This is a genomic window from Pseudarthrobacter sp. lyk4-40-TYG-27 (assembly GCF_030209295.1).
GTDB lineage: Bacteria > Actinomycetota > Actinomycetes > Actinomycetales > Micrococcaceae > Arthrobacter.
This window is the reverse complement of record NZ_JARVSH010000012.1, coordinates 56,866-114,536: the sequence shown is the minus strand read 5'-3', so window position 1 is coordinate 114,536 and position 57,671 is coordinate 56,866. Positions and strand designations below refer to the sequence as shown.

The 57,671-nt window shown below is 66.7% G+C and carries 49 protein-coding genes, 3 tRNA genes and 1 pseudogene (2 of these 53 only partly in view); 30 read left to right on the top strand and 23 right to left on the bottom strand.

Going from position 1 to position 57,671, the window contains the following annotated elements; translation table 11 throughout:
- From cysS to QRM96_RS19075, 4 genes are all read right to left on the bottom strand, one after another.
- Positions 1-464, bottom strand: partial view of a cysteine--tRNA ligase gene (cysS, locus tag QRM96_RS19090; RefSeq protein ID WP_285320587.1) — the start only. Its footprint begins 1,003 nt before the window's first position; only the first 464 of its 1,467 coding nucleotides appear in the window; it begins with the start codon at positions 462-464; its stop codon lies off the left edge, out of view.
- Between the two features lie 9 nt (positions 465-473).
- Positions 474-974 carry a 2-C-methyl-D-erythritol 2,4-cyclodiphosphate synthase gene (gene ispF, locus QRM96_RS19085; protein WP_026264734.1) on the bottom strand — a complete coding sequence of 167 codons (501 nt, stop codon included), beginning with the start codon at positions 972-974 and terminating at the stop codon, positions 474-476.
- 8 nt (positions 975-982) lie between these two features.
- Entirely contained in the window at positions 983-1,762 is a 780-nt protein-coding gene (ispD, locus tag QRM96_RS19080) for a 2-C-methyl-D-erythritol 4-phosphate cytidylyltransferase (RefSeq protein WP_018762310.1), read from the bottom strand.
- Positions 1,763-1,869: 107 nt separating this feature from the next.
- Positions 1,870-2,352: a CarD family transcriptional regulator gene (locus QRM96_RS19075; protein ID WP_011690592.1), complete on the bottom strand. Its 483-nt coding sequence runs from the start codon at positions 2,350-2,352 to the stop codon at positions 1,870-1,872.
- Between the two features lie 271 nt (positions 2,353-2,623).
- On the opposite strand from QRM96_RS19075, the gene QRM96_RS19070 reads away from it, so the two are divergent.
- The gene (locus QRM96_RS19070; RefSeq protein WP_285320596.1) at positions 2,624-3,187 is read left to right on the top strand and encodes a hypothetical protein; all 564 of its coding nucleotides are present in this window, start codon (positions 2,624-2,626) and stop codon (positions 3,185-3,187) included.
- Positions 3,188-3,292: 105 nt separating this feature from the next.
- Here QRM96_RS19070 and QRM96_RS19065 read toward each other — a convergent pair whose 3' ends face one another.
- Both QRM96_RS19065 and QRM96_RS19060 read right to left on the bottom strand, forming a co-directional pair.
- The gene (locus tag QRM96_RS19065) at positions 3,293-3,973 is read right to left on the bottom strand and encodes a response regulator (RefSeq protein WP_026264738.1); all 681 of its coding nucleotides are present in this window, start codon (positions 3,971-3,973) and stop codon (positions 3,293-3,295) included.
- Positions 3,970-5,211, bottom strand: a complete 1,242-nt coding sequence (locus tag QRM96_RS19060; protein WP_109044717.1) for a sensor histidine kinase — start codon at positions 5,209-5,211, stop codon at positions 3,970-3,972. The genes QRM96_RS19065 and QRM96_RS19060 overlap by 4 nt, the downstream gene beginning before the upstream one ends.
- A 205-nt stretch (positions 5,212-5,416) precedes the next feature.
- On the opposite strand from QRM96_RS19060, the gene phoU reads away from it, so the two are divergent.
- Positions 5,417-6,079 carry a phosphate signaling complex protein PhoU gene (phoU, locus tag QRM96_RS19055; protein WP_026264739.1) on the top strand — a complete coding sequence of 221 codons (663 nt, stop codon included), beginning with the start codon at positions 5,417-5,419 and terminating at the stop codon, positions 6,077-6,079.
- Between the two features lie 140 nt (positions 6,080-6,219).
- Here phoU and QRM96_RS19050 read toward each other — a convergent pair whose 3' ends face one another.
- A complete protein-coding gene (locus tag QRM96_RS19050) occupies positions 6,220-6,966 on the bottom strand; it encodes a phosphoglyceromutase (RefSeq protein ID WP_018762316.1) in 747 nt (248 codons plus the stop codon).
- A gap of 101 nt (positions 6,967-7,067) precedes the next feature.
- On the opposite strand from QRM96_RS19050, the gene QRM96_RS19045 reads away from it, so the two are divergent.
- A complete protein-coding gene (locus tag QRM96_RS19045) occupies positions 7,068-7,922 on the top strand; it encodes a class I SAM-dependent methyltransferase (protein WP_109044718.1) in 855 nt (284 codons plus the stop codon).
- Here QRM96_RS19045 and QRM96_RS19040 read toward each other — a convergent pair.
- Both QRM96_RS19040 and QRM96_RS19035 read right to left on the bottom strand, forming a co-directional pair.
- Positions 7,907-8,260 carry a DUF2516 family protein gene (locus QRM96_RS19040; RefSeq protein ID WP_018762318.1) on the bottom strand — a complete coding sequence of 118 codons (354 nt, stop codon included), beginning with the start codon at positions 8,258-8,260 and terminating at the stop codon, positions 7,907-7,909. The genes QRM96_RS19045 and QRM96_RS19040 overlap by 16 nt on opposite strands.
- Before the next feature lie 9 nt (positions 8,261-8,269).
- Positions 8,270-9,460 carry a trans-sulfuration enzyme family protein gene (locus tag QRM96_RS19035; protein ID WP_018762319.1) on the bottom strand — a complete coding sequence of 397 codons (1,191 nt, stop codon included), beginning with the start codon at positions 9,458-9,460 and terminating at the stop codon, positions 8,270-8,272.
- A 135-nt stretch (positions 9,461-9,595) separates the two neighbouring features.
- Here QRM96_RS19035 and tmk point away from each other — a divergent pair, with 135 nt between their 5' ends.
- The 10 genes and pseudogenes from tmk (at position 9,596) to QRM96_RS18985 (ending at position 19,889) form a co-directional block, all read left to right on the top strand.
- Positions 9,596-10,288, top strand: coding sequence for a dTMP kinase (gene tmk, locus QRM96_RS19030; RefSeq protein ID WP_109044719.1), 693 nt, complete (start codon positions 9,596-9,598; stop codon positions 10,286-10,288).
- On the top strand, positions 10,285-11,448 hold the full coding sequence (locus tag QRM96_RS19025; protein WP_109044720.1) for a DNA polymerase III subunit delta': 1,164 nt from the start codon (positions 10,285-10,287) through the stop codon (positions 11,446-11,448). Before tmk ends, QRM96_RS19025 begins: the two co-directional genes overlap by 4 nt.
- Positions 11,445-13,013, top strand: a complete 1,569-nt coding sequence (locus QRM96_RS19020; protein ID WP_285320586.1) for an alpha/beta hydrolase — start codon at positions 11,445-11,447, stop codon at positions 13,011-13,013. The genes QRM96_RS19025 and QRM96_RS19020 overlap by 4 nt, the downstream gene beginning before the upstream one ends.
- Positions 13,014-13,118: 105 nt before the next feature.
- A tRNA-Thr gene (locus QRM96_RS19015) sits at positions 13,119-13,191 on the top strand.
- 317 nt (positions 13,192-13,508) lie between these two features.
- A pseudogene (locus QRM96_RS19010) lies at positions 13,509-13,667 on the top strand (ATP-binding protein); the annotation flags it as partial.
- 375 nt (positions 13,668-14,042) lie between these two features.
- Positions 14,043-15,707: a phosphodiester glycosidase family protein gene (locus QRM96_RS19005; RefSeq protein ID WP_285320585.1), complete on the top strand. Its 1,665-nt coding sequence runs from the start codon at positions 14,043-14,045 to the stop codon at positions 15,705-15,707.
- A gap of 55 nt (positions 15,708-15,762) precedes the next feature.
- On the top strand, positions 15,763-16,845 hold the full coding sequence (locus QRM96_RS19000; RefSeq protein WP_285320584.1) for a glycerophosphodiester phosphodiesterase: 1,083 nt from the start codon (positions 15,763-15,765) through the stop codon (positions 16,843-16,845).
- 122 nt (positions 16,846-16,967) lie between these two features.
- Positions 16,968-17,141 (top strand): CsbD family protein, encoded by a 174-nt coding sequence (locus tag QRM96_RS18995; RefSeq protein WP_285320594.1) that lies wholly within the window; start codon positions 16,968-16,970, stop codon positions 17,139-17,141.
- A gap of 572 nt (positions 17,142-17,713) precedes the next feature.
- Positions 17,714-18,337 (top strand): DUF416 family protein, encoded by a 624-nt coding sequence (locus QRM96_RS18990; RefSeq protein ID WP_109044724.1) that lies wholly within the window; start codon positions 17,714-17,716, stop codon positions 18,335-18,337.
- A gap of 463 nt (positions 18,338-18,800) precedes the next feature.
- Positions 18,801-19,889, top strand: coding sequence for an IS110 family RNA-guided transposase (locus QRM96_RS18985; protein ID WP_285320583.1), 1,089 nt, complete (start codon positions 18,801-18,803; stop codon positions 19,887-19,889).
- Positions 19,890-20,923: 1,034 nt separating this feature from the next.
- Here the strand turns inward: QRM96_RS18985 and QRM96_RS18980 are convergent.
- Positions 20,924-21,190, bottom strand: coding sequence for a hypothetical protein (locus QRM96_RS18980; RefSeq protein WP_285320582.1), 267 nt, complete (start codon positions 21,188-21,190; stop codon positions 20,924-20,926).
- A 391-nt stretch (positions 21,191-21,581) separates the two neighbouring features.
- Here QRM96_RS18980 and comJ point away from each other — a divergent pair, with 391 nt between their 5' ends.
- The gene (gene comJ, locus QRM96_RS18975) at positions 21,582-22,097 is read left to right on the top strand and encodes a competence protein ComJ (RefSeq protein WP_285320581.1); all 516 of its coding nucleotides are present in this window, start codon (positions 21,582-21,584) and stop codon (positions 22,095-22,097) included.
- A 99-nt stretch (positions 22,098-22,196) separates the two neighbouring features.
- Here the strand turns inward: comJ and QRM96_RS18970 are convergent, their stop codons facing one another.
- Entirely contained in the window at positions 22,197-22,925 is a 729-nt protein-coding gene (locus QRM96_RS18970) for a PspA/IM30 family protein (protein ID WP_285320580.1), read from the bottom strand.
- A 383-nt stretch (positions 22,926-23,308) separates the two neighbouring features.
- On the opposite strand from QRM96_RS18970, the gene QRM96_RS18965 reads away from it, so the two are divergent.
- On the top strand, positions 23,309-24,223 hold the full coding sequence (locus tag QRM96_RS18965) for a polysaccharide deacetylase family protein (protein WP_285320579.1): 915 nt from the start codon (positions 23,309-23,311) through the stop codon (positions 24,221-24,223).
- Positions 24,224-24,347: 124 nt separating this feature from the next.
- Positions 24,348-24,986, top strand: a complete 639-nt coding sequence (locus tag QRM96_RS18960; RefSeq protein WP_285320578.1) for a hypothetical protein — start codon at positions 24,348-24,350, stop codon at positions 24,984-24,986.
- A 16-nt stretch (positions 24,987-25,002) separates the two neighbouring features.
- Here the strand turns inward: QRM96_RS18960 and QRM96_RS18955 are convergent, their stop codons facing one another.
- Positions 25,003-26,244 carry an NAD(P)/FAD-dependent oxidoreductase gene (locus QRM96_RS18955; protein WP_285320577.1) on the bottom strand — a complete coding sequence of 414 codons (1,242 nt, stop codon included), beginning with the start codon at positions 26,242-26,244 and terminating at the stop codon, positions 25,003-25,005.
- Positions 26,245-26,372: 128 nt separating this feature from the next.
- On the opposite strand from QRM96_RS18955, the gene QRM96_RS18950 reads away from it, so the two are divergent.
- The 4 genes from QRM96_RS18950 (at position 26,373) to QRM96_RS18935 (ending at position 30,108) form a co-directional block, all read left to right on the top strand.
- Positions 26,373-27,347 carry a hypothetical protein gene (locus tag QRM96_RS18950; RefSeq protein ID WP_285320576.1) on the top strand — a complete coding sequence of 325 codons (975 nt, stop codon included), beginning with the start codon at positions 26,373-26,375 and terminating at the stop codon, positions 27,345-27,347.
- A 181-nt stretch (positions 27,348-27,528) separates the two neighbouring features.
- Positions 27,529-28,929, top strand: coding sequence for a glutamate decarboxylase (gene gad / locus QRM96_RS18945; protein ID WP_285320575.1), 1,401 nt, complete (start codon positions 27,529-27,531; stop codon positions 28,927-28,929).
- 18 nt (positions 28,930-28,947) lie between these two features.
- Positions 28,948-29,817, top strand: a complete 870-nt coding sequence (locus QRM96_RS18940) for a class II glutamine amidotransferase (RefSeq protein WP_133832704.1) — start codon at positions 28,948-28,950, stop codon at positions 29,815-29,817.
- Positions 29,818-29,922: 105 nt separating this feature from the next.
- Positions 29,923-30,108, top strand: coding sequence for a hypothetical protein (locus QRM96_RS18935; RefSeq protein ID WP_133832703.1), 186 nt, complete (start codon positions 29,923-29,925; stop codon positions 30,106-30,108).
- A gap of 180 nt (positions 30,109-30,288) precedes the next feature.
- On the opposite strand, the gene QRM96_RS18930 is transcribed toward QRM96_RS18935, so the two are convergent.
- The 9 genes from QRM96_RS18930 to QRM96_RS18890 all read right to left on the bottom strand — a co-directional run bounded on the left by QRM96_RS18930 (position 30,289) and on the right by QRM96_RS18890 (position 40,382).
- The gene (locus tag QRM96_RS18930) at positions 30,289-31,134 is read right to left on the bottom strand and encodes an aldo/keto reductase (RefSeq protein WP_109044733.1); all 846 of its coding nucleotides are present in this window, start codon (positions 31,132-31,134) and stop codon (positions 30,289-30,291) included.
- 117 nt (positions 31,135-31,251) lie between these two features.
- Complete coding sequence (locus tag QRM96_RS18925) at positions 31,252-31,695, bottom strand: hypothetical protein (RefSeq protein ID WP_018762369.1); 444 nt, start codon at positions 31,693-31,695, stop codon at positions 31,252-31,254.
- Between the two features lie 7 nt (positions 31,696-31,702).
- The gene (locus tag QRM96_RS18920; protein WP_285320574.1) at positions 31,703-32,329 is read right to left on the bottom strand and encodes a bacterial proteasome activator family protein; all 627 of its coding nucleotides are present in this window, start codon (positions 32,327-32,329) and stop codon (positions 31,703-31,705) included.
- A 78-nt stretch (positions 32,330-32,407) separates the two neighbouring features.
- Positions 32,408-32,611 carry a YbdD/YjiX family protein gene (locus QRM96_RS18915; protein WP_285320573.1) on the bottom strand — a complete coding sequence of 68 codons (204 nt, stop codon included), beginning with the start codon at positions 32,609-32,611 and terminating at the stop codon, positions 32,408-32,410.
- Entirely contained in the window at positions 32,611-34,908 is a 2,298-nt protein-coding gene (locus tag QRM96_RS18910; protein WP_285320572.1) for a carbon starvation CstA family protein, read from the bottom strand. Before QRM96_RS18910 ends, QRM96_RS18915 begins: the two co-directional genes overlap by 1 nt.
- Positions 34,909-35,085: 177 nt before the next feature.
- Positions 35,086-37,941: an FtsX-like permease family protein gene (locus QRM96_RS18905; protein WP_285320571.1), complete on the bottom strand. Its 2,856-nt coding sequence runs from the start codon at positions 37,939-37,941 to the stop codon at positions 35,086-35,088.
- Positions 37,941-38,678 carry an ABC transporter ATP-binding protein gene (locus QRM96_RS18900; protein ID WP_285320570.1) on the bottom strand — a complete coding sequence of 246 codons (738 nt, stop codon included), beginning with the start codon at positions 38,676-38,678 and terminating at the stop codon, positions 37,941-37,943. Before QRM96_RS18900 ends, QRM96_RS18905 begins: the two co-directional genes overlap by 1 nt.
- On the bottom strand, positions 38,675-39,280 hold the full coding sequence (locus QRM96_RS18895) for a PadR family transcriptional regulator (protein WP_285320569.1): 606 nt from the start codon (positions 39,278-39,280) through the stop codon (positions 38,675-38,677). Before QRM96_RS18895 ends, QRM96_RS18900 begins: the two co-directional genes overlap by 4 nt.
- A 118-nt stretch (positions 39,281-39,398) precedes the next feature.
- A complete protein-coding gene (locus QRM96_RS18890) occupies positions 39,399-40,382 on the bottom strand; it encodes an NAD(P)H-quinone oxidoreductase (protein WP_109044737.1) in 984 nt (327 codons plus the stop codon).
- A gap of 109 nt (positions 40,383-40,491) precedes the next feature.
- Between QRM96_RS18890 and QRM96_RS18885 the strand changes: the two genes are divergently transcribed.
- Positions 40,492-40,579: transfer RNA gene (locus QRM96_RS18885), tRNA-Ser, on the top strand.
- A 420-nt stretch (positions 40,580-40,999) separates the two neighbouring features.
- Positions 41,000-45,517 carry an ExeM/NucH family extracellular endonuclease gene (locus tag QRM96_RS18880; RefSeq protein ID WP_285320568.1) on the top strand — a complete coding sequence of 1,506 codons (4,518 nt, stop codon included), beginning with the start codon at positions 41,000-41,002 and terminating at the stop codon, positions 45,515-45,517.
- A gap of 87 nt (positions 45,518-45,604) precedes the next feature.
- On the opposite strand, the gene QRM96_RS18875 is transcribed toward QRM96_RS18880, so the two are convergent.
- The gene (locus QRM96_RS18875; protein WP_285320567.1) at positions 45,605-47,536 is read right to left on the bottom strand and encodes an FAD/NAD(P)-binding protein; all 1,932 of its coding nucleotides are present in this window, start codon (positions 47,534-47,536) and stop codon (positions 45,605-45,607) included.
- Positions 47,537-47,620: 84 nt separating this feature from the next.
- On the opposite strand from QRM96_RS18875, the gene QRM96_RS18870 reads away from it, so the two are divergent.
- The 4 genes from QRM96_RS18870 (at position 47,621) to QRM96_RS18855 (ending at position 52,331) form a co-directional block, all read left to right on the top strand.
- A complete protein-coding gene (locus tag QRM96_RS18870) occupies positions 47,621-49,870 on the top strand; it encodes a prolyl oligopeptidase family serine peptidase (RefSeq protein WP_285320566.1) in 2,250 nt (749 codons plus the stop codon).
- The gene (locus tag QRM96_RS18865) at positions 49,871-50,401 is read left to right on the top strand and encodes a GNAT family N-acetyltransferase (protein WP_109044741.1); all 531 of its coding nucleotides are present in this window, start codon (positions 49,871-49,873) and stop codon (positions 50,399-50,401) included.
- Between the two features lie 135 nt (positions 50,402-50,536).
- Positions 50,537-50,625: transfer RNA gene (locus tag QRM96_RS18860), tRNA-Ser, on the top strand.
- A 224-nt stretch (positions 50,626-50,849) separates the two neighbouring features.
- Entirely contained in the window at positions 50,850-52,331 is a 1,482-nt protein-coding gene (locus QRM96_RS18855) for an MFS transporter (protein ID WP_285320565.1), read from the top strand.
- On the opposite strand, the gene QRM96_RS18850 is transcribed toward QRM96_RS18855, so the two are convergent.
- Entirely contained in the window at positions 52,255-54,459 is a 2,205-nt protein-coding gene (locus QRM96_RS18850; RefSeq protein WP_502934908.1) for a RecQ family ATP-dependent DNA helicase, read from the bottom strand. The genes QRM96_RS18855 and QRM96_RS18850 overlap by 77 nt on opposite strands.
- Positions 54,460-54,611: 152 nt before the next feature.
- On the opposite strand from QRM96_RS18850, the gene QRM96_RS18845 reads away from it, so the two are divergent.
- From QRM96_RS18845 to QRM96_RS18830, 4 genes are all read left to right on the top strand, one after another.
- Positions 54,612-56,030 (top strand): phosphomannomutase/phosphoglucomutase, encoded by a 1,419-nt coding sequence (locus QRM96_RS18845; protein ID WP_109044744.1) that lies wholly within the window; start codon positions 54,612-54,614, stop codon positions 56,028-56,030.
- 6 nt (positions 56,031-56,036) lie between these two features.
- A complete protein-coding gene (locus QRM96_RS18840; protein ID WP_109044745.1) occupies positions 56,037-56,534 on the top strand; it encodes a hypothetical protein in 498 nt (165 codons plus the stop codon).
- Between the two features lie 13 nt (positions 56,535-56,547).
- A complete protein-coding gene (locus QRM96_RS18835; protein ID WP_109044746.1) occupies positions 56,548-56,997 on the top strand; it encodes an RrF2 family transcriptional regulator in 450 nt (149 codons plus the stop codon).
- 138 nt (positions 56,998-57,135) lie between these two features.
- On the top strand, positions 57,136-57,671 hold the beginning of the coding sequence (locus tag QRM96_RS18830; protein ID WP_285320564.1) for a globin domain-containing protein. It continues 625 nt past the right edge of the window; the window shows 536 of its 1,161 coding nt (coding positions 1-536); the start codon lies at positions 57,136-57,138; its stop codon lies beyond the right edge, outside the window.

Below are 57,671 nucleotides of genomic sequence, written 5' to 3'. Positions count from 1 at the left end.
GATTCGTCCAGCGCGGGGTAGGCGTGGCCGCGGTCGATGAGCTGTTGGATCAGGGCGTGCATCTCGGGGATGTGCCCGGTGGCCCGGGGCTCGTACGTGGGGCGGGAGACGCCGAGGGTGTCGTAGGCCGCCAGGAATTCCCGCTCGTAACGGTATGCCAGCGCCCACCACTCCTCCCGCGGCACTTCTCCCCGCTCGGGGATGAAGTCCGGCGCGAATGATGCCTCGGATTTGGCGAGGATCTTGTCGTCAATGTCCGTGACGTTGCGGACCACAGTGACGCGAAGGCCCCGGTATTGCAGCCAGCGGGTCAGCTGGTCGAAGGCGATGGCGGAACGGATGTGCCCCACGTGGGGCATTCCCTGCACCGTGGCCCCGCAGTAATAGAGGCTGACCTTGCCCTCAACGATCGGGGTGAAGTTCCGGACTTCGGCGGAGGCGGTGTCATAGAAGCGCAGGGTCACCGCTCCAGACTAGCCGATGGTGCCGCTGGTCCGTGGGTAGACCAAGGCGGTAGCCACCGCGGAGATGCCCTCGCCACGGCCGGTGAATCCCAGGCCGTCGCTGGTGGTGGCAGTGACGCTCACCGGTGCACCGGCGGCCTCTGAGAGGACGTGCTGAGCTTCTTCCCGGCGGGGACCGAACTTCGGCCGGTTGGCCACGAACTGGACGGCGATATTGCCGATCTCGAAACCCGCAGCCCGGACGATCCGCGCCGCTTCGGCGAGCAGCGTCACACCCGACGCACCGGCGAATTCCGGGCGGTCGGTGCCGAAGTGGGTGCCAAGGTCGCCGATGCCGGCGGCGGAGAACAGCGCATCCGCTGCGGCGTGGGCCACCGGGTCGCCGTCCGAATGGCCGGCCAGGCCGCGTTCGCCGGGCCAGAAGAGTCCGCCGAGCCACAACGGGCGGTCCTTGCCGTGGGCGGCGTATGCATGGACGTCGATACCCACACCGGTCCGCGGCAGGATCATGTCCGCGCTCACCCTTCCACCCACCGGGCGCCAAGGGGACCCTCAAGGAGCCCTTCGGCGAAGATCAGGTCAAGCGGCGTGGTGATCTTCAGCGACTGGGTTGAGCCGCGGACAGCGTAGACCGGCGTCCCCAGCATCTCCACGAGCATTGCGTCATCGGTGACGGCCGCCGACTCCCGCCGGTCCAGGCCCTCGGCGGACCGGTGCGCCTGCACCAGCGTGTCGAGGGTGAATCCTTGGGGTGTCTGAACGGCCCGCAGTTCCTCGCGGCGGGCCGTTCCCGTGACCACCTCCGGCGCGAAAACGCTGTCCCCCCCGGACGTGGCTGCAACGGTCTTGATGGTGTCCACGACGGGGAGAACGGGAATGACGGCGGCAGCGCCGGCGGCAAGGGCTTCCGTTACGCGGTGGAAGACGGACTCGGGCGTCAGCGCCCTGGCGGCATCATGGACCAGGACCGCTTCCGTGCCGTCCATCAGGGCAGCCATACCGGCGCGGACGGAGTCAGCCCGGGTGGCGCCGCCGTCCACAAGGGTGAGGAGGGGGCCGCCGTCGGCCAGTTCGTCCCGGAAACTGCCGCAGAGACGGCGCAGGCCTTCGTCCCCTGCGGGCAGCACCACGCAGACCTGGCTCGCAACACCGGAGGCGACGATGCCCCGCAAGGCATGCATCAGGATCGGTTCGCCTCCGAGGGGGACAGCCGCCTTGGGCATCCCGTAGCCGAGCCGCTGCCCGGAACCGGCGGCCACCACGATGACTCCCGTGACCAGGGGCGTTGATTCACTCATGCGGACTAGCCTACGACGCCGTGGCGGCTGCGCCGTGCCCGGGTCGCAGCCCGGTTCCGGGCAAAAAGAAGCCCCGGCGGCACGTGGGTGCTGCCGGGGCTAAATTCTTAGGAAGCCAGGACCTCGTCGAGAACGCTTGCGGCCTTCTCCTCGTCGGTCTTTTCAGCCAGCGCCAACTCTGAAATCAGAATTTGGCGGGCCTTGGCCAGCATTCGCTTTTCGCCTGCGGAAAGGCCCCGGTCGTGATCCCGGCGCCACAGGTCGCGAACGACCTCTGCCACCTTGATGACGTCACCGGAAGCAAGCTTCTCCAGATTTGCCTTGTACCTGCGTGACCAGTTGGTGGGTTCTTCGGTGAACTCGGCACGAAGCACATCAAACACGTGCTCCAGGCCTTCCTTGCCCACTACGTCCCGAACCCCAACAAGGTCCACGTTTTCTGCTGGAACTTCAATGGTCAGATCACCCTGAGCCACCTTGAGCTTGAGATACATCTTCTCTTCGCCCTTGATGGTGCGCATCTTGATTTCTTCAATCTTCGCAGCACCGTGGTGAGGGTAAACTACTGTCTCGCCGACCTCAAATACCATGTGGACATTTCCCCTTTCCCGCAGACCAGTTTATCACGATTCAGGCATATGACCGGCCGGAGAAAGGGCTCCCAACCGCGAAAATACGCGGAAAAACGGCCCAATCGACCTCCTCAACCCCCTTGACGGATGAGGATATTAGTGCATCAGGTGAGCGTTCCCACAGTCGATGTGACAGCCTCGAATCCTCGTTTGACCCCGTTTGCGGATAGGCTATGGCTGCAAAAGACTTCAAATTTCTCGAGGAGTACGTGACGTGCGTTCCACTGCGATGAACCGGGCCCAGCGCGGCAAACTGGCACTGACGGCTGCTGCCCTTGGCGTCAGCCTGCTGACTGCGGGCTGCGGTTACATCACGCCCCAGCAGACCAGCCACCAGTACTCCGCCTCGGACGGCATCCGCGCAGACCTCGGCCCGCTGCAGCTGCGGAACATCCTCATCGTTTCCAGCGGCGAAGACGGACCCGGCCGCCTGATCGGCGCGGTCTACAACCCCTCTTCCAAGGACGTGAAGCTCACGGTCAACGGCGCCAAGGGCTCACAAACCGAAGTTCCGGTGAAGGCGAACTCGTACACGCTGCTGAACGAAAACACCGACCCTGCCATCCTGAGCACCACCGGCGGAAAGCCGGGTTCGCTGGTGGACGTCAAGATCAGCGAGAACGGCACAAACGTCACCAGCACGGTCAAGGTGCCGGTCCTGGATGCCACATTGAAGGAATACAAGGACTACCTGCCCACCGCGAGCCCGTCGGCTTCGCCGTCGTCGTCCGCCGGTGCCAGCGCAACGGCCACCGCCACGCCAAGCGCAACGGCAACCGCCACCAGCCGCTAGCGGGGAGCCCGCCAAGGCGGGCAGCCCGAGACGTACAGCAAGGGGAGGGCCGGTTGGCCCTCCCTTTGCTGTTGCACTCGCCTGGACAGCCTTGGCCGCCCGGGCCTAAGGTTCGAACTTGTAACCGAGGCCCCGCACGGTGACCAGGAACCGGGGTGCGGAGGGATCTGGCTCGATCTTGCCGCGGAGGCGTTTGACGTGGACGTCAAGGGTCTTGGTGTCGCCGACGTAGTCCGACCCCCAGACCCGGTCAATCAGCTGCCCCCGGGTGAGGACCCGGCCGGAGTTGCGCAGGAGCATCTCCAGGAGCTCAAACTCCTTCAATGGCAGCAGGACCTGCTCGCCGTCCACGCTCACGACGTGGCGTTCGATGTCCATCCGGACCGGGCCGGCCTGGACCGTTGAGGAAATCAGTTCCTCCGGCTCGCCCTGGCGCCGCAGGACCGCCCTGACCCGGGCCACCAGTTCGCGGGAGGAATAGGGCTTGGTGACGTAGTCGTCCGCGCCGAGCTCCAAGCCCACGACTTTGTCGATCTCCGAGTCCTTGGCCGTCAACATGATCACTGGAACGCTGGAACGCTGCCTGAGCTGGCGGCATACCTCGGTGCCGGACAGGCCGGGCAGCTGCAGGTCCAGCAGGACAAGGTCGGCGCCGTTGCGGTCGAATTCCGTGATCGCGTCGAGGCCGTTGTCCACCACCTCAACCTCGAATCCTTCCTTGCCCAGCAAATAGGACAAGGGATCGCTGAACGACTCCTCGTCCTCCACTATCAAAATCCTGCTCAAGCGCTAGCTCCTCGTTCTGTTGCGCCGGCGGCGCGGGGTACTTGGGTGGGTGCAGGCTGGCCGGCCGGCTGCCGCGCCGGCGACGGTGCCGGAGCGTCAGGGACCGGACGGTCGCTGTCCTGTCCTTCCATCTCGGGAAGCCGCAGCGTGAAGGTCGATCCTTGGCCCGGCTGGGACCAGAGCGTCACCTCGCCGCCATGGTTTGAGGCCACATGCTTGACGATGCTCAGGCCCAGGCCGGTGCCGCCGGTCTGGCGCGAACGGGCGGCATCGACGCGGTAAAAGCGTTCGAAGACGCGTTCCTGGTCCTCGGGCGTGAGCCCGTCCCCCTGGTCGGTCACGGAGATGGACACCAGGCCCTCCCTGGAACGTACGCCGATTCCCACCCTTGTGTTGGCCGGTGAATAGCGGATGGCGTTGTCGATGAGGTTGCGCAGCGCGGTGACCAAAAGGTCCTGGTCGCCGAAGACCTTGCCCTCAGTGCGGCCGCCCACCACGATGCTGATGTTCTTGCTCTCGGCGGGCAGCTGCGACCGGTCCACGGCCTCGGCGATGACCGCGTTGATGTCCACGGGGCCGCCTTGCTGCGTCACGCTGGCGCCCTGCAGCCGGGACAGCTCGATGATGTCCTGGACCAGTGCGGCGAGGCGGGCTGACTCCTTGTGCATCCGCTTGGCGAACCGGCGGACCGCTTCTTCGTCGTCCGCGGACGACTCGAGGGCCTCGGCCAGCAGGGAGATGGCGCCGACGGGCGTCTTCAGTTCATGCGAGACGTTGGCGACGAAGTCGTTGCGGATCTCTTCCGTGCGGGTGATCTCGGTCCGGTCATCGGCCAGGAGCAGGATGTATTCCTCACCCAGCATGGCTGCCCGGACCTGGACGATGATGGTCCCCTGCCCCAGCGGTCCGCGCGGGAGCTCCAGCTGCTTCTCCAGGATGACGCCATCGCGCCGCACACCCGCGGTCATGTCCAGGAGTTCTTTGTGGACCACGGTATGGCCGCGGACCAGGCCGTAGGCGTAGGCTGCCGGGCTGGCACGGACAACGCCGTCGACGTCGTCCAGGACCACGAAGGCACGTCCGACGACGGCCAGCACCTCCGCCGCCCCGTCCGGCAGCGCAGGTTCCCCGGCGTCGACCTCCAGCAGCTCGCGCTGCTTCTCGCTGACCCGGAACGCCAGCACGCCGAACGTGCCAAGCGCCAGGCCGACGAGGCCTGCAACCAGACCAATGAGCATAGGATCCACAGCTCCACTTTATGCTCTTGCCCGGAGGCCACCGGCGCTTCGAAGCCCTTACCGCGAACGGTTCAACTAACGTTCACCTCCATGGGCATAATCGTTTACCGGGCGATGCCAGAGTTAATGGTTAGAGCGCCCCATGGCGACACGATTCCTGCTGCCCTGGAGCGGCCGGCAGGAGTTCCAAGGAAAGGACGCCTACGTGCGTAAGGTTTTTCAGGAAGAGCTCACCCAGGTCGGTGACCAGCTGGTGGAGATCTCCCGGCTGGTCAGCGAAGCCATAGACAAGGCCACCACTTCATTCCAGGTCGCGGACGTGGACCTCGCCCAGGACGTCATCGCGGCGGATGCGCGCATCGACTTCCTGCAGAACAGCCTCGATGAGCGGGCCATCGACATCCTGGCTTTGCAGGGTCCCGTGGCGAGCGACCTGCGCATGATCGTGGGCTCGCTGCGGATGAGTGCCTCACTGGAGCGGATGGGCGACCTCGCGCGCCACATCGCCCAGCTGGCCCGCCTCCGGTACCCGTCCACGGTCATTCCGGAGTCCATGACCGGGACCTTCAACCGCATGGCCGAACTGGACCAGGAGATCGCCGACAAATTGACGGTGCTGCTGGAGAGCCGCGACCTCGAGGTGGCCAGGGACATCCTGAAGGCGAACACCGCCATCAATGACCTGCACCTGAGCGTCTTCAAGGCCATCGCCTCACCCGAGTGGACCGAGTCGCCGGCGACCACCGTGGACGTGGCCCTCGCCAGCCGCTACTTCGAGCGGTTCGCGGACCACGGCGTCTCCGTCGCCCAGAAAGTGACCTACCTGGTCACCGGCGCGTGGCAGCCCAACGCGACTGAACACAGCTAACCAGGCGGATAACGACGGCGGGCTGGTCACCCCAGGTGACCAGCCCGCCGTCGTCGTTTCACATTTGACGCAGCGCGTTCTTCGGCCGGAGTGCGTCTAAGGGAGGAACGACCGAGCACCCGGCGAAGAACCGCGAAGTCTTACTTCTTGCCCTGGTTGGCTACGGCCAGGATGGCCTGCTCAGCGGCCTCCGGGTCCAGGTAGGTTCCACCGGGCTTGACCGGCTTGAAGTCATCGTCGAGGTCGTACACCAGCGGAATGCCGGTGGGGATGTTCAGCCCGGCGATGGCCTCGTCACTGATGCCGTCCAGGTGCTTGACCAGCGCACGAAGCGAGTTGCCGTGGGCTGTGACCAGGACGGTCTTGCCTGCCTTGAGGTCTTCCTTGATGTCCGATTCCCAGTAGGGCAGCAGGCGTACCAGGACGTCCTTGAGGCACTCGGTGCGCGGGAGGGCGTCGCCGAGGCCGGCATAGCGGGGGTCGTGGGCCTGGGAGAACTCGGAGTCGTCATCCAGGGGCGGCGGCGGAGTGTCGTAGGACCGGCGCCATTCCATGAACTGCGCTTCACCGTATTCGGCCAGGGTCTGGGCCTTGTCCTTGCCCTGCAGCGCGCCGTAATGGCGTTCGTTCAGGCGCCAGTCACGCTTGACCGGGATCCAGCCGCGGTCGGCTTTGTCCAGCGCGATGTTGGCGGTGTTGATGGCCCGCTTCAGCAGGGAGGTGTACAGCACATCCGGGAGGATGTTGTTCTCCACCAGCAGCTCACCGCCCCGCGCTGCTTCCGCGCGGCCCTGGTCGTTCAGGTCAACGTCCACCCAGCCGGTGAACAGGTTCTTGGCGTTCCATTCGCTGTGGCCGTGGCGCAGCAGAATCAGCTTGTAAGTCATGATTTTCATCCTAGCCGAGCAGTGTTGCCGGCCGCCCAGCGTTACATGGCCGGGCAGGCTTTTGGACCCGCCTCCACCCCCGCGGGGATAGTGTTGGGGCCGTGGTTCAAAAGGCTGAACGGGTGAATACCCCACAACTTTCCGGCAGGACATCTGCCGGCCGGCAGGGCCGGCCGGTAGGCAACGTCACCCGGGGAACCACCAACCCCAACCGGATGCGGCGGGTGGACCGCTGGCTGACGGGACCGCAGGCGTGGCGGCTGCGGTCCGCGGCCGACCCCTTCGTGGTTGACCTGGGCTACGGCGCCACCCCGGCCACCGCCGTCGAACTCTTTGAGCGCCTTGCCACAGTGCGGGCGGACGTCCGCGTGTCCGGCATCGAAATCGAGCCCGGGCGCGTGCAGGCGGCGATCCCGCTCCAGCGTCCGGGACTGACCTTCCATGTGGGCGGCTTCGAGCTTCCCGTCCCCGGCCGTCCGGTCCTGGTCCGGGCCTTCAACGTGCTGCGCCAGTACGAGGAAGCGGATGTGCCGGGCATCTGGCGCCTGGTTCAGGACCGGTTGGCACCGGGCGGCCTGTTTATCGACGGCACGTGCGACGAAGTGGGGCGCCGGGTGACGTGGGTTGCGCTTGACCGTGAGCGGCCGCTGTCCTTGAGCATTTCGGTCCGCTTCGGCAGCTTCGACCTGCCCTCGGAGGTGGCCGAGCGCCTGCCGAAGGCCCTCATTCACCGCAATATTCCCGGTGAACGGGTCCACGACTTCCTGCTGGCGCTGGACCGGACCTGGCTGGAATGCGCCCCCCTTGCCTCGTTCGGGAACAGGCAGCGCTGGGTGGGCATGTGCCGGAGCCTGCGCGACGCCGGGTGGCCGGTCCAGGACGGCCCGGCCAGATGGCGGCTGGGCGAACTAACCGTGGGCTGGGACGCCGTGGAACCTGGCTACCAGGGGCCGTAGGGCCCCGTGTTGCGGCTGCCGCCGCGGCCGGCGTCCTTCACGGCGGGGCGGACATCGGCGAGGTAAACGGAGGCGGCCACGACCGCGGCGAGCCCAAACAGGCCAAGGGTGCTGACGATGCCGCCGCCGGCGCCGAACAGCGAAATCACGCCCACCAGTGTGGCGCCGCCGGTCAGCGCGAGCCAGAAGGCCTTGGTCCGCTTGCCAGTCGCCTCGAACGCGTTGGCGCGGTGCCGGGCACAGTCCACCAGCGCCCACAATTCCAGTCCCAGGGCCACCAGGCCAAGGATAAAGAACACTGCCTGTTCTACAGGCCGAATAATCAGTTCACCGTCCACGAACCCAGCCTAGCCGCCCAGCGTGTCCAGCGCCTGCTTCAGGTCCGCCCAGAGATCCTCCACGTTCTCGACCCCCACGCTGAGGCGAACCAGGTTGTCCGGCACGCTGGCAGGTTCTGCTGCGTGCCTGCGACGGCGTTCGATCAGGGACTCGACGCCGCCCAGTGACGTGGCAGGGAGCCATAATGCGAGGGCCTCCACCACCTTGTCCGCAGCGTCGGCACCGCCCAGGCCGGCGGCCGGCGCCACCTGCACGCAGATGATGGAGCCGAAGCCCTTCATCTGGGCCTGGGCCCGCTCATGGCCGGGGTCCGACGGGAGGCCCGGGAAGCGGACGGATTCAATGGCGGGGTGGGCCGCGAGGCGCTCCGCCAGCAGCATCGCGGAGCTTTGGGACCGCTCCACCCGCAGTGCAAGGGTCCGCAGTCCGCGCAGCGCCAGCCATGCTTCGAAAGGTCCGGCGATGGCGCCGTGGATGATGCGGTGGTGCAGCAAGGCGGACCGGATGTCCGGGTTGGATGTGACCAGCGCCCCAAGGACGACGTCGGAGTGCCCGGCGAGGTATTTGGTCACCGAGTGGAGCACGACGTCGGACCCGAGCCGGAGGGGCTGCTGCACCAAAGGGGTGGAAAAGGTGTTGTCCGTGACGACGATGGCTCCTGCGGCGTGGGCGGCCTCGGCGACAGCCGCCATGTCCGCGATCCCCAACATCGGGTTGGTGGGACTTTCCAGCCAGAGCATGGCCGCGGCCCGGGCCCCGGGACCGGTGGGCGCCAGGGCAGCTTTGACAGCATCGGTATCGGCGATGTCCACGGTGCGGAGCTCTATGAAGCCCTTCTGGGCAAGTTCGGAGGCCATGACCAGCGAGCCCGAATAGCTGTGGTCCGGCATCACCAGCACTCCCCCGGCCGGGATCAGGGACAACGCCGAGCTGACGGCCGCCAGCCCTGATGCGTACAGCAGGCCCGGCAGCGCGGAGCCTTCCAGCTGGCCCAGCGCCTCTTCGAAGGGATCCCACGTGGGGTTCGAATACCGGCCATAACCCCGGTCCCCGTCGCCCAGCGGACCGGTGCCGAAGTAGGTGGAGGACAAGGTGATGGGAGGGTTGACCGGCTGGTCCCTTTCCCGGGGCGGACGTCCGGCCGCGACCACGACGGTCTCGGGGGAAAGGGACGCGGCCTGGTGCTCGGAAAGACTCATGTTCAACAGCGTACTGTCCGGCCAGGATCCGCCTGAAAGGGGTGCCGCCGTATGGACGCCTTGCGTTCACCGGCCGTCCACACAGGGTGCGGCGGCAGGTCATGAAATGTCGGTCCGGCTCGGTAGGCTTGGGAGGTGAGCAAACAAATGGCGGGCGTGTTCATCGCATTCGAAGGTGGCGATGGCGCCGGCAAGTCGACGCAGGCGGCCCGGCTTGCGGCTGAACTGGAATCACGGGGGTACACCGTGCGCCGCACCCGTGAACCCGGCGGCACCCCCGTCGGCGAAAAGCTGCGTTCGCTGGTCCTGGACCATGGCAACGGCGAGATCGATGCCCATACCGAGGCCCTGATTTTCGCGGCGTCCCGGGCAGCCCACGCCGCCCAGGTCATCCGGCCGGCACTCGGCCGCGGCGAAATCGTGCTGACCGACCGCTACATAGACTCGTCAGTGGCCTACCAGGGGGCGGGCCGCGACCTCGGCCAGGACGCCGTCAAGTCCCTCAACGACTGGGCCACCTCGGGCCTGCAGCCCCACCTCACAGTCCTCCTGGACGTCGACCCGCGGCTTGGCCGCAGCCGCCGCACTGCCGGCCAGGCGGCCGAGGACCGATTGGAGTCCGAGGCAGATGACTTCCACACCAGGATTCGGAAGGCTTTCCTCGACCTCGCTGCCGCCCGCCCCGGAGCGTATCTGGTCCTGCCCGCAAAACTGCCGGTGGACGAACTCGCGGCGCAAATCCGGGACCGGGTCGACGCTCTGCTTGCCGGCCCGGCTCCTTCCAATGCGTTGCCCTCCCGGCACGGGACGGACGGTGGCGGCTCGTGACGGTGTGGGACGACCTCCAGGGCCAAGCCGCCGTCGTCGAACAGCTGCGCCAGGCGGCAAGCGGCGAAGGCCTGACGCACGCCTGGCTGTTTACCGGGCCGCCGGGCTCCGGGCGCTCCAACGCAGCCAAAGCTTTCGCAGCCGCGCTGAACTGCGACCAGGAGGACGTGGGCCTGCGGGGCTGCGGCCGGTGCCAAGCGTGCCGCACCATCCTCGGGGAAACCCACTCGGACGTGACCTTCGTCCGCACGGAGAAGGTCACCATCACCATTGATGAGGCCCGCGAACTGGTGGCAACGGCGGGGAACCGGCCGTCCGCGGGGCGTTGGCGGATCATCGTGGTGGAGGATGCCGACCGGATGGCTGAGCGGACCACCAACGTGCTGCTGAAGGCCATCGAGGAACCCACCCCGCGCACCGTGTGGATGCTCTGCGCACCGTCCCCGGCCGACGTCCTGGTGACCATTCGGTCCCGCTGCCGCAGTGTTGCCTTGCGGCTGCCGCCTGCCGCGGAAGTTGCAGCCCTGCTGGTCAGGCGGGACGGCGTTGATCCTGAGCTCGCCGAACGCGCGGCGCGGGCAGCGCAAAGCCACGTGGGGATCGCCCGCCGGCTGGCCCGGGACCCCGCCGCCCGGGAACGCCGCCTGGAGACGGTGCGGTTCCCGCTCGGGCTCCGTGGCGTCACAGCCGCGGTGATGATGGCGGACAAGCTGGTGAAGATCGCAACCGCAGAGGCCACCAGCTCCAACGAGGAGCGCGACGCCGCGGAAAAAGCAGCCCTCCTGGCAACACTTGGCGCGCCCGAGTCCGGCACGCTCCCCCCGGCGATGCGCAGCCAGGTGAAACAGCTTGAGGACGACCAGAAGCGGCGGGCCAAGCGCTCCATCACGGACTCCTTGGACCGGACCCTCACGGACCTCCTGTCCTTCTACCGGGACGTGTTGATCATCCAGCTGGGGAACGCCGTGGAGCTGGTCAACGTTGAGCTCAGGAGTGAGCTGGAGGAGTTCGCCGCCCGCAGTACTCCGGAAGGCACGCTTGCCCGGATGGATGCCATCAACAAAGCCCGCGAACGCATCACCACCACAAACGTCGCCCCGCTGCTGACCCTCGAGTCCATGGCGGCCAGCCTGATCCAGCCCTCCAAGGAGACCCGATGACTGCCCGCCCCCTGCCCGCACGCCACAGGTCCTTGCTGGCCGCCGTCCGCGCCGCGGGCGCCATGGCCCTGGTCATGGTCCTTGCCTCGTGCAGCCTCCTCAACGGCGGGGACAAGAACCCGCCGGAGGCGGCCACCGCCAAGGCCGACCCCTCGATCGTGGCGTCCGCGCCCGCCGGGCTGGAGAAGTTTTACTCGCAGGAAGTCGTCTGGCAGCCCTGCGAAGGCGAATTCCAGTGCGCCAAGGTGACCGTCCCGATGGACTACGCCAACCCGGCCGGCGACACCATCCAAATCGCGGCCCTGCGGGCCCCCAGCAGCGGCAAGAAAACGGGCAGCCTGCTGGTCAATCCGGGCGGCCCGGGCGCTTCCGGCTATGACTTCGTGAAGGACGCCGCTGCGACACACTTCTCGGCGGCCGTCCGCAATGCGTACGACCTCGTGGGCTTCGATCCCCGCGGCGTCAAGCGTTCCGCTCCCGTGACCTGCATGACCGACGCGGAGCGTGACGCGGCACGCGCCAAGACCTACGCCCTCGAAACCGACACCGGGCTGGCGGCGGCACTGGCGGACAACAAGGCAATCGCTGCCCAGTGCGCGGCGCAAACCGGCCCGGTCCTGGCGCATATCGACACCGTTAGCGCCGCCAAGGACCTGGACGTGCTGCGTGCGGTGGTCAATGACACCAAACTGAATTATCTCGGATACTCGTACGGGACCTTCTTGGGCTCCACCTACGCTTCATTGTTTCCGGACAACGTGGGCCGGATGGTCCTTGACGGCGCCCTCGACCCGTCCATCAGCAATGAGGACCTGACCAGCGGCCAGGCCCGCGCGTTCGAGAAGGCCATCCACACCTACGTCGCCAGCTGCCAGCGGCAGGGCAAGTGCCCGCTGACAGGCGACGTCGACTCCGGCGTGCAACAGATCCGGGACCTCATCGACGCCGTCCAACAGACACCCCGCACCGCCAAGGACGGCCGCCTGGTCAATGCGACGACGTTCGTCAGCGGCCTGATCACCCCTCTCTACAACGACCAGAGCTGGCCTGCCCTCACCCAGGCGCTGGAGGCCGCCATGAACGGGGATGTGAGCCTGGTGCTGCGCCTCGCCGACATCAGCGCCGACCGTGCGACCGACGGCTCGTACACCTCCAATTCCACGTTCGCGTTCAACGCGATCAACTGCCTTGACTACCCCATGGTTTCGGACACCGCCGGCATGCGGGCGGAGGAGAAGCGCCTGGAACAGGACTCCCCCACCTTTGGCTACTTCTTCGCCTACGGCGGGACCAGCTGCGCTGACTGGCCGTACAAGAACGTCCGGACGCCGCAGGCGGTCGAATACCCGGGGAACTCCCCGATCGTGGTCATCGGAACCACGGGCGACCCCGCCACCCCGGTTGATTGGGCTGCCTCCCTGCGCAAACAGCTGGGGAACGCCTCGCTGCTGACTTGGAAGGGCGAGGGGCACACAGCCTACGGCCGGGCCAACAGTTGCCTCGAAGATTCGGTGGACAATTACCTGGTCGGGGGCAAAGTTCCGGCCGACAACACCGTGTGCTGAACGCCTCAGCGGCCTGCACCTGTCCCATTTTGACCGCGGCGCAGAGACTCTATTACAGTTGACTCTTGCATGAAGGGCCCGGTTCAGTCCGGGATTTTGTGCGGTGCTTCCTTAGCTCAGTCGGTAGAGCGTTTCACTCGTAATGAAAAGGTCATCAGTTCGATTCTGATAGGAAGCTCGGGATAAACCCCTAGGACTCAAGGGTTCTAGGGGTTTTTCGCTGGTTAAGCCGAGAGATCTTCTCGATGGCAGGGCACACTTAGACGCTCCCTTGAATGAACCTGTAACAGTGGGGTGATTCTAATCCCGGCCGCAAAGTGTCCTGTCCGGGATCGCCTCAACCTCTCGTCCGTGGGACGAATTGCGCCGAGGGAAACGAGCGCTAAAGGACCCGCTAAAATCCGAGCATGTCCTTGACCCAGATCCTCGAGGACATGCGCGGCGCTTACTGCTTCCGGACGGCTTGCGGCGCGAGGTCACCGAGCACATTCTTCAACAATTCCCGGCGCCGGATTGGGGCTGGCGACCACCAAGTCCATCGTCGAAAACCACCGCGGCCACATCACCCTCTCTAGCAGCCCGGGCAGCGGCACCAGGGCGGCGCTGAGCCTGCCAGCCGCTGACGCCAAACCCCCAGCGCTGGCGATCGTCTAGCGCCTCATCACCTGAGCGGCCTGGAGCCGCTCGGCGCTTTCGTCCGTTCCGACGGGTTCAGTCATGGAAAATGGGCTTGCCCAATTGATCCTAAGCATGCTTCCTCTGGATGCAGTCGATCGCAAACGGCTGGGAACGGGGAGTTCGAAAAGGGTGCGCTCAGCGAACGGGGCGCACCTTTTCCTATGCCCGCCACGAGGCTCATCGGCTGCCGGGTACGCACATAAGTTCTCCATGCTGCGCGGGGGTTACGGCATCTGGACGGAACATCCGGACACAGTTCCCCGAACGGTTGATGAACACTCATCGAAGGCATGAATAACCGCGGTGTGTGGGAGGGCTCTATGACTTCCTGGCGCTCTAGTGTCGATAACCATGATCAGCCCCAATCATCGTCACCGCCGTGCGGTTATCACCGCCCTGGCCGTGTCCCTCCCTTTCGCCTTCCTCACCCCGGCAGGCGCCTCCACCGCGGCGCCAACAGCACCGGCACCTGACCAGCAGGCTGCCGCACCGGCACAGGCCTCACACCTGGACCTCGGCGCGCAGGACCTGCCTGAGACGCGGAACGTGACCACGCTGGCTCCGGGCCTGACCCGGACCACGATCACGCGCGGCGCCCCTAACCAGGAGTTCTTCTGGACTGCCGAAGTCGCGGTCCCGTCGACCTCTCTCGACCCCGACGCCCCGGCTTCCGCGCTGTCCACCCAGGCGCAGGCGCAGAAGGTTGCCGACAAGCTCAACGCCGCTGGTGTCACTGCCCGCATCGAGCACGTCCAGTCACCCCAGCTGGCCGACGCCGGCGGCGACCTCGGCTACCGGGTCCGTGCGGGCCAGTTCAGCTCGAAGGCCGACGGTGCTGCCACCGTGGACCAGATCAAAGCCGCGGGCTACAAGGCCTCGGTGATCTACACCGGCTGGGACGGTGACGCCGGCTCCAGCGAGGACGACCGCGGACCGTGGAATCTCCAGGTGCTCACGATTGATCCGAAGGAATTCCACGGCGACCTCACCTCCTCCTTCGGCCCCAACCTCGAAAACCGCGAAACGACCAGCCAGCTCTCAGCCGCCGGCGCCCTGGCAGCCGTGAACGGCGGGTTCTTCACCATGGACCCCGCGGCGGGTGCCCCCGGTGACCCCGCCGGAGCCGCAGTCCACGACGGCAAGGTCCTCAGCGAACCCGTCGGCGACCGGCCCTCCCTCGTCCTGGATAAGAACGGCACCTCCATCCAGCGGCTGCACTGGCACGGCACTGTCACCGCGCCGGGCGCGGCGGAACTCCCACTGGACGGCATCGACCGGGTCCCCGGGCTGATCCGCAACTGCGGCGGCACCGACGACACCCCGACGAACCTGCCCCTGCACGACTTCACCTGCACGGACCCGGACGAGATCGTCTCCTTCACTCCCGAGTTCGGCCCCACCACCCCGGCCGGCCCCGGACTCGAAGTCGTCCTTGACGCGCAAGGCACCGTCACCGCCGTCAACCACGCGCGAGGCACCGCGGTGCCCGCCGGCGGCCAGACAGTGCAGGCCATCGGCGCCGACGTCGACAAGCTCGCCGCCCTGGCCGTGCCGGGCAAGAAGCTGAAGGTCGACACGGACCTGCTCGATGAAAGCGGAAAGACCCTGACGACCACCCCGACGACGGACGTCGTCAACGGCGGCCCGACCCTGGTCCAGAACGGCCAGCTGGACGTCACGGCCAAGCGCGACGGCATGGTCCGGACCAACGACAGCAACAGCTTCTTCTACGGCTGGGTCCACAAGCGCAACCCCCGCACCTTCGCCGGAGTGGACGCGCAGGGCCGCACCATCCTGGTCACCGCCGACGGCCGCCAAACCACCTCCCTGGGCCTGAGCCTGAACGAAGAAGCCCACGTGGCGAAATCGCTCGGCATGATCAACGCCATCAACCTCGACGGCGGCGGATCCACCACCATGGTCCAGGGCGACCAGGTCATGAACTCCCCCTCCGACGCCACCGGCGAACGCCCAGTCGGGGACGCCCTCCTCGTCTTGCCCGGCCGCAAGCCGTAACCCGGCCCACGCCCTTCACCTTCCACCCCGCCACAACCCCAACCCCGGAGAACCCATGAAGTGCACCAAGCTGCTGACCGCGGCCGCCATCACTGCCGGCCTTGCCCTGGGAACATCCCTCCCGGCCCACGCCGCCGACACCAACCCCAACGGCATCGAAAACCACTTTGACCTGCAGGCCCACCGCGGCGGCATCGGCCTGACCGTCGAATCGACACTCGCTTCCTTCGCCAAGGGCATCGAGACCGGCGTGTCCACCTTGGAGATGGACCTGCAGATCACCAAGGACGGCCGCGAAGTCATCACCCACGACCGGAAGATTGATGGCCGGAAGTGCAAGGACACCGCGCCTGTCACCCCGGGAGACCCGTCCTTCCCCTATGTGGGCAAGTACATCAAGGACCTCACCTTCGACCAGGTCCGCAGCCTGGACTGCGGCTCCCAGACGCTGCCCCAGTTCCCCGGCCAGCAGGCCTCCCCCGGAGCCAGGATGCCGACCCTGGCAGAGGTCTTCGACCTCGCCAACCGTTACCGGGCCAGCCAGGTCAAGTTCAACATCGAAACCAAGGTCGAGGCCGGCGCCCCGGAACAGACCGCCCCGCGCGAACAGTTCGTCGACGTCGCGCTGCGCGAAATCAACAAGGCCCACATGGCAGAGCGCGTCTCCATCGAAAGCTTCGACTGGGGCTCCCTGCGCATGGTGAAAGAGCGCCAGCCCGGCATCCGCACCGTCGCCCTGACCAACAAGGACTTCCTGCAGGCCGGCCAGCCGGGCAAGTCGCCATGGCTCGGCGGCATTGACGCCGATGACTTCGGCGGGGACCTGGTGGACGCCGCGGCTTCCCTTGGCTTTGACGCCATCTCCCCCGTCCATGGCACGCCCCAGAACGGCACCGTCACCGACCCAGGCTACGTCCCCTACGTGAACGCGGACATGGTGACCCGCGCCCACGCCAAGGGCATGCAGGTTATCCCCTGGACCGTCGATGACAAGCCGACCATGCGCAAGCTCATGGACGACGGCGTCGACGGCGTCATCACCGACTACCCCAACATGCTGCGTGACGTAATGGCCGAACGGTCCCTGAAGCTGCCCAAGCAGTACACCCTGGAGCCGGGCATGTCGGCAGCCAAGTAACCTGGCTGCCTGCGATCCAAAGCCCGAGGCTCCTGCTCGGCAGACTTGCCAACATAATCCTAAGCATGCTTACTATGGATGCAGCCGAATGCGAACGGCTGCCAACCAGAGGAGGAAACACCATGGGACTGGGCGACAAGATTGACAACGCTGCCGAGAAGGAAGGCGGCAAGGCCAAAGAGACGGCCGGCACCGCAACAGGCGATGAGAGCCTCCGGACCGAAGGCCAGGCAGACCAGGCCAAGGGTGATCTGAAGCAGGCCGGAGAAAAGGTCAAGGACGCCTTCAAGGACTGACAGTTTTATACGGGAAGGGCGCGCTCAGCGAACGGGGCGCGCCTTTTTTGTGTCCTCATGGTGTGGGCGTCTGTTTCTGGAAGGTGTTCTGATTCCAGCTCGTGGGGCGCGGTCAGGTATTCTTCGATCGATCCCCACTCCCGTCCGCTACAGCCGGTCGAGGGAGCCCTGTCGAATGCCGATCTCGCTGTGGGAGTCCGGGTCCGCTGCCGTGCGTCGTACGCTCACAGCCGCGCCAGCAGCGTCCTCGGATAGGGTTGGCCGGACAGGTGAGCGGCCCTCCAATCCGGAGTCCTGCGCCTCCGGGAGGTCTGCCGGGCGTGATCAGGAACTGACCAGCCCAATGCAGGGACGCAATCATGAACCGGACCAAAACGCCGGGCAGGCTGAGCGTGTGAGGGTCGTTGACGGGCCCGCCGTGGCGAGGCTTCCAGGCCGCTGCATTGACCACAGTCGTGCGGAAGAGCACAATCGCTGAATCAAGGCAAGCCAATCACTCGTTGTCCGGCCTGCAGGAGCTTCCTTGAAGATACAGGAGCCACAATTACTAGCCCGAAAACCGCAAAGTGGTAATGAAAGTGGCGACACCGGAATATGACGAGATGGTTCTGAAGGGGCGCCTTTCTGGCCTGGACAGGAGAGCCAAGACGGCGTTCGCCGCAGCATGCGCAGAGAGCCTCGTCGCGCTTCACGAGAGATATTGGACCACAACTGGGGACAGCGGAAAGGCGGCGCGGGCACGGGAGATCCTCGACTCCGCCTGGGACGTTGCGTTCGCCGGCAATTCCGACGTCAGTTCGCTTGAATCGGAAGCCGTGTCGCTGGGCCCTACGGATGACGAGGAATGGTCGTTCGACAAGGGATATGCACAAAATGCCGCTGCGGCACTGGCCTACGCAGTCCGGACATGGCTGTCCGGTGACGCGCAGGAAGCGGCATGGGCTGCCCGGCAGGTGTACGAGGCGGCTGAGTACTCGGGCAGCCAGCCCGATGTGCAACCCGGTGAGCTGCTTGTCCGCAAGGTCAGCGATGTTGCTGTCCAGATCGCCGTCACCGATACTTCATCAGGCGTTCAGTCGGCCCTGGACTTCCTTGATCAAGCTCTCAGGATCTGCGAGGACATCCCCTTGCCCCGGGACCAACTACAGGTACTGGCCCAGTCTTCGGGCCAAACATGGGCCGCCGCATTCAGCTAGAGACTGAAGATCCGGGTCAACGTCGGAATGCGCTGCGAGATGGACGGACGGAACGATCGACGGCATGTTCTTCCAGGTCGCAAGTCAGACCGCAGTGGGCGATATGAAGACTGAACACCAACCGTTCGCTTCTTGGGTGGCTGTCAGTACCAGGGAAGCATTCCAACGTCGGAACGAGGCACCATGGTCTGTAAGTCTTTACCCGGTTGCTCAGTGAGCGGCTGGCAGGCTGGTGCTGTGGCCGGGCTGGGGTGTGACTCACCCATGGGTTTGCCTCCGAGCTCAGTATTTCGGAGTGCGCTTTCTTGGATATGTCCGCCCTGGCCGGGCCCAGCATCGGTTGTGTCTACAGCGCTGGCCTGATTAGAAGCATGCCCACCCGTGCACCGGGTGTGGCCCATTACAGACCTGCCACGCCGTAACCCACCGACGCGTTTCCATTCTCGGAACTCAGGAGGAAAAGATGATTGTGGCAGAGCACTTCGGTTTCGTCGTCGGCATTGATACCCACGCCAAAACGCATACATTCGCCATCATCGAAACCGGCAGCGGTGGAGAAGTCGCGAACGAAACATTCCCGGCCACCGCAGCCGCAGGCAGTCGCGCACTGTCCTGGGTCCTGCGCCGCACCGAAGCTTCTCCTGGACAGGTTCTACTCTCTATGGAGGGAACGGGTTCGTACGGTGCCAAACTCCGGCAGCAGGCCACAGACGCCGGATTTCAAGTCACCGAAGCGCCCGTCCCGAACCAACGGCTCGGCAGATATCAGGGAAAATCCGATTCCATCGACGCAGCGCGGGCAGCACGAGGGACGCTGAGCATACCTATGGACCGCCTCCGAGAACCCCGGTCCGGGCAGAACCACATGGCACTACGGATCCTCTCCAACGCACGCCGCACCATGGCACGAGAACGCACCGCAGCCATCAACGCACTCACGGCTCTCCTACGCGTCGTAGACCTCGGCATGGACGCCCGGAAACCATTGACCGTCACCCAGACCCGTACCATCGCAGGATGGCGGGAAAGAGACGAAGAATTCGGAGTCCAAACCTGCCGCCGCGAAGCAATACGCCTCGCAAAGCAGATCCTCACACTGCAGGAGCAAATGACCAGGAATCACGCAGAACTTGAGATCCTTGTGAAGCAAGTCCACCCGTGTCTCCTCGATGTCTACGGCGTTGGTCCGGTCCTGGCCGCAATCATCCTCACAGCCTGGTCACACACCGGAAGAGTGCGCTCCGAAGCCGCATTCGCAGCTCTTGCCGGCACCTGCCCGGTCCCGGCCTCATCAGGCGGCACCACACGATTCCGACTAAACCGCAGCGGCGACCGCCAACTCAACAAAGCGATCTACACTATCGCCCTCATCAGAATGAACCGGGACCCTGCCACCAGAGGTTACGTGACGAAGCGAACAAGCCAAGGCAGAACTAAGAAGGAAATCATCCGAAGCCTCAAGCGCTACATAACGCGGCAAATCTATCGAACCCTAAATGCCGCACAGGAATCCTTACCTCCAGCGGGATGCCCGCGGCAGGGAGCCTCCTAGATCTGCTAAAGGTCTAAAAGAAAAGGGGTCCTCGCCGCTTTCCTGAGTTGTTTCCGTCTCGACTTGAAGCCGGCTTAGCCTTCGAAGCGACCGCAGCTGCAAGCCCAACGAAAGCGGCGATCAGCAGTAGATTAAAAAGTAATTCAGTAACCTCCGAACCGCGACCAAGCGCCACCAATGTGACTATAATAAAGATGACGCCACATGCAAGGCAGGAAAGACATAGAATCTTCGCCCAAACAGGCAAAACGTTAATTCGACTTAGCATTTCTCCCCCTATTTAGTAAATAGAGCTTAGCCCCCAATGGACGAGAAATCTAGGTTTACCTGGGACTGTGCGCGGGTTTGTCGCACATCGGACTGGCCCAAGTTCTCCACTCCCCTAGCCGCGGAAAGGGCTGACAGAAGCCAAGTTGGGAGCCACGCGGCAGGCGGCCCCCAACCATGGATCCTCCTCGGGCTACGTCATCCGGAACTGCAGGTAATACTCTCCAAAGGCACCACCTACGTGGGTACAGGGCGTGACGATCACCGCGTAATTGTTGAGCAACTGCTGGTACCGATCCTGACAATTGCGCTCGGCCCTGAATCTTTCGGTTTGGAGAACCCCTACCACATCAGGGGAAGGCGAAGCGGCGCTGGCGACTGCCATACCGGAGAACGCGGACCCTCCTATAATCGTGACTATGGCAGCGGCGCGCGTGATTGCATTTCTCATGATTCCCCCCAGGGTTGTTCACCGATATGGCAATGAGTTTTTGTCCTTAAGACTTCTCCGTCAAAAAATGAGACCTATATCGGAGCCCTTTGAAGGGTTTGTCCTGCGAAGTGATAAAAGTTTATCGGTAGAACACCTAAAGTCAAGAGGGATTTCGTCTCTTTTCTTGGCATTTCGGGATTGTTATTGAGCAAGAACTTCGCCTCGTGGTCGGCCTGCCCTCGCCGTGTTCGATCTGAATACTTTGGAATGCGAGCCTGGTTTCCCCCGCGCAGGGCTGCTTGATCACCTGCCGATATCTAGAGGCCAGGCCCCACTAACCTTGTCCTCGTTGCCACCGCCAAGCGTGCCAGAACATGAGTGCGATAACGGTAGTGACGCCGATGAAGACACTTTGCGGTGCGAAGGTGAAGAGGATGTCGGCCATGCTGACCCGCTGGGTCATGCTCACCTCCAAAGAGCCATTCAGAAGTGCCAACAATCCGCCCAGGATCAATACTCCTGACAACGCCCACAGGATGATGATGAAAGGATTTTTTGTCCGGGGCGAAGGCCCGATCTCTTCGGCCGTTGCCGCGGTCATGGTCTCCGGTACCGTACCGTCCCCATTGCTCACCTCACGGAAACCAATGCCTTCATGCTGCCCGCTTCCCAAGCCCCGTCCCCCTATTGTTTGGCCGCAGTTCCTTTGACTGCTCGAAGCCCAAGCCTAGCTCCACAGGATGCGCGGGGTGCTGGGGGCACGTTCCGGTCCTTCCCCTGTGCGTTGGGCGTCCTCGGATGGAATCCAGCCGCTGCTTGACGAATATAGAAGCATCCAAGTGGTTCAGGGCTACTTCCGTAGCGCTGTCCGCTTCCCGAAAAGGTCCACGGAACTCCTTCGTGGAATGAAAGCCGGCAGCCATGTGATCGGTGTTTGTTGGCTGGCTTTGTCCCTCCTTTGGGATGGCGCGTGGCAAACGATCCTGTGGGCCGTGGTCGGCCTGGCTGGACTTGTCCAGTCCGCTTTGGTGGAGAAAGAAATCCTTCGCAGGACGAATGGCGCCGGCAAGGGAGGATGCCCCATGGACGCCGACTACAACGTAATGGCTGACTTCCACCAATTCACGGTCTCCGACCCGACAGCCGATTTCGGGGACCTCTGGGCGAAATGGACGGACGAGACGATCGACGCCATGTTCGTCCAGGGCGACCGCTACATCGCAATTGGCACCATGCGCAATATGTACGCACCGGTCCTCATCCGGCTCGACTCGGAGCGTTCCTTTACCGGCAGGGTCGACAAGGTCGCGACGGGGGTCCTGGAAGTTCCCAGCGGCGTAGTGGAAGTCTCGGAGTCCACGGACAACGGCATGAGTGGCGGGAAGGTGAAGGTGCCTCCCGGCACGTACCGCGTCGAGGTGCAGTACTTCAATCTGGATTCGATCTCTGACGATGGCCTTGAGGGCGATGACCGCTACATGATCACACTTTTCAGGGCCGGCAGGTAGGCAGGGCGTCAGGGGCCGTAATCGTCCTAGACACCGGCGTTGGGGTTCCAACAGAAGACCGGCAGCAGTGCCAAGCCGACAACTCCTAATAATGGCAACCTAGTTATCGATGGCTTTCCGGTCCATGGACTTGAGCGCCGCGAGCCGTGCCTCCACTTCGGTCTGCTCTCCAAGGTCCTCAAGAGAGGCGAACTGTGCATCCAGGGATGAGGCAGCGATTTCCTGCTGGCCGCGGACCGTCGCTTCCTGCCGGCGGATCCTCTCCTCGTAGCGTCCGATCGCCGTAGTTGGGTCCCCCGTGTCCAAGGCTTTGAGGGCGTCGTGGACCTGCGACTGCGCGGCGGCCACCCTTGCCCGGTTGACGAGCTGGTTGCGCTTGGCGGTCAGCTCACCGAGCTTGCCGCGCATCTGGTCCAGCCCTTGTTTGAGCTTGTTGACGACCTCGTTTTGCGCTGCCAGGGCAGGAGCCTGCGCCTTGGCTGTCGCTTCGGCGGACATCTGCCGCTGCAGGGCGAGCTTGGCGAGGGCGTCGAACTTGTCAGCGTCCACGCTGTTTCCCGCGGCCCGGAATTCGTCCGCCTTGCGGGACGCGGCAACCGCCTTGCGGCCCCACGTGCCGGCGTCCTCGACGGCGCGGGCGTAATCGTCCTCGGCCATCCGGAGATTGCCGATGGTCTGGGCAACAGCCGCCTCGGCCTCACGGATGTTCTCCGAGTAGTCCCGAACCATCTGGTCCAGCATCTTTTTCGGGTCCTCGGCGGAGTCCAGGAGGGCATTCAGGTTGGCCTTCGCGAGCTGCGCGACGCGGGCGAAAATACTCTGCTTCACAGTGCCTTTCTATCGGTACTGGTCGCCGGATTCAATGTGGACGGCACCAGCGAACGCAGAAGCTCCCTGCACGCCACCATGATTCGCCGGCAAGGACGGGCCCGGAGGTCGTGGTCCTCCCCGGGCTTTGCCGGTTACCGGCCACATTGGCGCGCAGGCGCACCGCCGCAGTTCCGTTTTCACGGAATGCCAAGGCTGGCGCGGTATCATCCCGTCATGACCCCCTTCGTTCCGGCTGCAGTTCCGTGCGCCGTCGCACAACCGGCGCTGCCTTGCCCCGCCACGTCCAGCGCTCCCCGGTTCAGGGTCACCGGGGATCAGTCATGGGACGGCTTGAAGTCCCTGCGGGGTAACTGACCGTGGAACCACAAGGCGCACGCCACATGAGCCAGGACGGCAAAGGTCCCGGCCGCAGGACCGTACTGCTGGCCGCGGTGCTCACGCTGTCAGCTGCCGTACCGGATCTCCAGCCCGACCGGCGGCGGGCGGCTGACGCTGCAGAAACGGTCACGGAACCGTCAAGCGTTCCCTCACACGCGCCCGCCCGGATTGTCGACGTAAACCCGGACGATTCCTCGCCCCTCCCCGCCTCAATGCCGTCCGTGCCGTCCCGGGCCGACATTGTCGCCGCGTACGGAAAGCACCAGGCCCACTACTGGGGACTGGAAGCGCCCGGCGTCCTGACAAGGCTGCCACCGGCTTCACAGGGCATCTCGCTGACCTTTGACTTTTGCGGCGGACCCGGCGGCAGCGGCTATGACCCGGCGCTGCTGGACACCCTCCGCCAGAGGCACATCCCTGCCACGCTCTTCCTGAACTCGCGGTGGATCACCGCCAACCCCTCAACAGCACGGCAATTGGCAGCGGACCCGCTGTTCGAACTGGCCAACCACGGAACATCGCACAAGCCGCTGTCCACCACTGGAAACAACGCCTACGGGATCCCCGGGACAAAGAACGCCGGAGAAGTCTATGACGAGGTCATGCCCAACGACCTGTCGCTGGCCGGGATCACCGGCGCCCGTCCCCGCTACTTCCGCCCCGGCACCGCCTACATGGACGACGTCGCCGCAGACATCCTCCATGCCCTGGGTGTCAGGCCTGCAGGCTTCAGCATCAACGGCGACGGCGGCGCCACCTACCCTGCCGCCGTCGTCGCCAAGGAAATCGGCAAGGCCAGGCCGGGGGACGTGGTGATCTGCCACGGCAACCACCCGAACGGCGGAACGGCTGAGGGCGTGGCCCACGCCATCGACAAACTGCTGGCGGCAGGCATGTCCTTCACCCACCTGCCCTGACCACCGCTGCTTCGGACGCTGGCGGCCCCACCGCTGATCCGTTACGTTGGCAGGGACTCCCGCATCCAACGGTCCGGGAGGGCCGCGCGGGCAACAGTTGCACGCTGACGTTAGGAACCCTCGAATGCTGGAACAGAAGGAAGCCCCAACACTCCGCTGGGTCCCGGCCTGGGCCGACCTGCAGGGCCGGTCCGCCGAGCCGGCCGGCGCCGGCTTCATCCTGGACGCTGCCCACGGTACCCCGGACGAACCGGCGGAGTACGTGGCAGGCTGGCCCGGCCCGGACTGGGAAGAGCTTGCCGGCACGGCGGCGGCCAGGCCCAGGGCACGGCTGACCCTGATCGTCGCCGCAGCCGCAGCGCAGGCGCCCGCCCCGCCTGGATTCGCCCCCGCCGCCGAGCGGATTCTGCTGCACGCCCCGACAGCCCAGCTGGACACCGGCGTCGACCTGCCCGAGAATTCCCAGGTGGCCCTGGCACCCATGGACAGCTACGACGCCGTCGAAATCACTGTCTTTGACCACCCGGTGGCCAGGGGCCGCGTCCAGGTGCGGGACGAAGCTGCCGCCGTCACCATCCTCGAAGTCCCGGAGGGCCCGGACAAAGAAGTCTTCACGCGGGCCCTGTTCGCGGCCATGGCTGAAGAAGCGTTCCTGCATGGCGCCGCGCACCTGCACATGGTGGTTGAACCGGATGCAGCCGCCGGCTTCCAGGAGTCCGGCTGGACCACCGCAGGCCGCGTCCTGGGTTACGCCACGGCATAACGACGGCGGCGAGCGCCTAGTCCGGCCGTCCCACCACCACCTGCGCCGGGCTGTGCGTGAGGTAACCATTCGCCCACGAGAACAGGGCCCGGATTTTCTGCTGGAATCCGGGCAGCAGGGCAAGGTGCACCGCGAGCCAGGACACGAACGCCAGCGGCCCCTGCAGTTGCAGGCGCCGCCGCCCCAGCTCCGCCACCGCGGCGCCCCGGCCCACCATGGCCATGTATCCCTTATCCCAGTAGCGGAACGGCTCCCGCGTGCCGCCGGTCAGGTCGGCATGGATGTTGCGCGCAGCCCATTTGCCCGATTGCTGGGCCACCGAGCCGAGCTGCGGAAGTTTATTGCCGGCGGCATCGGTGATGTTGGCGGAGTCGCCCAGCACGTAGACGCCTTCGAAGCCGGAAACCGTCAGGTCCGGTTGGACATCCACGCGCCCGCCCCGGCCCTGCGGCAGCCCGGACTCCGCGATGATCCGGCCCGCCTGGAGTCCACCGGCCCACACCACGATCCTGGCAGGAATAACCGTCCCGTCCTTGAGTGTCACACCGTCAGGCCTCACCTCGCCCACGGCCTGGCCCATGTGCAACTGGACGCCGAGCTTGGTCAGTCGGTCCCGCGCGTAAGCCTGGGATTTCTCCGAGAAGGCAGCCAGGACGTTGGGAACCATATCCACCAAATGCACATGGCAGCGTGCGGCCAGCCCAGGAGAAAAATACTTTGGCACCACGTATTTGACGTTCTCGGCCAGTGCCCCCGCGGTCTCCACACCCGTGGGGCCGCCGCCCACCACGATCACGTCGGCCCCGACGGCCGGCTCCCGGTCGGCCTCGTCCAGCACTGCCGTGATGGCCACGCTGAGGCGGGTGGCGTCTGCCACCGAGTACAGCGGGTAGGCGTGTTCGTCAGCGCCCGGCGTGTTGAAGTAATTAGGCACCGCGCCGGTGGCGATCACCAGTGCACGGGCCCGGTAGCTGGATCCATCACGGGTTGTCACCGCGCGGTTGGCAGCATCGATGGCTGTCACCTCCGCAGTCAGGACCCGCACGCTGTTGATGCGCCGGAATTCGGAGCGGAGTGGCCGGGTGACCGCTGAGACGCCGATCTGGGACGCGGCGACCTGGTAGAGCAGCGGCTGGAACTGCTGGTAGTTGTTCGTATCCAGCAGCAGCACCCGGATACCCTTGCGGCCCAACTCCTCGGCTGCCGACTTTCCGGCGAAACCGCCGCCAACCACAATCGCCTGGTATGAATCGTCCATTCGAGCAACATACCCCTCCCCGCGCACGAGTAACAGGGACGCCGGCATGGGCGGTCCGGATGGACGCGGCCGGCCGACCAGCCAGGGAGCGCCCAGGACCTTCAGGAGCCGGCACCTAAGATGGCGGCATGGAAGACGAAGCCCTGGCGGACATTGCGGACAGGCTCTACGCCGGGGACCTCGACGGTTTCATTGCGGCCCGGGCTGCCGCGGCCAAGGAGGCGGCGGGGCAGGACAAGGAGCTGGCGGCGGCGGTCCGGGCGCTGGCAAAACCGTCCGTGGCCGCGTGGGCGGTTAATATGCTGGCCCGGCAACGGCCTAACGTCCTGGCTGACCTGGCCGCCCTGGGGGAAAGGATGCGCTCAGCGCAGGAATCGCTGGATGCCGCTGCCCTCCGTGCGCTGGCACGCGAGCGCCGCACCCTGCTGGCTGCCGCCGTCGACACCGCACGGACCGTCGCTGCGGAGCAGGGGCGCCCCATCAGCAGCCCCATGGCCGCGGACGTGGAGGAGACCCTGCGGGCACTGACCGCAGACGAAGGAGCAGCCGCGGCCGTTGCGAGCGGCCGCCTGCTGAAGGTCCTGACCGCCGATGGCGTCAACCAGGTGGACCTGGCCGGAGCGGTGGCGCTACCCGGAACACTCCTCGCAGTGCCGTCTTCCCCCAGGCCATCACCGTCCCCGGCTGCACCGGACACAACGGCAGCAAAGACGCGGACGACGCCGCAACGCACCTCCCAGCCCAAGCCCGCCAAACCCCGCCTTGAGGCCGTGCGCCAAACTCCCCGGCCGGCGTCGCCCCCGGCGCTGGAACGGGCCAAGGCTGCCCATGCCCAGGCCAGGGCCGCCGAGGAAGAAGCCGCCCGGCGTTCGGCGGACCTGCAGGCGGAGGCCGAGGAGGCACGAACCGAGATCGCGGAACTGCGGCAGGAGACGGCCCTGCTCCGGGAGAGGCTGAAGGCCGCCGAGGAACGGCTGGAGATGGTCCGCAGGAAACTGTCCGGCATGGACGCCGAAGCCAAGCAGGCGGCCCGAGCCGCCGACAAGGCGCGCCGTGCCGCCATGCTGGCGCATGAACGCGTGCTGCGCCTGGGCAGCAACTGACCAGGAGGCACCCAGAGCAGTTGCCGGTCATCAAGGGTTGATCACGGCCCCGCCTGCGGAATGGTCTGGTTCGCACCGCTTGGGCGACATGCGCCCGCGGGGACAGCCGCGGCGGGCGTTCCTTTGTAACGTGGACACCAGCCGCACAGCCCGGCGTTCACGAGCTCGAAGGAACCCTGCAATGACAAGGTCACACCGGACACCGAAGCATGAGCCCGAAACAAGCGTTGAGCTGAACCCATTGTTCAGCCGGGCGGGTGAATCCACCCTCTTCCCCCGTTTCACGATGCCCGAGGGCGAAGCCCTGCCCTCCACCGCCTACCAGGTGGTCCACGACGAGGCGATGCTGGACGGCAACTCGCGGCTGAACCTGGCAACGTTCGTGGGGACGTGGATGGAACGCGAGGCCTCACAGCTCTACGCGGAAACCTTCGACAAGAACATGATCGACAAGGACGAGTACCCGCAGACGGCGCTCATCGAGACCCGGTGCTGGCGGATGCTTGCGGACCTGTGGAACGCGCCGGATCCGGCGAAGACCGTTGGTACCTCCACCATCGGTTCCTCCGAGGCGTGCATGCTCGGCGGCCTGGCCCTGAAGCGCCGGTGGCAGCATCGTCGGCGCGCAGCCGGACAGCCGACGGACAAACCCAACATCGTGCTCAGTTCAGCCGTCCAGGTGTGCTGGGAAAAGTTCTGCAACTACTGGGAAGTGGAAGCGCGCTTCGTTCCCGTGTCAGCGGAACACCCCAAGCTGGACGGCCATGACCTGGAGCGGTACGTGGACGAGAACACCATTGGGGTGGTGGCCATCATGGGCGTCACGTACACCGGGGCCTACGAGTCCGTGGCGGGAATCTCCGCGGCCCTGGACGTCATCCAGGCAAACCGCGGCCTGGACATCCCCATCCATGTCGACGGTGCATCCGGGGCCATGATCGCGCCCTTCCTGCAGCCGGAGCTTGACTGGGATTTCCGGCTCCCCCGCGTAGCCTCCATCAACACCTCCGGCCACAAATACGGGCTGGTGTATCCGGGCCTCGGCTGGATCGTGTGGCGGGACGAGGAAGCGCTGCCCGAGGACCTCATCTTCCATGTCAGCTACTTGGGCGGGGACATGCCCACCTTCGCCTTGAACTTTTCCCGGCCCGGCGCCCAGGTGCTTCTGCAGTACTACCTGTTCCTTCGGCTTGGCTTCGCCGGCTACAAGTCCGTTCAGGCGACCTCCCGCGACGTCGCGCTCTACCTCTCCCGGGAGATCGGCGCCATGGAAGCTTTCACCCTGTGGAGTGACGGCTCCGACATCCCGGTCTTCGCCTGGCAACTCGCCGAAGGCCACACCAAGAACTGGAACCTCCACCACCTGTCCGAGCGGCTCAGGATGAACGGGTGGCTTGTCCCGGCCTACCCGCTGCCCGAGGGACTCAGCGACACCACCGTGCAACGGATCGTGGTCCGCAACGGCTTCACCCGCGACCTCGCCGCCAGCTTCCTGGACGACCTCAAGAAAGAAGTCGCCTACCTGGACGCACTGACTTCGCCCATGCCCTCGGAGGGGCAGACGCCCGCCTTCCACCACTAGCAACCGGGAGCACGAGCCATGTGCCGATTGTTCGGGCTGCATGCCGGTCCGCGGACCGTCCGGGCGACATTTTGGCTGCTGGACGCCCCGGACAGCCTCACTGAACAAAGCCGGCGGGAGCCCGATGGTGCAGGCATCGGGACCTTCGACGCGGATGGCCGGGCCAGGCTGAGCAAACGGCCACTGGCAGCCTGGGAAGACCATGCGTTTGCCCGCGAAGCCCGGGAGCTGCGGAGCACCACGTTCCTGGCCCATGTCAGGTACGCGAGCACCGGTGCACGCACCGTGGCCAACACGCACCCGTTCGTGCAGGATGGGCGGCTCTTCGCCCACAACGGCGCCTTCACCGGCCTCGACCGCCTTGACCGCCACCTCGCCAGACTCGGCGTTGCGGACCTGGTGCGGGGCCAAACGGACAGTGAGCGGCTGTTCGCCCTCATCACGGCGCATGCCCGCACGTCAGGCGGCGACATCGGACAAAGCATCCTCCGGGCCGTCGAGTGGATCTCGGCGGAGTTGCCCGTCTACAGCCTGAACCTCATCCTCACCACTGCCACCGACCTCTGGGCGCTCCGGTACCCGGCCAGCCACGAGTTGTACGTCCTGGAGCGGAACCCGGCCGCCGAACCGGCCCCGGCTGCACCGCTGGATGCCCGAAGCCGGCGGATCCATTCCCGAAGCACCGATCTGTCAGTGTCTCCGCACGTCGTCTTGGCCACCGAACCGATGGACCACAATCCGCGCTGGCGGGCCATGGGGCCCGGAGAGCTGCTCCATGTGGGCCCGTCGCTGGCGGTAACCTCCACTCTCCCGCTCCCGGTGGATCCTGCACACCTGCTGACCCTGGCCGACCTTGAACCAGCAGCTGCAGCGTCCCAAAAGCCGTGATGGCCGCCGGCGCCCAGGCCTGGACGCTCCCCCGGTTTCCGGGCCGGATGGCAACACGCGGGCCGGATTCCAAAGAATGTCAGACCCCGGTTGCACACTGGATTCATGGAAAACCAAGCCGTACAGGAATTTCACGTCACCTACTTCGACGCTGATTGCGGCCGTGCCCGCGCCGAGGTCTTCGACTCCCTGGTGGAAGCCGAGCGTTTTGCCAGCAGGCACTGCACGGGCGAGGACAGCTGGGCCGTGGTGGATGCCGTCACCGTGGAGCACGTCAGAATCGCTGCCTGACCGTCCGGCAGCGGGAACACGCAATGCAGTGATCCCGGGACCGGACCGCCGGCCGCGTTAAAGGCGTCAGCCCATGCGGCCTGGCGGTTGCCGGCAGCATGGGCTGACGTTGGAGTGGCGGGAGTCCACCGGCCGGGTGTGGCCGTGGGCCGCCGTCGCGGGTCTGTGGAACCCGCGGGCTTACTGGAAGTCGGAAACGGCGGGATCCGGTCCGATGCGGCCCTCGCCGCGGTCAGTCCGGTCCAGTGCGTTGATTGCCTCGACGTCGTCGGCGTCCAGGGAGACCTCAAGGGCTGCGAAGTTCTCCTTGATGCGGGACTCGGTCACCGACTTGGGGATGACCACATTGCCGATCGCGAGGTGCCAGGCGATGACAACCTGCGCCGGGGTGGCCTGGTGCTTGGCCGCGATGGACGCCACGGCAGGGTCCTCCAGCAGCTCGCCGCCCTGGCCCAGCGGGGACCACGCCTGGGTCAGGATGCCCTTGTCGGCACCAAACGCCCTCAGCTCACGCTGGCTGAAGTACGGGTGAAGCTCGATCTGGTGGATGGCCGGAACCACTCCGGTTTCGTCGATAAGGCGCTGCAGGCCTTCGGCCGTGAAGTTGGAGACACCGATGGACTTGACCCGGCCGCGCTTTTGCAGCTCGATCAGCGCTTTCCAGGTATCGACGTACTTGTCCTGCTTGGGCTGCATCCAGTGGATGAGGTACAGGTCCAGGGTGTCCAGGCCAAGGCGGTCCATGGACTCCTCGAAGGCGGCGAGGGTCGACTCGTATCCCTGGTCCGCGTTCCACAGCTTGGTGGTAATGAAGATCTGCTCGGGCGAGAGGCCGGAGCTGGCGATGGCGCGGCCCACGCCTGCCTCGTTGCCGTAAATTTTTGCCGTATCGATGTGGCGGAAGCCGGCTTCGAAGGCCTGGCGGACAACCTTTTCAGCCACATCGTCCTCAACCTGCCACACACCGTAGCCGAGCTGGGGGATCGTGTTTCCGTCGTTGAAAGTCAAGGTAGGTGAAAGAGTCATAGGTTCATCCTGCCAAAGCCGCAGGCCCACAGGGCCCTTTTTCCCGCCCTGTCAGCCAGACGCGTAACGGCAATATTCGTTCGTCTGACCGGGAATAATTTCGTGCCCAGGGCGGGACTACTCCCCGCGGAGCCGGCGTTCGGCGTCGTCAACCTGCTCGTGGACCGCCTCGGCCCGGCGCCGGACGGACGCCGCCCCAACCGGCACCGGCCCCACAGCGAGCCGAAGCATGGCTGCCGCCTCCGCGGTGGTGGCCAGCGAGTTGCCCGCCTTGGACAAGGCGCGGTGCACATCCGCCAGTTCAGCCGGGATGTCCAGGCCATCACTGGGCGAACGGCGCTGGGCCTCCATGCACACTGCCCTGACCCGCTGCAGCAGGGCCGCGAGCTCGTTGGCAATCTCTACCAGTTCGCCGTACAGCTGGTCATCCTCCACCCCTTCGAGCACCTGGTGGAAGCGGTCCAAACCCCGGTGGAAGCGGTCGTGAGCACGGCGCCACAACCCCTTGCCAAGTTCGGCATCATCTTTGCGCCCCTGCCTGGCGGCGCTGAAAAAGCCCAAGCGCAGCCTACAAGTATTGCCCGGGACCGTGGTCCGGGTCTTCACGCTGGTTGGGCGTGCCCTGCGCCGGCGGCCGTGCCCCGGCCGGCGCCCGCTGGGGCTCACCGTTTTCACCGATGACGACGCCGGGCGCAATCATGGTGCCCGGCGGCAGCTGGCGAAGCTGCAGCTGTGCCGCAGCGTGTTCCCGGGCAGCGTTCTGTGCCGCGATGGCCGTCTGGATGCCATGGAACAGGCCCTCCAGCCAGCCCACCAGCTGTGCCTGGGCAATCCGGAGTTCAGCATCCGACGGGGTGGCGTTGTCGGAGAACGGCAGGTTGATCCTGTCCAGTTCAGCCACCAGTTCGGGGGCCAGGCCGTCCTCGAGTTCCTTGATGGAACGCTTGTGGATGGCTGCCAGCCGGCCCCTCGCCGCCTCGTCCAGGGGTGCGGACTTTACCTCTTCCAGCAGCTGCCTGATCATGGTGCCGATCCGCATCACCTTGGCCGGCTCGTCAACGAGGTCGTGCAGGCTGCTGCGCTGCGGCCTTCCGTCCGTTCCCCGCGGAGCCTGGAGCGGCGACGGGTCGTCCTCGACGGGGGTGCCTTCTACCGGGAGGTCCTCAGCTGCCTGAGTGTCATTGGGATCGCTCATGCGTTCATACTCTCATGCGCCATCGGGCCCCGGGACACTCCATGAACGCCTCCGGGGCCTTGTCCGCTGCGGGCTCAATCAGCAGCACCGGCCCTGCGGGTTGCGGTCCTGGCGGTCCGTGCGGTCCCGCCAGAATTCCCGCTCACCCAGGGCTGGTTCCTGGTGTCCGGTGGCCTTGTGGTGCTCCAGGTACTTGGCGTAGGCATCCGCACCCATGACACCACCCAGGTACCGCGCAAACCCGCGGAAGCCATTCGTAACCGCCGTGATTCCGGCGCTCATCAGTGTCCGCCCCGTTCAAGACGGGCGTCGGCGGGCACCTTGTCCCACTCCGCACCCAGCGCGCGCTCGGCCGCTGTCGGTACCAATCCGGCGGGGGCGAACACACGCGAGGGAACCGCAGGGTCTTCGTTGTCCGTGGTGGCAGCCCCGGACGCACGGTCACGGAACGCCTTGACCGTGGCGAGCACCGCCGTGGCGATCACGATGATGCTCAGCACCACGAAGATCACTGACAGCCAGCCCTGGATGGCCGTGTTGCGGACCACAGCTTCCATGGCGGCCACCGTCTTGGCGGTGCCGAACTCGGTCTTGCCATCTGCCAGTGCCTTGCTGAAGGCGGCGTTGTTCGCGAAGTACCCCACGGCCGGCACGGGCGAGAAGATCTTCTGGTAGCTGGCCGTAATGGTGACCACCGCGGCGAAGGCCAACGGCAGGGCAACGATCCAGAGGAACTTGAAGGTGCCGCGTTTGGCGACGATGGCCAGGCATACGGCCAAGGCAATCGCTGCCAGGAGCTGGTTGGCGATGCCGAACAGCGGGAACAGCGTGTTGATGCCGCCGACCGGATCCGTAACGCCCATCAGCAGCACGGCACCCCACGCGGCGACCATGACGGCGGTGCAAAGCCAGGCACCCGGCCGCCACGAAGCTTCCTTGAATTTGGGGACGAAGTTGCCGACTGAGTCCTGCAGCATGAACCGGGCCACGCGGGTGCCGGCATCCACGGCGGTGAGGATGAAGAGCGCCTCGAACATGATGGCGAAGTGGTACCAGAAGGCCATCATGGCCGTCCCGCCCACGAACTGGTGCATGATGTGCGCCAGCCCCACGGCCAAGGTGGGTGCACCGCCGGTGCGGGAGACGATGCTTTGTTCGCCCACGTTGGCGGCGGTTTCGCTCAGCAGCCCGGGGGTGATGTTCACGCCGCTCAGGCCCAGGCTGTTGACCCAGGCCGCTGCGGTTTCCACGGTGCCGCCGGTCAGTGCCGCGGGTGCATTCATAGCGAAGTAGAGGCCGCGGTCGATCGAGATGGCCGCAACGAGCGCCATGATGGCCACGAAGGATTCCATCAGCATTCCGCCGTAACCGATGTACCGGGTTTGCCGTTCCTTTTCCACCAGTTTGGGGGTGGTGCCCGAGGAGATCAGGGCATGGAAACCGGACAACGCACCACAGGCGATGGTGACGAACAGGAAGGGGAACAGCGCGCCGGAGAAGACCGGCCCGTTCTCGCGGCCGGCGAACTCGCTGAAGGCAGGGACAGTGATTTCCGGGCGGACCACCACGATGGCCAGCGCGAGCATCACGATCACGCCGATCTTCATGAACGTGGAGAGGTAGTCGCGTGGCGCCAGCAGCAGCCATACCGGCAGGATCGCGGCGATGAAGCCGTAAATGATGAGGCCCCAGGCGATGGTCACCTTGTCCAGGTGGAACACCGCGGCGCCCCATTCGGTGTGCGCGACCATGCCGCCGCCGATGATGGCGGCCATCAGCAGGAGGAAACCAATGATGGAGACCTCCATGACCTTGCCGGGCCGGAGGTAGCGCAGGTACACGCCCATGAACAGGGCGATAGGGATGGTCATGCCCACGGAGAAGACGCCCCACGGGCTTTCGCCCAGGGCATTGACGACGACGAGTGCCAGGATGGCCACGATGATCACCATGATGAGCAGGGTGGCAATGAGGGCGGCGGTGCCGCCGATGACGCCGAGTTCCTCGCGGGCCATCTGGCCAAGGGACCGGCCGCCGCGGCGCATGGAGAAGAACATCACCAGGTAGTCCTGGACCGCGCCGGCGAAGACGACGCCGACGATGATCCAGATGGTGCCGGGCAGGTAGCCCATCTGGGCCGCGATGACCGGGCCCACCAACGGCCCGGCGCCTGCGATGGCGGCAAAGTGGTGGCCGAAGAGCACGTTGCGGTCGGTCCGGACGTAGTCCTTGCCGTCGGCCTTGTACTCGGCAGGGGTGGCGCGGCGGTCGTCAGGCTTGGTGATGTACCGCTCAATCACCTTGGAGTAGAAGCGGTAACCAATCAGGTAGGTGCAGACGGAGGCGAACACGAACCAGATGGCGTTGACGGTTTCCCCGCGGACCACCGCCAGCATGAACCAGGCGACACCGCCCAGCAGGGCGATCGCCGCCCAGAGCGCGATCTTTCCGGGCGTCCATTTCCGGTCTTCGGCTTCGAGCGTTGCCTGGTCCACGGCGGGCGGGGGAAGGTCCGGGTCCGTCGCCAGCCCGCCCTCCGCCCGGGATCCGTTGTTCCGCTGGTCCGGTATTCCGGCCATGTCTCCTCCTTGAGAGTGTTCCCGCTTCTGCTAACCGGCACCCTACCAAGGCTCCGTCGGGCAGGAACGGCGGTGCGCGGCGCGCCTTGGGGCTGTGCGGTGAGCGGCGGCGAACCGGCGACGAACGAGCGGGAAACATGTGCGGGAAACGGGGTGGGTGGCTGCCGGCGCCTGTTCCTACCCCAGGCTGCGCCGTGACATGGGCACCCTGGCACGGGTGAGGGCCCACGCGAGCGCCGCCCCCGTCAACGGCACCGCCGCCATGAGGACGGACAGGTGCAGCCACGGGACTTCGACGGCGGTCCGCAGGTCCGTGGAGAGCGCCAGGAGGACGGCGGGCACGGTTCCAGCCAGTGTTCCCAGCACCACCCCGACGCCGCTGGTGAACAGTGCTTGGGACCCGGCCAGCGTCTTCCGCAACCGGGGCGCGGCGCCCACCCCGGCCAGCGTGGCATGGTCTGCGCGGGCGTCCGCCATTGACAGGCCGGTGGTGATCCCCGCAGCGCTGAAGGTGATGAGCGCACTGACGGCGACAATGACCCAGGTGGTCCACTGGCTGCCCTGGGAGATGCCCGGTTCAGCCCGGAAGGTCATGCCCGGCAGCCCGTAGACCGATGCCGCCGCGGCGGACGCCGCATCCGTTTCCGCCTCCGACGGGGCGCCGGCCAACTGGACCAGCAGGGCCGCTGGTTCCGGGTGCAAATCGAGCCGCTGCGCCGTGGCGGGTGACACGATGCCGTAATAGGGGACGGGAACCACCGGCTCGAGCACTGCCGCCGCGAGCGGCGTGCTGCTGACCGTGGACGGGACCGTGCCGGGCCCTTGTACCGCCGCCTCATGCGTCCGCACGTCCTGTGCCTGGAGCAGCACGTGTCCGCCGCTGACGAAAACCGGGTTGGTCACCACCATCCCGCCGGCGTTCAGCACGGCCAGGGCCTCTGGGGTGGCGTCCCGGCCGAGCACGGCGCGAATATCCTTTTCGCCGCCCACCAGCACCGTCCCGTCGTAGGACGACCGAAGGGCCATCGAGCCGCGGCACCGCCAATCACCGGGATCCGCCAGCCTCCCCTTCGGGGTTCGCGGACACGCGTTGGCCTCTGGCAGGGCCAGCGAATACTGCAGGCAGTTGGACGAGGACGTCCGGGCCGGCAGCCCGGGGCGGGCCTGGCCGTCCATGCAGGTTCGGGTGCTTTCCGGGGCGGTGATGGGGTGGCTCCATTCCACCGTGCCCAAAGCTCCGGCCACGGCAGCGGAAAGTGCGGACGCGTCCACGTGCACAGGCGGTTGCCTGCTGCCGCCGGCACCTGTCGGCGGGTCCACCACCAGGGGCAGCAACGCTTGGTTCTCCAGGCCTCCCCACCAGTGCGATTGCCGCATCCCCGCTTGTTGGCTGGCCGAGAGCACCATGGCGGCGCTGGCCAGCGCCGCTGCTGCAAGTACTGCGGCGACGGCGGGAACGCTCCGTCCCCGGTTCCTGGCCGAGTCCCGTGCCGCCATCCGGAGGGACAGGGTCATCCACTGCGTGCGGGAGGTGAGGCTGAGGACCAGCCAGCCGGTGACCATGACCAGGCCGGCAACGCCAAGCACGGCACCGAGGATCAGGATAGTGACCACCAGGGGCAGCTCCGCGGCCCGCTGGTCGGGATCGGAGGTGGACGTGCCCAGGACCCAGCCGGCCAGCAGGAGGACCGCCGCAGCCACCAGGGCCACGGCACCTGCAAGAGTGGACCGCCGCGCCGTCGGAGCCGGTGCCCGCCCCGATTTCAACGCGCCAAATACCGCCTGGCGTGACACCTGCCGGGCCGGCACCAGGGCTGCAATAACGCAGGCCACCAGGCCCATGGCCGCGGCGGCCAGGGTCATGGGGACGTCCGGGTGCACGCCCGCCAGCCGGACGGATCCGGCCAGTCGGACCAGATGGACGACGACGGCAGCGGCTCCCAGCCCCACCGCGGCCCCCGCGGCAACAGCGATGCCGCCAAGCCACAGTCCGCCTGCGGTGACTACCGCGCGGATGGTGGGGCTTTCCGCCCCGGATGATGCCAGGAGTGCCAACTCCCGCACCTGCTGCTTGGCTCCCACGGCGAACGCGGCGCCGGCCAGCAGGCCAACTTCCAGGAGTGCGAGCGCGCCGACCAGGCCGAAGGTGGCGTAGACGGCCAGCAGTGCCGAGGAGTCGTTGTGGGGCTGCGAACCCGGGACGACGCGCTGTTCGAGGGGCGGCGGGTCCAGGACCACGCTGCGGGACAGCACGGCCACGCCTTTGCTGTTGGCGTCCTTGATGTAGTCCCAGTTCACGGGCTCGGGCCCCACCAGGTAGTACGACACCGACAGGTGGGTCTGCGGTCCGGCGCCGAGATTCGCCGGCACCTGGCGGGACTGCAGGTACAGGAAGCTGTTGCCGTCCGAGGCCCCGGCATCGCGAATGGTGCCGACCGGCACGAAGGTTCCTGCCGACGTCGTGATTTCCTGGCCGAATGCGAGGTTGAAGCGGGCCATCAGCCCGGGCGAGGCAAGGACTTCCGCCCCTCCACGCGGCGCCCGCCCGTCCAGGAGCGTGAATTTCCCGGCGAAGGCCGGATTAAGTGCGTCCACTTCGCGCCCCTGCAGTGCTACCAGGGCTTCCCCAACCCCTGTGGTCAGCTGCAGCTGGCGCTGTGGCAGGACCTGGTAGCCGGCCGGCAGGACATCGCGGGGGTCGGCCGGCTTGAAGTCCGGGTCGTAGCGGCCGGTACTGGAGGCCACCATGGCATCGTTCAGCGGGTCCTGGAGCGAGTCGGCGCCGGGAACCGGGAGGGCGCTGAACCGGGCCTGCGTTCGGCCGAGTTCGTAGTCCACGATTTCCGCGGGCGTCCGCTGGGAGCTCTGGTAAAGGGTGGCTGCACCTGTCATCCCGGCCACCGGCACCATGATCAGCAGGATGATCAGCAGGGACCGCCCCTTGTGGCGGGCGATGTCGCGGCGCGCGAGCCGCACGGCAACGCGAAGGCTGCTCCGGCGGCCATGGGGCGCCGGAGCCACGTCCAACGGCATCAGAGTCCGGCCTGGGTCAGGAGCATGGTGGGGTCGTGCATGGCGGTGGCTTGGTCGATGATCCGGCCATCCCTGAGGAAGACCACCCTGTCAGCCCAGGCGGCATGCCGCGCTTCATGGGTGACAAGCATGACGGCGGCGCCGGCGTCGGCTCGGGACCGCAGGACCTCCATGACCCCCTGGCCGGTGGTGGAGTCCAGGGCCCCGGTGGGTTCGTCGGCCAGGATCAGCCGCCGTTGGCCCACGATGGCCCGGGCAATGGCTACGCGCTGCTGCTGGCCGCCGGACATCTGGTCCATGTACCGGGAGGCGAGCTCTGGTATCCCCACCTGCCGGAGCGCGTCGGCTGCCTGCCGGTGAGCCTTCCTGGCCGATGTCCCGTCCAGTTCCAGGGGCAGTGCCACGTTCTCCTCGGCCGTCAGCGTGGGAACCAGGTTGAAATCCTGGAACACGTACCCCACTGCGCGGCGGCGCAGCCGGGCCAGCTCGTTCAGGCCCAGCCCCGCCAGGGGCGTGGACTCCACGAAGACAGCGCCCGACGTCGGGCGGTCCAGGCCGCCGGCCAGGGCCAGCAGGGAGGACTTGCCGGAGCCCGAGGGGCCCATGACGGCCACGAACTCCCCCGCGCCGATGGTGAGGTCCACATCGCGAAGCGCGGCGACCGCCGTCGCGCCCGCACCGAAGGTCCTGCCGACTTTGGCGAGCTCGAGGACCTGCTGCGGCCCCTGGACGCTCACCGGCGGGCGTCCGCGTTCAGCGGGGAATCTTCCGTGACCCCGTTGGATGCCTTCCGGGCAATGGCCGCCGCGGCGGACTGTGCCTGCTGGACCATCCTGGCTTCGCAGAGGTCCAGCCAGCGGACCTCCGCTTCGGTTTGGAAGATCAGCGAGTCAAGCACCAGCAGCCAGGCGGTGTCCGCCGCGCGCTGGTTCGCCGCGGTGTCGCGGCGGGCCTTGGTGTAATCCTGCAAGGCCCTGATGGATGCCACGCGCTGGGCCTGGATGATGGCCTGGACGTCCACGCCGGGCAGCGTCACGGCGAGCGCGAGCTTGATGGCGAGCTCGTTGCGGGGCGGGTTGTTGCGTTCGACGGGCGCGGCGAACCAGCTGCGGACCTCGGCCTGGCCGGCCGGGGTGATGCTGTAGACGACGTGGCCCTCGCCGTCGTCGCCGTCCTTGGCCACCAGCGCATCGCGTTCCAGCCGGTCCAGCGTGGTGTACACCTGCCCGATGTTCAAGGGCCAGGTGGCCCCGGTGCGGTTCTCGAACTCGACCCGCAGCTGGTAGCCGTAGCGCGGCTGGTCCTGCAGCAGGGCGAGGAGGCTGTGGCGTATGGACATTGTGCTCCCCCGGGCTGGCATCTACCGGTATGCACGAGCCCCCAAGACTCGTGCATACCGCGTATGGACCACACTAACGGGCAGGGCATGTTCATGGCAATACTGAGTATCTAGGTCCCTACATGACCAGAAGGACCTTGCCCACATGGTCCCCGCTGTCGAAATAGCTGTGGGCCGCGCTGACCTGGTCCAGCGGAAAGGTCTTGGCAACGAGCGGGCGGATCCTGCCATCCACGATCAGCGGCCACACGGCGTCCCGGACGGCACTCATGATGGCCCCCTTCTCCGCCACGGGCCGGGGCCGCAACGCCGTGGCCACCACGGCCGCACGCTTCTTCAACAGCAGCCCCAGGTCCAGCTCCCCCTTGGTGCCGCCCTGCAGGCCGATCACCACCAGCCGGCCGTAGTCGGCCAGGGCATCCACATTCCGGGAAAGGTACTTGGCCCCCACGACGTCCAGGATGACATCGGCACCCTTGCCCTCATTTTGGCGGCGCAGGCTCTCGGGGAAGTCCTCTTCCTTGTAGTTGATGGCGATGTCCGCACCGAGGAACGCCTTGGCGGTGCCCACCTTCTCGTCCGTGCCTGCCGTAGCGGCAACCTTGGCGCCAAACGCCTTGGCCAACTGGATGGCCATGGTGCCGATTCCGCCCGTGGCACCGTGGATCAGGACCGTCTCACCCGGCTGCAACTGCGCTGTCATGACCAGGTTGGAATATACCGTCGCCGCCACCTCGGGCAGCGAGGCCGCAGTGACCAGGTCAACCCCGTCGGGCACGCGCAGCACCTGTTCGGCCGGGACCGCCACCTGCTGGGCGTAACCGCCGCCGGCCAGCAGGGCCACCACCTTGTCCCCCACCGAGAACGGCTTGCTGACGCCGGGGCCGAAACCTGAGATCCGGCCCGATACCTCCAGCCCGGGGATTTCGGAGGCACCGGGAGGCGGCGGGTAGAAGCCGCGGCGCTGCTGCACGTCCGCCCGGTTCAAGCCGGCAGCCACCACATCGATCAGCACTTCGCCCTGGCCGGGTACCGGCGCATCCACGTCGCGGACTTCCAGCACTTCCGGGCCGCCCGGTTCTGAGATGTAGACGGCTTTCATGGACCTCTCCCGTTCCTGATTCAAATCCTGGCTGCAACCAGTGTGCACCGGACTCCTGCCCGCGGCCTGTTTTGTTGCAGGCAAGTGCCTATGAAACACTACTAGCTGAGGAAGGTTGTCCGAGCGGCCGAAGGAGCTGGTCTTGAAAACCAGTGTGCGGTAACCCCGTACCAAGAGTTCGAATCTCTTACCTTCCGCAAGGGAACCCCTGGCAGCCGGCACCGGCCGCCAGGGGTTTTTGCTTTAAGTCCCCGTGCCCGGCCGTGTTGCCGGTACGTAAATTCTTTGGATAAAGCCGCCGCAAACACCTGGACGCAATGCTACTGGCGGGTATCGTTTGTGACTGCCGGCACACCCCCGGGTTGTCGGCGAGCATCACTCCCGCCACCAGCATCTCCGGAACGGGCTTGGGGAAAAGCCCGTGCCGGACGGTGGGGCGCTCCGCTGGGGAACGCCCCACCGAATGCACGCGCCAGCAACCTTGCGTTCATTCAGTGCTGTTGTCATGTGCCTGGACAACCAACAGGCCAGGCACATTCCTGCCCAGTCCGATCCATGAAGCATGGACGCACCCACCGGACCACCCACCCGGTACTCCTCAATGAAAGTAAGAGCGGATGCATCAAACACCCTGGAAGTTAGCGCTCGGTGCAGCATTGTCAGCGGGGCTCATCGCAGCCCCGCTGGCTGCTGTTCCGGCGGCCGCGGAGGTCTCAGCCGCGGCCGGCACATCCCCCGTTGTCATCAACGAGGCCTACCTGAGCGGCGGCAGCAGCGGCGCCGCGTACAAGAACAAATTCGTGGAACTGTACAACGGCTCCAACGCGCCCGTCTCCCTGGACGGCTGGTCGGTACAGTACCGCTCCGCCACCGGAACGGCCGCTCCCAGCGCAGTCGCCGCATTGTCGGGGTCCATTCCCGCCAAGGGCTACTACCTGGTTCAGGGCGGGAGCAACGGCGCCAATGGTGCAGACCTGCCCGCACCGGACCTCGTGGCCGGGGCGCTCAACTTCGGCGGCAGCGGAGGCACCATTGTGCTCGCCAAGCAGCCCACCGCCGTCGGACTTCCCACCGGGTCCGCGGTGGAGCCCGCAGGCGTGGCCGACCTCCTGGGCTACGGCAGCTCCAACACGTTTGAGACCAAGGCCGCCGCGGCACCCGCTTCCAACACCGACGTGAAGAGCCTGAACCGGACCGGAGGCGCGGACAGCAACAGCAATGCCGCTGACTTCACGCTCAGCGCCGCCATCACCCCCACGTCCTCCGGCGGTACCGCACCGGACCCCACACCGGTCCCGGACCCGGTCGACAAAACCATCGCCGAAATCCAGGGCACCGGCGTCGAAAGCCCGCTGGCCGGAGCCGCCGTCACCACCAAGGGCAAGGTCACCGCGGCCTTTCCCACGGGCGGACTGAACGGCTACTACATCCAGACCCCCGGCACGGGAGGCGACCTGAGCGCCACCAACCACTCCGCCTCCGACGGCATCTTCGTCTACTCGCCCGCCACGGTGGGATCGGTCCAGGCCGGAGACTACGTCCAGGTCACGGGCACGGTTGCCGAGTACTACGGAATGACCCAGCTGAATGTCACGGCGGCCACCGGCCTCACCAAACTGTCCGAGGCCGCACCCGAGGTCAAGCCCACCGTCTTCACGCTTCCGGCCGGCGAGGCCTTCCGCGAGTCGCTGGAAGGCATGCTGCTGGCACCCCAGGGCCCCTTGACCGTCAGTGACAACTACAGCCTGAACCAGTACGGCGAGATCGGCCTGGCCGGCGGCACCACCGCGCTGGAACAGCCCACCGCCGTGGCACCCTACGGCTCGGCAGAGTACGGCGCCGCCGTGGCTGACAACGCCGCCCGCGGCATCAAGCTCGACGACGGGTCCAGCACCAACTTCCTCAAGGACGCCACCACCAAGGCCGAAGTGCTGCCCTACCTCACCACCGCCGATCCGGTCCGGGTGGGCTCACCCGTCAGCTTCACCACCAACGTGGTGCTGGGCTACGCCAACAACTCCTGGAAGTTCCAGCCGCTGACCCACCTGACGGAGGCCAACAAGGCCACCGTCCAGCCGGCCCGCTTCGGCGCCACCCGCACCGAGGCCCCCGCGGCCGTGGGCGGCAACCTGAAGCTCGCCTCCTTCAACGTGCTGAATTACTTCCCCACCACCGGTGACCAAATCGCCGGCTGCAAGTTCTACACCGACCGCGCAGGCAACCCCATCACCGTCAGCGGCGGCTGCAACGTCCGCGGCGCCGCCAACGCCGAGAACTTCAAACGCCAGCAGGACAAGATCGTGGCCGCCATCTCCAAGTCCGGCGCCGACGTCGTCACCCTGATGGAGGTGGAGAACTCCGCACAGTTCGGCAAGAACCGGGACGACGCCCTGGCCAAGCTGGTGGAGGCCCTTAACATCCCCACCCCAGGCATCTGGGACTACGTCCGCACCCCCGCGAACGCACCCCCGCTGGCCGACGAGGACATGATCCGCACAGCGTTCATCTTCAAGAAGGCCGCCGCCGAGCCGGTGGGCGAATCCATCATCCACAACGACACGGTCGCCTTCGCCAGCGCCCGCAAGCCGCTGGCCCAGGTTTTCAAGCCCGTAGGCGCGCCTGATGACAAGAAGTTCATCGCGATCGCGAACCACTTCAAATCCAAGGGCTCGGCAGCCACACCGGACGACACCGACAAGGGCCAGGGCAATTCAAACCTCGCCCGTACCGCCCAGGCGCAGTCCCTGCTGGCCTTCGCCGACGAGCTGCAGAAGTCCAAGGCCACCGACAAGGTGTTCCTGATCGGCGACTTCAACTCGTACGGCAAGGAAGACCCGATCAACGTCCTCACCGGCGCAGGGTATGTCAACCAGGACGACAAGGCCAGGAATGCCGACGGCACGGCCAAGCACTCGTACCTCTTCGGCGGCCTGGTGGGCTCCCTGGACCACATCCTCGCCTCCCCGGCGGCCAACGCGGTGGTCACCGGTGCGGACATCTGGAACATCAACTCGGTGGAATCCGTGGCGCTGGAGTACAGCCGCTACAACAACAACGTCACCGACTACTACGCACCAGACCAGTTCCGCGCCAGCGACCACGACCCCGTGGTGGTGGGCCTGGACCTCCCGGCAGTCCCTGCCACCGTTGACCTGAACCTCCTGAACATCAACGACTTCCACGGGAGGATCGATTCCAACACCGTGCAGGTGGCCGGGACCATCGAGAAGCTCCGCGCCGCGGCAGCTCCGGGTGCCACGGCCTTCCTGTCGGCCGGGGACAACATCGGCGCCTCGCTGTTCGCGTCCGCAGTCGCCAAGGACCAGCCCACCATCGACGTCTTGAACGCCTTGGAGCTGAAAGCGTCCGCCGTGGGCAACCACGAGTTCGACGGCGGCTGGGCGGACCTGCGCGACCGCGTCATCGCGGGCGGCGCCAACGCGAAGTTCCCCTACCTGGGCGCGAACGTCTACAAGAAGGGCACCACCGAGCCGGTCCTGCCGGAGTACACGGTGCTGGACCTGAACGGCATCAAGGTTGCCGTGATCGGCACCGTCACCCAGGAAGTCCCCTCCCTGGTGACTCCCGCCGGCATCGCCGACCTCGACTTCGGCGACCCGGTGGACGCCATCAACCGGGTGGCCGCCAGGATCACGGCGGAGAAGCTGGCGGACGTGATCATCGTTGAGGACCACGACGGCGCCGGTTCCGGGGTGGTGGAGGGCGCCACCCTGGAGCAGGAAGTGGCAGCCGGGGGTCCCTTCGCCAAGCTGGTCACCGAAACCTCCCCCGAAGTGGATGCGATCTTTACGGGCCATACCCACAAGGAGTACGCCTGGGACGCCCCGGTGCCGGGCGCCGCGGGCAAGACCCGGCCCATCGTGCAGACCGGCAACTACGGTGAGAACGTGGGGCAGATCCAGCTGACCGTGGACACGGCCACCAAGCAGGTGACCGGGTACAAGGCCGGTAACGTCAAGCGCACCACCGACGCCGCAGCAGGGCTGGTGGCCGCCTACCCGCGCGTGGCCGCCGTGGACGCGATCGTGAAGAAGGCCCTCGCGGACGCCTCCGTGGTGGGCAACCAGCCCATCGGCTCGGTCACCAAGGACATCACCACGGCGTTCACCACCGACGCCACCGGTGGTGCCAAGCGCGATGACCGCGGCAGTGAATCCACCCTGGGCAACCTGGTGGCCGATTCCCTGCTCTCTTCCCTGCAGCCGGCCGAGCTTGGCGGCGCGGAGATCGGCGTCGTCAATTCCGGCGGCCTGCGCAACGAGCTGTACTACGCACCGGACGGCACCATCACCTACGCCGAGGCCAACGCGGTCCTGCCGTTCGTGAACAACCTGTGGACCACGTCCTTGACCGGTGCGCAGTTCAAGACGCTGCTCGAACAGCAGTGGCAGACCAACCCGGATGGCACGGTTCCCAGCCGGGCCTACCTGCAGCTGGGCCTGTCAAAGAACGTCAACTACACCTACGATGCCGCCCGCCCGGCCGGTGACCGGATCACGTCCGTGCGGGTGAACGGCGACCTGCTGGACCCGGCCAAGTCCTACCGGGTGGGAACCTTCAGCTTCCTGGCCACCGGTGGCGACAACTTCCGGATCTTCACCGCGGGCACCAACACCCGCGACTCCGGGCTGGTGGACCGGGATGCCTGGATCGGGTACCTCCAGAAGAGCAGCCCGGTGTCCCCGGACTTCGCCCGGCGTTCAGTGGCTGTCACCAACACCACTGCCGCTGAGGTCAAGCCCGGCGGACCGCTCACGCTGACGGTGTCCAGGCTTGACCTGACGTCGCTGGGCAGCCCGGTGAACACGGCACTGGCGGCCTCGTTCACGGACTCCGCCGGCACGGTGACCCAGCTGGGCACGGTCCCGGTCGCCGCCGGCGCCGCCGCCGTGAACCTTGCCGTGCCGGCCGGCGCTGCAGCGGGGACGGGCACCCTGGTGCTCACCGCCGTTGAATCCGGCACGGTGGTCAGGACTGCGGTCCTGGTTGCGGCGGACACTCCGTCGCAACCGGTCTGCGTCCCGCCGGTCAAGCCCACCCGGCCCGCCGACCTCAAGGGCCAGGCAAACTACGGACAGGCCATGGCCGCGTACCGGGCCTGCCTGCGCGGCTGACACCAGGATGCGCCATCACTTCCGGTTCCCTTCCTACGGTTTGGGGGCCGGAAGTGATGGCGCATCGGTGTTCAAGCCCTGGCCGGGTTATCCCCTGTTGAGGATGGCCGCCGCGATTTCGTCCGCATCGCGGAGGGTGCGCTGGCCGCTGCGGTAGGCGGGGCCGCCCTCCTGGAAAGCTTCGGCGGCGATGGCGGTGCCCCATTGTGCCGACGACAGCTGCAATCCCAGGACGAACAAGCCCTCCGTCACCGACCCGTTGGCCCCCACCGGCCGATACGGGTGGGGCTCCACGTCCAGTCCGGTGGACTCCACCGGGGCGCCTTCGGCGGTCATCATCAGTTTGGAGCGGACCAGCCCGTCCGCCAGCAGCTGTTCCAAGACCGGGGACTCGTTGGCTGACACCCGGTTGCCGGGGGCCAGCGCTTCCACCATGGTCCGCGCCGTCGCGGGCGGCCCGGAAACCCACGGTGAGGAAGCGGCAAACCGCGCCGCCCTCCGGTCCACGCCGAATTTGGGGTCCGGCCCAACGAAGCTCACCACCCCGGCCCGGGCGAGCGCGGCGAGTTGTTCGGAACGCAGCGCAGGCGGACCGCTGGCCAGGCCTTCCACGAAGGACTCGAACCAGCCGCGCAGTCCGGCCACCCAGGATTCGTCGGTGATGCCGCCGTCGGCCACTGCCGTTTTGAGGACGGCGCGTCCATGGTGCAGGGCGCCGATGGCCATCTTGACCGGATCGTCCTCGCCGAGCGCGGAACGGCGTGCGTCGTCCAGCAGGAATTCCACCACGGCGGCGTCGTGCTCGGCCCGGGAACCAAACGAACGGCCCGCCAGCGGAGCGGCCAGTCCCAGCAGGTCCAGGCGGTGCCTGGGGCCGACGTGGACGGCAAGGACGCTGTCCACGCCGTCCTCCCATTTCACGGCGCTGTGCGCATGCGGCTGCAGGGCTTCCTCGAGCGCGGCAAGGAATGCCGGCGCGTCCGGGACCGCTCCCGGTTGCGAGCGCACCAGCGTGGAGTAGTAGGCCCACAGGGTGTCACGGTGCAGCAAGGGCCACAGGTCGTGGTCGAAGGAGGGCCGGATTCCTGCCTTGGCCAACCGCCCGATCGCGGCCTCGGTGAGGTAGCGCAGCCTGACGGAGGGGGCGTAGTAGCCGTCCAGGGCGGCCTTGGCGCGGTACGGGGTGCCGCGCCGGGAGGCCGCGATGATCAAAGGCTCCTGGCCGGAGGGTTCGTACTCGAGCCGGTTGCCGGTGGACACGAATTTTCCGCCGCGGCCTTCGGTGAGCTGTCCCATGGTGTCAAAGAAGTTCAGTCCCATGCCGCGGACCAGGACAGGTTCGCCGGCCGGGATCCGGGACCAGTCCACATCCGCGGGCGCGGCGGGCGGAAAGTATTGCAAACCCAGCCGCGCGGCCGAATCTTGGAGATCGCGCTGTTCCGGGTTCAGGCGGGACGGGATGTGCCCCAGGGCGAGCACCACGGAGTTGGCCCTGATGCTCTCCCCGGTGGCCAGTCCGACGTCGAACATTCCGTCCCCGGTGGGGCGCGCCCACAGCGCGGACGTTTCGTGGAATTCGATGGTGACGCCGTCGGGGGCCTTGGCGAGCACGTCCGCCAGGGTGCTGCGAAGATACCGGCCGTACAGGGCACGGCTGGGGAAGTCCCGCGAACCCAGCACCGCGATTTCGGCCCGTTCGTCATCGGTGAGCGACGGCAGCGGATCCCTCTGCTGCCTCAGCCGCCATTCATCGAATGTGGTACCGGCAACCGGCGCCGGCAGCGACGGGTCCTGGGGAATCAGCGTGGGATAGAACGACTGGGTATTCATCAGGAACAGCCGGGACTGGCCCGGCTGCCAGACATGGCCTGGGCCTGCCGGATACGGGTCCACGACGTCGATTCGCAGCCGCACGGGGCGCCCCGCCGCGGCTGTGTGGGCGAGCAGCCGCTCCAGCACACTGGTGCCCCGGGGGCCGGCGCCGATGATGACGGCCCGGGTGCTCTGCGATAATTCCACGCCATCCAGCGTACGGGCTCAAGGCAACCGGCGCCCCGCACGCTTGACTTGCCAGCCTCGGGGGATGTTGTTTGGATGGGGCGCATGACCACCACAGCAGCTGATCAAGCGTCCGTTCCCGGTCCTGGCCGGGACACCACCGCTACCCCGTCCCCGGGCTCCGCTCCCGAACCAGTCGACGAGAATGTCTGGCTGGAGGACATCTACGGCGAGGAGCAGCTGGCCTGGGTCAAAGAGCAGAACTCCCGCACCGAGGACCTGCTCGAGGGCGCTGACTACACGGACCTGGAAGCGGGCATCCTCGAAGTCCTGGATTCCACCGACCGGATCGCCATGGTGGGCAAGCGCGGCGACTGGTACTACAACTTCTGGAAGGACCGGCAGAACCCCAAGGGCCTCTGGCGCCGCACCACGTGGGAGAGCTACTGCACCGATTCCCCGGAGTGGGACGTCCTGCTGGACATCGATGCACTGGCCAAGGCTGAGGGCGAAGAGTGGGTGTTCCACGGCGCCACGTTCCTGCGTCCGGCCGCGGGCGAGCCCTACCGGCTGGCCCTGCTGGCCCTCTCCCCCGACGGCGGCGACGCGAACCGGTACCGCGAGTTCGACGTCGAAGCACGCGGCTTCGTGGATCCGGCGGAGGGCGGATTCGACCTCCCGACCGCCAAAGGCAACGTGTCCTGGCTGGACGCGGACACCCTGCTGGTTGCCTCCACCGCAAACGGCCTGCCCAGGACGGCGTCCTCGTACGCCCGGACCGCGGTGACCCTCAGGCGCGGCGGTTCCCTGGCCGGCGCCCCACGCCTGTTCGAGGTGCCCGAGGACCACATGATGGCCATCGTGGCGCACGATTCCACCCCTGGCTTTGAGCGCACCTTCGCGGTGGACTACATCGACTTCTTCAACCGCACCAACCTGGTGCTGCGGGGCGACGAGTGGGTGCCGATCGACGTGCCCACGGACGTCAACGTGAGCGCCCACCGCGAATGGCTGCTCTTCCGTCCGCAGCAGGACTGGACCGTGGACGGCACCACGTACCCGTCCGGGGCCCTGCTAGCGGCCGGGTTCGAGGACTACCTCGCGGGCAACCGGCAACTCACGGTCCTGTTCACGCCCGATGCCCACACCTCGCTGCAGTCCTGGAGCTGGACCCGCAACTTCCTGCTGCTCAACCTGCTCAGGGACGTTTCCTCCGAGATCCGGGTGCTGGATCCCTCCCGGCCGGCCGACGGCGGCTGGGCGGCCACGCCCCTGGACGCGTGCCCGCCGCTGCACGACGTGAACGCCTACGCCGTGGACGACGAGGACGACGAACCGGCCAACGGCGGCGCAGGCGATGACTTTTGGCTCATCGCCACGGGCTTCACCACCCCCACCACCCTTATGCGTGGCACCCTGGAGCGGAGTGCCCCGGACAGGGCGGGCGACGGAGCGACCGGCGTGGTGAGCCGGCACGCCGCCATCAAGGCCTCGCCGTCGTTCTTCGCTGACGCCGACTATGAGGTGGAGCAGCACTTCGCCGTGTCCGACGACGGCACCCGGGTCCCGTATTTCCAGGTAGCCCCGCGCGGGCTGGCCTTGGACGGGCAGAACCCCACCCAGCTCTCCGGCTACGGCGGGTTTGAGGTCTCCCGGACGCCCGCGTACAGCGGCACGGTCGGCAGGGCCTGGCTGGAGCGGCGGACGGCTTTGTCGGACGGCAGCGACGGGAAGGCACCGCACTCGCGCGGCGGGGTGTACGTGGTGGCGAACATCCGCGGCGGCGGCGAGTACGGGCCGGCCTGGCACCGTGCCGCACTGAAGGAAAACCGGCATAAGGCCTACCAGGACTTCGCAGCGGTGGCCCGGGACCTGATCTCACGCGGAGTGACCTCTCCGCGGCGGCTCGGTTGCGTGGGCGGCTCCAACGGCGGCCTGCTGGTGGGGAACATGCTCACCCGGTATCCGGAACTTTTCAGGGCGGTCTCCTGCGGTGTGCCGCTGCTGGATATGCGCCGCTACACCAAGCTGTCCGCCGGGCACTCCTGGATCGCCGAGTACGGCGACCCGGATGTTCCCGAGCAATGGGAGTACATCAGGGCCTTTTCGCCGTACCACCTGCTCAAGGACGCGGTGGAGTACCCGGAAACCTTCATCTGGACGGCCACCTCGGACGACCGGGTGGGCCCGGTCCAAGCCCGGAAGATGGCCGCCCGGATGCTGGCAATGGGGATCCCGAACGTGTGGTTCCACGAAGCGCTGGAAGGCGGCCACGCCGGCGCCTCCGACAACCGGCAGGCTGCCGCGCTCCAGGCCCGCAGCCAGCATTTCCTCTGGAAGGCGCTGGCGGGCTGAATGGCGGCCGGGGTGGCGGTCCGCAGGGCTGTGGCCGGGGACATCGAGCAGCTGGCCCAGGTACACATCCGCTGCTGGCGGGAAACGTACCGGGGCATGTTGACTGATGCCTTCCTTGCCTCGGTGGATCCCGCAGGCCGGCTTGCCCTGTGGCGGCACCTGCTGGACCGCCCGGACCCCGCCGAGGCGTGGGTGGCCTGCGACGGCGCAACGGTGGTCGGTTTCGCCGGACGGCGGCGGCTGCCCGCCCCGGGTTCCCCCGAGGGGCACCCGCCGCCGGCTTCCGGCGACCTGGAGCTGTGGGGGTTGTATGTGCTGGCCTCGCACCAGCGCCTCGGCCTTGGCGGCCGACTGCTGACCGCTGCGCTGGGCACCCAGGCGGCGAGCCTCTGGGTGGCGGCAGCGAACAGCAACGCCATCGGTTTCTACCGCCGCTTCGGCTTTGAACCTGACGGCGCACGGGATGTCCTGGCGGACTGGGAGGACCTGCCGGAAATCCGGATGGTCCGCGCCGAGCAACGCCTCCCCTAGGACCTCCCTGCACCGGCATCCCGGGCCCGACTGCGAGGGGTGGCGCCGTTGCGGCCGTCGGGTTTGCCCGGCCGGGCACCGTTTTGCACTGCATGGCCGGATCTGCGTATCCTTGGTGGGCTAGGAATAGCAATTGGAGACGTGCCAGAGCGGCCGAATGGACTTCACTGCTAATGAAGGGTCGGGGTTAAACTCGACCGGGGGTTCAAATCCCCCCGTCTCCGCGTTTGGCCCCGGTCCCTGGACCGGGGCCTTTTGCGTTTCCGGACCCGGCACCGGGGGCGCCCCGGGCCAGTCCTAAGCCCGTTCGCGCATCAGCACCTTGAGAGGTTGGAGTCGCGAACACGCTTCTGATACGGCGGACGTTACGCCCCGCCCGCTCGGAAAACGCTGTCCGGCAGCCGGACGTGGCGAGCGGTGCCTACGGGCGCGGTGGCAGGATTGGCCCATGGCGGCACGCAGCAACTTACCCCGGCCCGAGGGCACCCGGACGGCATGGAATCCTCGCCTGGCACTCCTGGTGGCGGCGACCTTCTTCATGGAGTTCCTGGACGGAACGGTCCTCACCACCGCCATCCCCAGCATTTCCGCGGACTTCGCCATCGCCGCCGCGGACGTGAACATCACCATGACCGCGTACCTGCTGACCGTCGCCATCGGCATCCCCCTCAGCGGCTGGCTGGCAGAACGGTTTGGTGCCCGCCGGATCTTCTGCCTGGCAATCGCCGTCTTCACCCTGGCGTCGCTCGCCTGCGCCCTCAGCCAGGACCTCACCACCCTGACCTTGAGCCGCATTGCCCAGGGGGCTGGCGGAGCCATGATGGTTCCGGTGGGCACCCTGGTGGTCCTGCGCGGCACACCGAAGTCCGAGTTGCTGCGCGCCACCGCGTTCCTGGTGTGGCCCGGGCTCCTGGCACCGGTCCTCGCGCCGCTGGTGGGCGGAGCGCTCACCACCTACCTGTCCTGGCACTGGATCTTCCTGGTCAACCTTCCGCTCGGTGCCGCCGCGTTCCTGGCTTCGCTCCGGCTGGTCCCGGTAGCGCCGGGCGATCCCGGCCGGCGCTTGGACTGGCCCGGCATGGCACTGACCACTGTCGGGGTCGGAGCGCTCGTGGCCGGCCTGGAACTTGCCAGCAGCCACCCCGAACTGCCCTGGGCCGGGATCAGCGCCGCCGCCGGGGCCGCAGCGCTCACGGGGGCCGTTTTGTGGATGCGGCGCGCTCCGCATCCACTGTTCAACCTGCAAGTCTTCCGCGCCCGCACGTTCCGGGCCATGGCTACCGGCGGTTTCGTGTACCGGGTGACCATCAGCTCGGTCCCCTTCCTGTTGCCGCTGATGTTCCAGACCGGATTCGGATGGACTCCCCTGCATGCGGGAGCACTCGTGGCCGCAGTGTTCATCGGGAACATCGGCATCAAGCCGGCTACCACGCCGCTGATCCGGAAGTTTGGCTTCAAGGCGATGCTGGTGTTTGCCTCGCTGGCGTCCGCCGTCACCTTCGCCGCTTGCGCCCTGCTGACGCCTGAGACCCCGGAAGTGCTGATGTTCGCACTGCTGGTCTGCAGCGGGGCGTTCCGCTCCATCGGCTTTTCGTCATATGCGTCCGTGCAGTACGCGGACATCCCGCCGGCGCAACTCACCTCCGCCAACGCGGTGTCGGCGACCTTGGTGCAGCTTGCCACGGGATCGGGAATCGCCGTCGCAGCTCTGCTGATCCGGACCTTTGATTGGATTTCCCTCGGACACCAGGACGCCGCCGGACCATTCCGGGCCGCGTTCCTTGCCATGGCCATCCTGATGCTGGCCAGCACCGCGGACAGCATCCTCCTGCCGCGGCACGCCGGCGCTGCCGTCAGCCGGCCTGGGCCAAAACCAGGGGAAGCACCGCTCCCGCCCCGGCCTGCCCAAGGGCGCGCCCCGCGACCGTGAGGGTCCACCGGCTGTCCACGAGGTCGTCAATCAGCATGACCGGCTGGCCCTGGACGGACTGCAGCGCGGCCCCAAGTTCCGGCCCCACCACCAGCCGGTCCCACACTCCGGCCAGCCGGTACGCACTGTTCCCGCCACGGCCGCCGGTGGGACCGCCGTGCGCCAACTGCAGCTCGCCAAGGTAGGGGATGCGGCCGATATCCGAGATCCCGCGGGCCAGCGAACCCACCAGCTGCGGTTTGCTCCGGGAAGGGATGCTGACGATCGCAGCCGGCCTGCCGGCTCCGCTCCACCCCGGGTTCCGGGCATCCCCGGTGCCCCATTCGCGCAACACCTGCACGCAGGCCTGGAGCATGCCGGGATCCACCGCCCGGTCCTCCGCGCCGGAGGCGAACAGCTCCCGCAAGGCCCCGCCCCAGCCCAGGTCCGTCAGCCGCGCGAGGACCCGCCCGTCCGCAAGGCCTTCCCCGGGCTTGAGCTTGCCCTTCACCGGAACCCCCAGGCGGTCCATGCCGCTGGGCCACTGCAGGCGCGGCTCCAGGACTCCGCCCGCCCTGCTCAGGGTCTGGCCGGCGGCCGCCGTGGCCTCGACCGCGACGTCGACGGGGAACCATTGGCCTGCGCAGTTGTCGCACCGGCCGCAGGGCCGGGCCGTCTCATCGTCCAGGACCGAGGTGATGTACTCCATCCGGCAGCCCGCGGTGTCCTGGTAGATCACCATGGAGTCCTGCTCGTCCACGCGCGCCTCGGCGATCCGGCTGTAGCGTTCGGCGTCGTAGGTCCAGGGTTGCCCGGTGGCACGCCAGCCGCCGCCCACCCGTTCCACGGCGCCGTCCACGGAAAGCACCTTCAGCAGCAGCTCAAGCGGGGTGCGCCGCAGGTCCACCCTGGCTTCCAGCGCCACCGTTGACAGGGCCGTTCCGGCCTCGGCCAGGGCGGTCAGGACGGCCCCGGCCTTCTCCTCGGACGGCATGGATGCGGTGGCAAAGTATTGCCAGATTTCGCGGTCCTCGGAGCCGGGCAGAAGCAGGACGTCTGCGTTGGCGGCGCCGCGGCCGGCACGTCCCACCTGCTGGTAATAGGCCACGGGTGACGACGGTGCGCCCAGGTGGACAACGAAGCCGAGGTCCGGTTTGTCGAAACCCATACCCAGTGCCGACGTGGCAACCAGCGCCTTGACCTCGTTGTCCTTCAGCAGTTGCTCCGCCCTTTCCCGGTCGGCCGGATCGGTCCGGCCGGTGTAGGCGAGCACGTGGTGCCCGGCCTCGGCCAGCAGCCTGGCGGTGTCCTCCGCTGCGGACACCGTCAGGGTGTAGATGATGCCGCTGCCGGGGAGGTCTGCGAGGTGCGTCAGCAGCCAGCCCAGGCGCGCTTTGGAATCAGGAAGTGACAGGACGCCGAGCCGGAGCGAATCGCGGCCCAGGGCGCCGCGGATGGTCAGGACCCCTGCCCCGAGTTGTTCCTCGATATCGTGCACCACCCGCGAATTGGCCGTGGCCGTAGTGGCCAGGACCGGCACGGAATCCGGCAGCCGCGTGATGAGGTCGGCGATGCGGCGGTAGTCGGGGCGGAAGTCGTGGCCCCAGTCGGAGATGCAGTGGGCTTCGTCGATGACCAGCAGGCCGGTCCGACGGAGGAGTTCGGGCAACTGGTTTTCACGGAAGGTGGGATTGGTCAGCCGTTCCGGGGAAACCAGGAGGACGTCCACGTCGTCGGCAGCCAACTGCTCACGGACCGTGTCCCACTCCAGCTGGTTGGCGGAGTTGATGGCCACGGCGCGCACCCCGGCCCTCGCAGCGGCGGCCACCTGGTCGCGCATGAGGGCGAGCAAGGGCGAGACGATCAGCGTGGGCCCGGCGCCCCGGCGCCGCAGCAGCAGGGAAGCCACGAAGTACACCGCAGACTTGCCCCAGCCGGTGCGCTGGACCACCAAAGCCCGCCGCCCGGCGTCGACCAATGCCTCAATGGCTTCAAACTGCCCGTCGTGGAACACCGCATCGGGATGCCCCACCAGGCCGCGAAGGACCTCGAGGGCTTGAGCGTGGGTGGCGGTGCCCGGCGTCCCGGGACCTTCCATGTCTGCAACGGCGGTAGTGGCAAGGGTGGACGTGTACTGGTTATCGGCCATTGATTCAGTATCCCAGCACCCCCTGACACCGGTCACAGGCCGGGACTGCTATGTGGAAAGCTGCGGCCGGAGCACCCGAATGCGCGCAGCTGTTACGAAAGTGCGCCCGGAACCAGCTTGGCTGCCTCCGCCGCCCACGTAAGATAAAGCCCGTGACTAGCGAACAGACAACGACATTTGATCTCTCGGCATCCTTCAAGGCCTACGACGTCCGAGGGATTGTGGGCGAATCGATCACCGCCGAAATCGTCGAAGCCGTGGGGGCCGCGTTCGTGGATGTCCTCAAGCTCGAAGGCCAGACCATCGTGGTGGGCGGTGACATGCGCCCCTCCTCCCCCGAGTTCACCAAGGCCTTCGCCAACGGAGCCGCAACCAGGGGCGCCAACGTAGAGCTGCTGGACCTGATTTCCACCGATGAGCTGTACTTCGCCTGCGGTTTCCTCAACCGCGCCGGCGCAACCTTCACCGCCAGCCACAATCCCGCCGCCTACAACGGCATCAAGATGTCCAAGGCCGGTGCCGTCCCGATTTCCTCCGAAACCGGCCTCAAGGAGATCCAGGCCCTCGCGGAGCAGTACCTCAACACCGGGTCCATCCCCGCCGCCGGCACCCGCGGAAGCATCAGCGTCCGCGACGTCCTCAAGGACTACTCCGAGTACCTGCGCAAGCTGGTTGACCTCTCGGCCTCCCGCCCGCTGAAGGTGGTGGTGGACGCCGGCAACGGCATGGCAGGCCTGACCACTCCCGCCGTGCTGGGCGACGCGTTGCTGCACAAACTCCCGTTCGACATTGTTCCGCTTTACTTTGAACTGGATGGATCCTTCCCCAACCACCCCGCCAACCCCCTGGAGCCGGAGAACCTCCGCGACCTCCAGGCGGCGGTCATCAAGCACGGTGCGGACATCGGCCTGGCCTTCGACGGCGACGCAGACCGCTGCTTCGTCATCGACGAGAAGGGCGAGCCCGTGTCCCCGTCCGCCATTACCGGGATGGTGGCGCGCCGCGAGATCGCCCGCGCCAAGGCACAGGGCGAGGAAAAGCCCACGATCATCCACAACCTCCTGACCTCCCGTGCCGTCGCCGAGCTGGTGGAGCACGACGGCGGACGTGCTGTCCGGACCCGCGTGGGCCACTCGTTCATCAAGGCGGTCATGGCCGAGGAAGGCGCCGTATTCGGCGGCGAACACTCCGCGCACTTCTACTTCCGCGATTTCTGGAACGCGGACACCGGCATGCTGGCAGCCATGCATGTCCTGGCAGCACTGGGCGAGCAGGACGGCCCGCTGTCCGACCTGGCACGCGAATACGAGCCCTACGTCAGCTCCGGCGAGATCAACTCCGAGGTGGAGGACAAGCCGGCGGCGGTGGAGCGGGTACGCCAGGCTTTCGCGGACGAGGACCTCACCATCGACACCCTGGACGGCAGCACGTTCACGGCCAACGACGGCAGCTACTGGTTCAACCTCCGCCCCTCCAACACCGAACCGTTCCTGCGGCTCAATGCCGAGGCGACGGACCGAGCCACCATGGAGCGCGTCCGCGACCGCGTCCTCTCGCTGGTACGGGCCTAGCAGCGGATGGCAGACCACACCGGGCAGGCAACGGAGGGCCCCGGCGGCCAGGAGAGCTGGCGCGATTCTGTTCCGGAAGCCACGGCAACCGACCTGGAGAACCTCCTGGGGACGGGTGTGAGCGCGGCCCAGGAGCAGCTCCAGCGCAACGGCGGCTTCCTGCCCTTCGCGCTCACGGTCCAAAACGACGGCGAGGTGCGGCTGGTTGCCGTCTCCCCGGCGGAAGCCGGGGAGGACACGGACGGGGATTTCGACGCCGAGGCCATGATCCAGGACCTCCAGGCGCTCCTGCGGCAGAACCGGGACGACTTCCGCGCCGCCGCCGTCGTGTGCGACATCCTGCTGGTGGAGGAGGATTCCGACGCCATCCACGTGGCCGCGGAGCACCGGGACGGTTCGCTGTTTGCCGCTGTGCTGCCCTATGCCGCCAACCCCAGCACCCAGTCCTGGGATTTTGGCGAGCTGGGCGCGGACGCCAGCGAGCCCGCCATCTGGGTGGACTAGACCAGCGGCAGCCGTGAAGATCAACGCCTTCGCCGACGTCAGCCTGCGGGCACTCATGGTGCTCGCAGCGGTCCCGGACGGCACCCTGCTGACCACCCAGAGCATCGCGGACTCGGTGGGGACGCCCTACAACCACGTCAGCAAGGCGATGGCCAAGCTGCGGAGCCTGGGGCTGATCGAGGTTGTCCGGGGCCGCTCCGGCGGGTCCCAGCTCAGCCATGCCGGGCGCACCGCCAGCGTGGGGCAGATCCTGCGGCAGCTCGATTCCCGGCTGGATCCGGCCGATTGCGTATCGCCGGCCGGAAATTGTCCACTGATCACCGAATGCCGGCTCCGGAGCGCCCTGGCCCGCGCACGCGAAGCCTTCTACGCTGAGCTCGACTCCGTGGTGATCGCGGATCTTCCCCAAGCCCGCCAGATGGCGCCCGTATTCCAGGTGATCGGCCTCCGCCCGGGCTTGTAGCCCAACGTATCCGGGCATTACCTGCCAGTTTGATTTCCAACTTCTACACAGTGTAGAACTGAGGCCGAATACTTGTATTTGAAATACAAGTTTCCATCCGGCCGGACGAAGGCCCCGGCCATAACCTCAGGAGTTCAGATGCTCTCGGACAAGTCCCGCCCCGTCATTGAGGCCACCCTGCCGCTGGTCGGCTCCAGGATCGGATCCATCACCCCGAACTTTTACGCCCGCCTGTTCGCGGCGCACCCCGAACTGATGGATGGCCTGTTCAGCCGCTCCAACCAGCGCTCCGGGAACCAGCAGCAGGCCCTCGCCGGGAGCATCGCAGCCTTCGCCACCCACTTGGTCAACAATCCGGGCACCCTGCCGGAGACGGTCCTTTCCCGCATCGCGCACCGGCACGCCTCCCTGGGCATCACCGAACCGCAGTACCAGGTGGTCTACGAGCACCTGTTCGCCGCCATCGCCGAAGACCTCGCCGAGGTGATCACTCCTGAAATCGCGGAGGCCTGGACCGAGGTGTACTGGCTGATGGCGCACGCCCTGATCAAGCTCGAAAAGGGCCTCTACGCCGCGCAGGCCAACGACAAAATGTGGACGCCCTGGCGGGTGGCAGCCAAGGCACCGGCAGGAACCGGGTCCATGACCTTCACCCTGGAGCCGGCCGACGACAC

Bases quoted from the DNA above. Each gene is read 5' to 3' on its own strand.
- ispF (WP_026264734.1), bottom strand. From the start codon at position 974: ATGATCCTGCCGCGGACCGGTGTGGGTATCGACGTCCATGCATACGCC.
- ispD (WP_018762310.1), bottom strand. From the start codon at position 1,762: ATGAGTGAATCAACGCCCCTGGTCACGGGAGTCATCGTGGTGGCCGCC.
- QRM96_RS19075 (WP_011690592.1), bottom strand. From the start codon at position 2,352: ATGGTATTTGAGGTCGGCGAGACAGTAGTTTACCCTCACCACGGTGCT.
- QRM96_RS19070 (WP_285320596.1), top strand. From the start codon at position 2,624: ATGAACCGGGCCCAGCGCGGCAAACTGGCACTGACGGCTGCTGCCCTT.
- QRM96_RS19060 (WP_109044717.1), bottom strand. From the start codon at position 5,211: ATGCTCATTGGTCTGGTTGCAGGCCTCGTCGGCCTGGCGCTTGGCACG.
- QRM96_RS19050 (WP_018762316.1), bottom strand. From the start codon at position 6,966: ATGACTTACAAGCTGATTCTGCTGCGCCACGGCCACAGCGAATGGAAC.
- QRM96_RS19035 (WP_018762319.1), bottom strand. From the start codon at position 9,460: ATGAGTCTTTCCGAGCACCAGGCCGCGTCCCTTTCCCCCGAGACCGTC.
- QRM96_RS19020 (WP_285320586.1), top strand. From the start codon at position 11,445: ATGACTGCCCGCCCCCTGCCCGCACGCCACAGGTCCTTGCTGGCCGCC.
- QRM96_RS19005 (WP_285320585.1), top strand. From the start codon at position 14,043: ATGATCAGCCCCAATCATCGTCACCGCCGTGCGGTTATCACCGCCCTG.
- QRM96_RS19000 (WP_285320584.1), top strand. From the start codon at position 15,763: ATGAAGTGCACCAAGCTGCTGACCGCGGCCGCCATCACTGCCGGCCTT.
- QRM96_RS18995 (WP_285320594.1), top strand. From the start codon at position 16,968: ATGGGACTGGGCGACAAGATTGACAACGCTGCCGAGAAGGAAGGCGGC.
- QRM96_RS18990 (WP_109044724.1), top strand. From the start codon at position 17,714: ATGAAAGTGGCGACACCGGAATATGACGAGATGGTTCTGAAGGGGCGC.
- QRM96_RS18985 (WP_285320583.1), top strand. From the start codon at position 18,801: ATGATTGTGGCAGAGCACTTCGGTTTCGTCGTCGGCATTGATACCCAC.
- QRM96_RS18980 (WP_285320582.1), bottom strand. From the start codon at position 21,190: ATGACCGCGGCAACGGCCGAAGAGATCGGGCCTTCGCCCCGGACAAAA.
- QRM96_RS18965 (WP_285320579.1), top strand. From the start codon at position 23,309: ATGAGCCAGGACGGCAAAGGTCCCGGCCGCAGGACCGTACTGCTGGCC.
- QRM96_RS18960 (WP_285320578.1), top strand. From the start codon at position 24,348: ATGCTGGAACAGAAGGAAGCCCCAACACTCCGCTGGGTCCCGGCCTGG.
- QRM96_RS18955 (WP_285320577.1), bottom strand. From the start codon at position 26,244: ATGGACGATTCATACCAGGCGATTGTGGTTGGCGGCGGTTTCGCCGGA.
- QRM96_RS18950 (WP_285320576.1), top strand. From the start codon at position 26,373: ATGGAAGACGAAGCCCTGGCGGACATTGCGGACAGGCTCTACGCCGGG.
- gad (WP_285320575.1), top strand. From the start codon at position 27,529: ATGACAAGGTCACACCGGACACCGAAGCATGAGCCCGAAACAAGCGTT.
- QRM96_RS18940 (WP_133832704.1), top strand. From the start codon at position 28,948: ATGTGCCGATTGTTCGGGCTGCATGCCGGTCCGCGGACCGTCCGGGCG.
- QRM96_RS18935 (WP_133832703.1), top strand. From the start codon at position 29,923: ATGGAAAACCAAGCCGTACAGGAATTTCACGTCACCTACTTCGACGCT.
- QRM96_RS18930 (WP_109044733.1), bottom strand. From the start codon at position 31,134: ATGACTCTTTCACCTACCTTGACTTTCAACGACGGAAACACGATCCCC.
- QRM96_RS18920 (WP_285320574.1), bottom strand. From the start codon at position 32,329: ATGAGCGATCCCAATGACACTCAGGCAGCTGAGGACCTCCCGGTAGAA.
- QRM96_RS18915 (WP_285320573.1), bottom strand. From the start codon at position 32,611: ATGAGCGCCGGAATCACGGCGGTTACGAATGGCTTCCGCGGGTTTGCG.
- QRM96_RS18910 (WP_285320572.1), bottom strand. From the start codon at position 34,908: ATGGCCGGAATACCGGACCAGCGGAACAACGGATCCCGGGCGGAGGGC.
- QRM96_RS18905 (WP_285320571.1), bottom strand. From the start codon at position 37,941: ATGCCGTTGGACGTGGCTCCGGCGCCCCATGGCCGCCGGAGCAGCCTT.
- QRM96_RS18895 (WP_285320569.1), bottom strand. From the start codon at position 39,280: ATGTCCATACGCCACAGCCTCCTCGCCCTGCTGCAGGACCAGCCGCGC.
- QRM96_RS18890 (WP_109044737.1), bottom strand. From the start codon at position 40,382: ATGAAAGCCGTCTACATCTCAGAACCGGGCGGCCCGGAAGTGCTGGAA.
- QRM96_RS18880 (WP_285320568.1), top strand. From the start codon at position 41,000: ATGCATCAAACACCCTGGAAGTTAGCGCTCGGTGCAGCATTGTCAGCG.
- QRM96_RS18870 (WP_285320566.1), top strand. From the start codon at position 47,621: ATGACCACCACAGCAGCTGATCAAGCGTCCGTTCCCGGTCCTGGCCGG.
- QRM96_RS18865 (WP_109044741.1), top strand. From the start codon at position 49,871: ATGGCGGCCGGGGTGGCGGTCCGCAGGGCTGTGGCCGGGGACATCGAG.
- QRM96_RS18855 (WP_285320565.1), top strand. From the start codon at position 50,850: ATGGCGGCACGCAGCAACTTACCCCGGCCCGAGGGCACCCGGACGGCA.
- QRM96_RS18850 (WP_502934908.1), bottom strand. From the start codon at position 54,459: ATGGCCGATAACCAGTACACGTCCACCCTTGCCACTACCGCCGTTGCA.
- QRM96_RS18840 (WP_109044745.1), top strand. From the start codon at position 56,037: ATGGCAGACCACACCGGGCAGGCAACGGAGGGCCCCGGCGGCCAGGAG.